A 57,671-nucleotide genomic window follows, 5' to 3' on the forward strand; every position below is an offset into this window, starting at 1 on the left:
GTCTACCGCTTGCTTTAACCACAGATCAAATTGCTCAATCGGGTCCGCAGACAAATCTTTACGGCGCAGACCGCCTTTAGTGTACTCACGACGAATGTCTTCCAGTTCCATCTTTTCTCCTCATTGACCGCGACGATAAATTTTTGCTGATTGTGCGCCCATAAATCGTATAACTCAAGTGAAACACCCGATGAAGGAACTAAACTTAATGGCAAGGACTCAAAAAACATATAAAGCACGACATTCTATAAGCATTTTCTTAACATTTTGCTGGTTGAGTAATAAAATCAATTAAATAACCAAGATTGAAAAGGATAGCGAATGAGTAAGAGCGGTTACAACAAGCTCACTCCGGATGAGTTGGATTACGTCGATGATAAAACCGCGGCGCTCCTACTCAACACCCCGAGCAGCGCCCGCATTATGCTCTGGGTCATGGTGCTGTTTTTTATTTTGGCCGGTGTGTGGGCCTCTTGGGCACAGATCGATCAAGTGACCGTAGGTCAAGGCAAAGTTGTTCCCTCTTCTCAAGTCCAAGTCGTGCAAAACCTTGAAGGCGGCTTGGTGAAAGAAATCCTCGTTCGAGAGGGACAAATCGTCCAAAAAGGCCAACAACTGCTACTCATCGATGACACCCGTTTTCGCTCTGACTTTCGTGAGCGAGAGCAGCAAGTCGCAAACCTGACCGCCAGTGTCCTGCAACTCTCTGCATCCATTACCAGTGTTGAAGTGAATGAAGAGTTCGACGACAGCAACTGGCAAAGTAACGTTCAACTCGACTTCAGTAAGCTCGCCTTCCCGCCGATTCTGGAAGAACGTCAGCCTCAACTCGTCGCTCGCCAACGGGCTGAATACCGTCAGGATCTCAATAATCTGCGTAACCAAATCTCCGTCATCGATCAGCAGGTTAAGCAGAAGCAGCAAGACTTAGTAGAAATTCAAGCGCGTGTAAGAAACCTGCGAGACAGTTATGACTTTGCACGCAAAGAGCTCGAAATCACCGAACCACTTGCGGAAGAAGGCGTCGTCCCTCGCATTGAGCTGCTCAAACTGCAACGCCAGGTAAACGATACGCGCAGAGAGTTGACCTCAAGTGAACTGAAAGTACCTGTTCTACGGTCGTCCATTCGCGAGTCAATGTTGGCACGCATAGACGCGGCGCAGAAATTTCGCTCCGAGCAACAAGAAAAACTCAATGATGCGCAAGACCGACTCTCCTCTTTGACCGAGTCGACCGTTGGCCTCGAAGACCGAGTCAATCGCACCATTGTCACGTCGCCCGTTACTGGTACCGTCAAAACGCTCAATATCAACACCGTCGGTGGCGTCATCCAACCCGGCATGGACATCGTTGAAATCGTACCGAGTGAAGATACCTTGTTGGTCGAGGCCAAGATTGCGCCACAAGATATCGCTTTCCTCAGGCCAGACCTCAACGCGATTGTGAAATTTTCTGCTTATGATTTTACCAAGTACGGCGGATTAGAAGGCTCTCTTGAGCACATCAGCGCGGATACCACCACCGACGAAGAGGGCAATAGCTTTTATTTGGTGCGTGTGCGGACCAGTGAAACGTCATTAAACAAAGATGAGTCACTGCCGATCATCCCTGGGATGACAGCGTCGGTCGATATCATTACCGGTAAGCGCACTGTGCTGGAATATCTGCTCAAACCGATCATGAGCGCAAAAAGTAACGCACTAAAGGAATAGTGAATGCACAACTCTAACGCACACAAAAGCGGCCTGTAATCGATGAAGTATTGTTGGGCCTTAGTGCTTATGCTTATAAGCTCCGCCACGTCGTTTGCTCTGAATACATCAGAGCAACGATGGGTGTCGGCTGTGCATAAAGTCTATGGCCCAAGAGCGGCAAAGCGCGTAGAAACCTGGCGCAACGAAATCTCACAATATCAATCGCTACCGGAGACAGAACAACTTGAAAAAGTGAACAACTTTTTTAATCAGCTTCACTTCGTTAACGATGACAGACTGTGGGGCAAAGCCGACTATTGGGCGACGCCGCTCGAATTTTTAGGCGCGAACGCCGGGGATTGCGAAGATTTCACCATTGCCAAATATTTTTCACTGCTCGAACTTGGCGTCTCAGACAGAAAATTGAGGCTAGTGTATGTTAAAGCCATCGAACTGAATCAATTTCACATGGTTCTCGCCTACTATTCATCACCCAGTGCGGAACCTTTACTTCTCGACAACATTAACCCGCAGATTCGCCGCGCTTCCACCCGCCGCGATCTACTACCGATCTACAGTTTCAATGGTAAAAACCTCTGGTTAATGAAGTCGAAAAACGGACAGTTAGCAGGAAAATCGTCCCGACTTAGCTTATGGAACGATCTCCGTGCGCGAGAAAAATCGCTCAAACTCAATAAACCAATAGTCAATTATGATGAGTAGGCAATATGACGTTATATAAACAACTTGTCGCGGGAATGATTGCGGTCTTTTTGATGTTAATGATCTCGGTCTTTATCATTGAATTCAACACCACGCGAAACAACTTAGAGCAGCAACAGCGCTCAGAAGTGAATAACACCATCAACACGGTCGGCTTGGCTTTGGCTCCTTATTTGGAGAATAAGGACCAAGTCGCGGTGGAATCCGTTATTAATGCGCTGTTTGATGGCAGTAGCTACTCTATCGTTCGTCTGATTTTCCTCGATACTGGCGATGAGATCTTGCGCGCCTACCCAATCAAACCAAACAACGTTCCAACTTGGTTTACCGATCTTAAGCTGTTTGACACCATTCACGATCGACGTGTCGTGACCAGTGGCTGGATGCAGTTGGCGGAAGTCGAAATTGTCAGCCACCCTGGGGATGCCTACACCCAGCTATGGCTTGCCTTCGAACGTTTGGTTTATGCGTTCTGCTTTATCTTCCTCATTGGCTTGTTTGCGATCTCTTTCATCTTGCGCCGCGCATTAAAACCGCTCCAGCTCATCGTCACCAAAATGGAGCAAGTGGCGAAGAATCAATTCGGCGAACCTCTTCCCCGCCCTGCGACCAAAGATCTCATCTACGTGGTCGATGGCATCAACAGCATGTCTGCTCAAGTAGAGAAATCGTTTAAAGCGCAAGCTCAAGAAGCACAACAATTGAGACAACGTGCCTACATCGATCCCGTGTCTCAATTAGGCAATCGCGCTTACTACATGAGCCAATTGAACGCATGGTTGACCGAAGGCGGAATGGGTGGCGTTGCTATTTTAGAGGCGAGCTTTATCCGTGAACTGTATGAGGAAAAAGGCTATGAAGCGGGTGATGGCATGGTCAGAGAGCTGGCCGATCACCTAAAAGTCTCTATCTCCTCGCCGGAAGCGACATTGGCGCGCATCTCGTCTGAAGAGTTCGGTTTTATCCTTCCGAACATTGATGACAGTGAACTCAAACTGATGGCGGACAGCATCATTACCTTTGTGCAAGATGTCAGTGCCGATCCTACCGGCATGGCGACCGCTAATGTCTCACTGGGTGTGGTGTACAGCAAAACGTCTCGCGGGACGTCTGAAATCCTCACCATGCTCGATAACGCGTTGGCAGCGGCCAAAGCAAACCCAGATTCCAATTATGGCTATGTGACCGGTGAAAACACTGAAAATCTCATGGGCAAACAGCAATGGAAAAACTTGGTGGAAGAGGCGATCAGCAACGATTGGTTCTCCTTTAGGTTCCAAGCCGCGAACGACTCCTGGGGACAGACATACCACCGCGAGGTGTTCTCTGCGATTGAGAAACGCGATGAGCGTTATACCGCCAACCAATACCTGTTTGCGCTCGAGCAATTGGGCGCAAGCCACATCTTTGATGAGTACGTCATTCAATCGGTGGTGGATAAGCTAAGCCGCGGCGAATTCAAAGAACCCGTTGCCATCAATATGTCGCAAAGCAGTATTTCCCAACCAAGCTTCATTCGCTGGATATCTCAATATTTAGCCAAGCACAGCAAAGTCGCCCCTCTGCTCCACTTTGAGATTCCAGAAAACTGCTTTATCAATGCACCGCACCACACTGCGCTATTTTGTAATGCCATTCGTACGGCTGGCGCCGACTTTGGTGTCGATAATTACGGCCGGAATTTCCAATCGCTCGATTACATCAACGAGTTCCGTCCTGCGTACGTGAAACTGGATTATCTCTACACTCACCACCTTGATGATGAAAAGCAGAAGTTCACATTGACGTCTATCTCGCGCACTGCGCATAATTTGGGTATCAAGACCATCGCCTCGCGCGTGGAAACACAAACGCAGCTTGATTTCCTATCTGAACATTTTATTGAAGTCTTCCAGGGCTTCATCGTAGATAAATAACGACAAAGGGTTAGCATGCAGGATCCGCTATTAAATTCGCTTATCTACGTCAGTCGCTACTATGGTTTAGCGAACTCTCCAGAGGCACTCATCAATGGGCTGCCTCTTGCTGACGGGAAGCTCACACCTTTCCTATTTCCGCGCTCGGCTGAACGGGCTGGTCTAGTCGCGAAAGAAAACCGCTCAAAACTGAGCGACATTCCTCAATTGGTATTGCCCGTTGTGTTGCTGCTTAAAAGCGGTGACGCGTGCGTTCTCAACAGCATCAATGACGAAGGCAGCGAAGCAGAAATCGTTACGGGTGAATCTGGCCTTGTGCCGATTTCCATCAGCATGGATGAACTCGAAGCGCTCTACATTGGCCGCTACTTCTTGGTCAAAAAGCAATTCCGTTACGATGAACGCTCACCCGAAGTGCTCAATACCAAAAAGGGGCACTGGTTCTGGAGCACCATTTGGCAATCGAAACGCATTTATCGAGATGTGTTAATTGCGTCTATTCTCATTAACCTGTTCGCCGTTGCTGCGCCAATGTTTACTCGCTTGGTGTACGACAAAGTGGTCCCCAACTTGGCGTTTGAAACCTTGTGGGTGTTGGCGAGCGGTATCTTTGTCATCTTCTTGTTTGATTTGGTGCTCAAACTACTAAGAAGTTACTTCATTGATGTAGCAGGTAAAAAGTCGGACATTCTCATCTCCTCCAAACTCTTTAGCAAAGTGATGGGGATCCGAATGGAGTCTCGCCCCCCTTCCGTGGGTGCATTTGCTCGCCACTTACAAGAGTTTGAATCGATTCGTGAGTTCTTCACCTCGGCAACCATAGGCTCGTTGATTGACTTACCTTTTGCGCTGCTGTTTTTGCTTCTGATTTGGCTAATGGCTGGCAATTTGGTGCTGGTACCGATTGTCGGGGTGGTGATCCTGGTCATCTACTCACTGCTGATTCAAGGGCCTTTGCGTCATACCATCGAAGAGGGTTCAAGACTCGCATCGCAAAAATACGCGAACTTGATTGAGAGTTTGGCTGGGCTGGAAACCGTGAAATTGTTTGGCGCCCAAAGCCAATTTCAGTTCCGCTGGGAAGAAGCCGTTGCCCACATGGCCAACTGGAACATCAAAAGTCGCCGAATTACCGATGGCATTCAAAACACAGCGGGATTTGTTCAGCAAGCGTCGAACGTTGGAATGATCATCCTTGGCGTTTATTTGATCTCTGAAGGTGAATTGACCATGGGTGGTCTGATTGCTGCCACCATGTTGAGCGGTCGAGCGATTGGCCCTATGGTGCAGCTGTCACTGCTCTCGACTCGATACAACCAAGCCAAATCCTCAATGACCATCATTGAGCAAGTCATGTCGATGCCTGACGAACAAGAAGAGGGTAAACGCTACATTCACCGCCCAATCGTACACGGTAAGATTGAGCTTGATAAAGTCACCTTTCACTACCCTGACTCCCCCATCGCGTCGATTCGAGATCTCAGTTTAGTTATTAACCCAGGTGAAAAAGTGGCGATCATAGGTCGAATTGGCTCAGGCAAGACCACACTTGAGCGCTTGATCATGGGCTTGTACAAACCCACTGAAGGACACGTACGTATCGACGATACGGACATAGACCAAATGCACCACATCGACGTAAGACGCAACATTGGCTGTGTACCGCAAGACAGTCAGCTCTTCTACGGCTCGATTCGCGATAATATTACGCTTGGCAAACCACTAGCCGACGATCGCGATGTGATGGATGCGGCTAACCGCGCTGGCGTGACCGTGTTTACCCAACAAGACCCTGCTGGGCTAGAAAGGCAAGTGGGTGAAGGAGGAATGCTGCTGTCCGGTGGCCAAAGACAATCCGTCGCCATCGCGCGAGCCTTACTTGGCCGCCCACCCGTTTTGTTGATGGATGAGCCCACCAGCGCAATGGATAATCGCTCTGAGATGCATATCAAGCAGCAGCTCTCTCAATTGAAATCGAGCGAGACGCTGATCCTTATCACGCATAAAACCTCAATGCTTGATGTCGTCGATAGAGTCATCGTGATGGAAAAAGGCAGTATTATCGCTGACGGGCCTAAAGCTGAGGTACTCAACAGCTTGAAACAAGGTAAAGTGCGCGCGGTCAATCACTAACCCACGCTCTGATAAAGCAACGCGCCACTCGGTGTTAAACCGTTTGGCGCGTTGTTGTTTATGTGAATAGTGACCTAGGTGAACAGTTACCTAGGCAAATATACTCCATTACTTAGAGCGAAAACGCGCCGTAAAGTGACGCAGCACTGGCGGCTCGTAATCGAACGTCAATCCTTTGAGTTCATGTGCGCGCTCTTTCAAGGCAATGATCGCATCGGCAATATAATCCATGTGATCATTGGTGTAGACGCGGCGCGGAATGGTCAAACGCATCAACTCCAAATCAGAGGCTTTTTGCTCCCCCGTTTGAGGATCTCGGCCAAGCAACAAAGAGCCAATCTCAACCGCGCGAATACCCGCTTCCAAATAGAGCGCATTACAGAGCACTTGGGCAGGAAATTGATCCGCTGGAATGTGAGGCAAGATTTTCGCCGCATCGACAAACACCGCATGGCCGCCCGTTGGCGTTTGGATCGGGATACCGCCTTCTTGCAAACGTTCACCTAGATACTCAACCTGAGAGATGCGGTAGTGAAGGAAATCTTCGTCTGCCCCTTCATAGAGACCACGTGCGAGCGCTTCCATGTCACGGCCCGCCATACCACCATAGGTGACAAACCCTTCCATCGGCACACATCGGGTGCGCACTGCTTGGAATAACTCTTCATGATTTCGAATGCAGCATAAACCACCAATGTTCACCATTGGGTCTTTTTTCGCCGACATGGTCAACATGTCCCCGTACTGGTACATCTCACGGATGATCTCAAGTATCGACTTATCTTGATAGCCGGGCTCACGTTGCTTAATAAAGTAGGCGTTTTCACAGTAACGCGCGGAATCGATTACCACTGGAATGTCATTTTTCGAAGCGATCTCGTACACTGCGCGCATGTTGGCCATGGAAACAGGTTGCCCACCCGAGCTGTTACACGTTACCGTCGTGATGATCGCACAGATATTGTTGGCACCATGAGCCTCTATGGTGGTTTGCAGTTTATCGAGGTCAAAGTTGCCCTTCCAGTCATACGGCGTGGTAGTATCAAACGCGCGATCATCGACAACGTTAATCGCTTTGCCACCGTTTAGCTCGATATGACCTGCGGTCGTATCAAAATGGTAGTTGGAGATAAAGACAGGCTCAGTACCACCGCGAACCACTTTCATTCTTTCAATCAAGGCGGGGAAGAGGATCTGCTCTGCACCTCTACCTTGGTGTGCGGGAACCGTAAGTTTATAGCCAAAAAAGTGCTCAACTGCCGCGCAAAGGTTGTAGTAGTTGCGGCTGCCCGCATAAGACTCATCCCCCAGCATCAAGCCTGCCCATTGGTTGTCACTCATCGCCCCAGTGCCGGAGTCGGTAAGCAAGTCGATGTACACATCGTCACTTCTAAGCAAAAACGGGTTAAGTCCGGCCTCATTGAGCGCTTCAACTCGGTCTTGGTAGGTGGTCATTTTAATCGGTTCCACCATCTTAATGCGGAACGGTTCTGGAATGCGTTTCATCTTTTGATCCTTTGATTGATCGCCAGGCACTCGTGATACGCAAGCGTGCCAGAGCAGCATACACATGCGGCATCACGCAGTGACGATCTTAAAATGTATTTAACGGTTGTGTTTCTCGCAGCGCATGGCGCTGACAAAGGGGATCAAAGTGATGAGGATTCTTTGCTGAGCAGGGAAAGGCAATAGTCCAAGTTGTACCACGACGACAACACGAGTTTGCTGTCTAATGCTGATTGTCGCACTGAAAAGTCGACCAGCACGCTGCTTGTCATAGCGTTATCCTCCTGTTGAATTGAACATTCCTACACTATAGCGAAAACCTTTTTGAGATTACCGTGAAGTGCGCCGCACAATAAACCATACAGAATCCGGTCTCATCGGTGGGCGGCCTTTACGCCAATGAAGATTGTGTTAAATTTTCAAACTTCTCACATAAGGTTGTTGAAATCGACGCCCGATACGCGCGATGATGCATGAGTTAAGTGCCTGTTTCATAGGCTACTCTGTAATTAGGGAATACCATGAAAAATCAATTTTGCCTTTTCGCTGCGACCGCATTGATCAGCAGCGCCGCCTTTGCCGATGTCACCCTTTCCATTCCTGATACCATTAATGTATTAGTGGTCAATGACGCTAGCCCTAAACTAGAAGGCGGTTTTTTCTCTGCGTCGAAAACCCTGACCCTACCAGATGGTGAGAACCAAATTTTGTTCCAGTACCAACCCTATTTTGACCAAGGTAATGATCGCGTCATTTTAGAAAGTGATCCGCTCGTTGGCACCTTCAACGCTTCAAACACTAAGCTAGAATTTGCTCTGCCCAAATACCGCAATGAAAACCAGGCGCGCAAGCAAATCAGTCATGTCGAGTGGTCACTTGTAGATGAGAGTGGCAACACGCTGGAGACCAAACAAGATAAATTGGTCAAAGATGGCTTTCAACTTGGGCGTAACTACCAAATCGAACTGGCCGAATACAACCGCCAAGGTGGTGTGGCAGCACTCTCTACCGTCGCTGCTACGGCTGCAGTTGCCACGCCATCGAGCAAAACCACGCCCGCCAATACCGCACAAGTTGACAGCAACACGGCCGAAGAAATGCTCCATTTTTGGTACAACAAAGCCGACGCAGAAACTCAAGCTCGTTTCAAAGCGCACATCAACAACCAATAATCACCCACGCGCTCAAACGAGCGCGTTATTTCTTTGCAAAGGAGTGCAAGCATGTTTCGTTATGAGGTTGATGACGAAGTCTCATTGGCACTGGTTCATGAGTCGTTCGCGGCCCACTATGCTCAGTTGGTCACAGAGCAACTGCCCTACCTAACACAGTGGCTAGCTTGGCCTGCCCATTGCCAAACAGAGCAAGATTTTCTCCTGTTCGTTCAACGCTCCTTACATGATTACGCCGATGGCAAATCCATGACCTGCGCCATCCTCTACAATGGCGATATTATTGGTAACTGCAGTTTCAATAGCATCAACCATGACACCAAATGCGTTGAAGTCGGCTACTGGATAAGCCAACACCATCAAGGTAAGGGGATAGCCACGCGAGTGGTTCAAGCGCTGACGCACATCGCCTTTGACCAATACCAGATGGAAAAAGTCCAACTGAGCGCTGCGGTCGACAATCACGCGAGCCGCACCGTCGCCACGCGTTGCGGTATGACCCTTGAGGGAATCTTAAGTCATCAGGAAAACATTGATGGCCGCCTATTGAGCCACGCTATCTACGGCCTGCTTAAAAAGCATTGATTTTGCGCACAAATCCTTACCGGCCATACAGAGTTCACGTTGAGCTGTGGTAACATCCCGCCACTCTTTTTGGTCGATGTGACATTTTTTATGTGAGAGGCGCTTCGATGACATCAAGCTTTTCGATACACGGGAAAGGCCGTTGGCAGTGGCTACTGATCCTCATGGCGCTAAGTGGCGGTTACTTTGCCAGTGACATTTATCATTGGTTGAGCACATCCCGCCACCAACACACTTCCATTGACTTAAGTGAGTACTGCGCCCTCACCACCTCTTCGTGTCAATTAGGCACGGTGTCGATTCACGCGGATAAAGACACCAGTCAGCCTCTGCTGCCGACTACCGTCTCTGTCGCCTGGCCAGACAACGATGCTCAATCGCTGGTTCTGTCACTCCAGGGCGTTGAAATGGAGATGGGTTCGCCAAAGTTTTTGCTTACGCGGACAGGGGATGGCCAATATCAAGGCGAACTGCTACTCCCCGTCTGTACGACAGACGCCATGACTTGGTATGGCACCGTCTCTGACGGTCATACCCACCATAAACTCTCAGTAAGGATGGAAAGATGAGTCGAAATTGGTCCCTGATTTTAGTCGTCGCCTTTGCGCTGGGATTTGGCCTTAAAAGCTATCTCGATCACCAATCGCAGGTCACCCCAACCAATGATAGCCGTGACGCGTCCATATTGTATGGTGAGCAAGGCCAACCCGTTGATATTTTTGACTCGTCCGACCCACGCATCCGTGTGGTTTACTTTGGGTTCACTCGCTGCCCTGATGTCTGCCCCACTTCATTGGCTATGCTGGCTGGCGCTCTAAACCAAGTGGGTGAAGAGGTTCAACACCAATTTAGACCCATGTTTATCTCTTTAGATCCCGAGCGAGATGCCGCTGCCGATGCACATCGCTACGCGCAGTATTTTCATCCGTCAATAGAAGGGCTCTCGGCGCCTCTTGAGATCACCACCCCGCTCGCCCATCGCTATGGCGTAATATTTAGAAAAACCGAACTGGAAAACTCTGAGCTAGGTTACACACTCGATCACAGCTCCTACTTCTACTTTTTAGCGCCGAATGGGACACTGTTGACCAAAGTCCCACACACTCTAACGCCCGCGCCTATTGTTGAGGCGCTGAACACCATGACCAAACAGCCCCAGCAGGCTGATTAAAAATAATTGATTGAGAAAGGATTGCCTGATGAAACTGCCTACACTTCTACTGTCTTCGTTGCTGATGAGCGCTTCAGCCGTTGCGAATACCGATGTCGTGACGCACCATGCCTACGCTCGTGCCACGCCGCCCGCAGCAGTAACCAGTGCCGTGTTTGTCACCCTAATGAACAAAGGTGATGAGGAGCGAATCATCACCTCGGCCTCCACTAGTGCGGCAGGCAAAGTGGAGCTCCATGATGTGGTCAAAGAGGGCGATGTGATGAAAATGCGCCAGATTGAGCGCATCACCGTACCCGCCCACGAGCAAGTGGAACTGAAACCGGGTAGCCTACATATTATGCTGTTTGATTTAACAGCACCTTTGGTCGAGGATGAAGAGATTGAAGTAACCATTGAATACCTAAATGGCGAGTCACAAACCTTTACCGCTCCTGTGAAAAAGGTGATGAGCGGGATGAAACACCACCACTAACGTCTAGGCCGAATGCGGCCAATTAAGACAACACTAAGGGAGCGTATGCTCCCTTTTTCTTATCATTCTTTTATTGTAAACAAAACCATTTGGGTAACATATAATTTACAACTTTGATAAAAATCCAATTGTTTCATCTATGTTTCAATTAATTCTAGACACATTATTTCAACACGCTAGTATATCGGCTTCAGCTAGGAATAGCTGGAATAACTATAACCTCAGATAATTATTCATTGCAGGGATACATATGCAACACAACTCTATTTTTGCCCGCTTTGCGCGCGGAAATCTGGTGCTACAGATCCTAGCCGGTATCATCCTTGGTGTTGGACTGGCTACCGTGTCTCCGGAGTCTGCTCAAAGTGTCGGGTTACTTGGAAGCCTATTTGTCGGCGCACTAAAAGCCGTCGCGCCTATCTTGGTTTTCATTTTGGTGGCTGCGTCTATCGCCAACCAAAAGAAAAACCAACACACTTACATGCGTCCTATCGTGGTTTTGTACCTATTTGGTACATTAACCGCCGCCCTAACGGCCGTCGTACTGAGCTTTTTGTTCCCTACCACCTTGACACTGGTATCGGGTGCAGAAGGCGCTACACCACCGCAAGGCATTGGTGAAGTATTAAATACGCTGCTGTTTAAGTTGGTCGACAACCCAGTCAATGCGCTAATGAGTGCAAACTACATCGGTATCCTAGCTTGGGCTGTCGGTCTTGGTTTGGCTCTGCATCATGCTTCAGGTACGACGAAAGCCGTGTTTGAAGATCTTAGCCACGGCGTATCGCAAATCGTTCGTTTCATTATCCGTCTTGCTCCTTTTGGTATTTTCGGTCTCGTTTCTTCAACACTGGCAACCACAGGTTTTGAAGCGCTGGCTGGTTATGCACACCTTCTGGCGGTATTACTTGGTTCGATGGCAATCATCGCATTGGTGGTCAACCCACTGATTGTTTTAGTAAAGACTGGTCAAAACCCATACCCGCTGGTATTCCAATGTCTGCGTGAAAGTGGCGTTACCGCCTTCTTTACCCGTTCAAGTGCAGCCAATATCCCGGTCAACATGGCGTTGTGTGAAAAGCTGGATTTAGATGAAGACACCTACTCCGTATCCATCCCACTCGGGGCCACCATCAACATGGCAGGTGCAGCTATTACCATCACAACCCTGACGTTGGCGGCGGTTCATACCCTGGGCATTGAAGTTGACCTAATGACAGCCTTGCTTCTAAGCATTGTGGCATCCATTTCTGCCTGCGGCGCGTCGGGCGTGGCCGGTGGTTCATTGCTGCTGATTCCTTTGGCGTGCGGCCTCTTTGGTATTCCAAACGAAGTGGCGATGCAAGTCGTCGCGGTCGGCTTTATCATTGGTGTTGTGCAAGATTCCGCGGAAACCGCGCTGAACAGTTCAACCGACGTTGTGTTTACTGCAGCCGTTTGCAAATCGAAACACAATCAAGAGAACGCATAAACACACATGCATGAACGACAAAGGCTCCCAGTCCAACTGGGAGCCTTTTTTATTGTTGCACATTCAATCATTCGTCGGTTCGGTTCAATCACCGGATGATTTAGATGTCGGTGCAAAATGTGACTGACTAAAGTCTAGTGGGTCGCTCGTTGTACGCTCCTCACCTTGATCTTGCGTCTCACCTTGCCAAGAAGGATCTGGCTGGCGCGTCTCTGTTTGCGACTCTGGTAACGCAGAATCGCCTCCGCTTGGCAGCGCTTCTTTGCTCAGTAGCTCTTCTTTATTCAAGACCGATAGATCCTGCTCTAATAACGGGATTTTGCGTTTATAGAGCTTGTTCAACGCACGAATAATCGAATGCTTGCTGACTTTCTTTTCTCGGATCTTCTTTAACATTGGCTTAGATAAGGCTTGCAAGCCCACGACAGTATCCACACCAATATTCAGTGCCACTTGATCGCGTAGCAATCTGGCTTGCTCGTAGCCGAGTTGCGCCGCTAGAAACAGCCAAATATAAGCGATAGAGTTGCCATTGGGGCGGTAATCCATCCAAGCTTCACCGGCACGGTACATCGCTTCAAGGTAACCCTTTTCCGCCGCTCTTTCGAGCCAGTAACACCCTTTTTCGTGGCTGACAGGAACACCACGTCCGTAGATATAATTCAGACCTAACTTCATTCGACCTTCATTGCTTTTCAGCGCCGCAGCGCGACGAAAATAGTCCGTCGATTTTGTTGGATTAGTCTGTGGGTTATTCGGTGCAATATACCAGTCGCCAAGGAAGTTGATCGCATCAACAAAGTTTTGCTTGGCGGCGCTTTCTATCGTCTCTAGCGCTTTCACAATGTCTTTCTCGACACCACGTCCGTGGAACAGCGCCACTCCCATCTCAAAGCGATGAGGAAGACTCCCCTCATGGGCGGCAATGCACGTTTGCCAGTACTTGGCTTGCTCCTTCAAGATCACATCTTGTTTCATGCGATTGCTGATACGCACCACGCCATACATCCCGGTCACATTGTCCTGTTTGGCCGCTTTGGTATACCAATACAAGGCTTCTTGAATGTTATGGCGCTCCGCTTCTTTCGCTAAATACAGAATCGTCGGGACATGGCCAGACTCTGCTTTATACAAGCGTTCCTCTTTTTCCTGCTTACGATTCTTCTCGATGGCTTTTCGTAGCGCCATATCGCGCGCTTTACGCTCATTCTCTAAACGCTTTTTACGCAGCGAGAGTGCCAGCATCCAAAGAAACAGGCACAGTAACAATAATCCGGTCGCGCCAATCGCGATACCCACTATATTCATGATGGTCTTAGTTTCAGTTCTGTTGCGGCTTATATCGGCGATAAGCCCACTTTCTTAAGGCTTCCATCATACCATTCATTCCCAACACATCGATGATTATTGGCGACGATAGCGAGACCCTTTGGGTAAAAACATAAAATTCTCTCACAATACACAGCAAATTTGGTATTGAAAAAGGCGGCGCTGAAGAATCTTCTGTGGGGGTAGGAGCATTAATCAGCAGCGCCGCGTATCGAGGCTCGGGTTAATTCTCGACGAAAAAAAGAAGCGCCATGATCGCGGTGCGCTCGAGCGAAGAGTGGGTGATCATTAAACGCTGATAATAATATTCGATGATGGGGTGAGTCTTTGGGTTCATTCATGCCTCCTTACTACAGCGTCAGTGTGCGACTTAATAAGGAAAGAAAAAAGAGTCTAAATTTTTCTTGGCCTTTCCCATATAATCGACATATCGGCTTCATACCGGCCAAGAAGCGTGAATTTCGCCAAAACACGGAAATCACATTTACTTTCTGTTCTCATTATTGGAGGCCTAGTGTCTGACCTCAATTTACTGCGCTATTATTCTCGCCTTGCGCCGCTAGGAACAAGCACAACGATTAAGATTGCGCTACCAACGGTGGCAGAACATTTGTGTACGACACCCCGGCACGCTCGCAATTTGCTTGGTCAGATGCAAGCACTGAACTGGTTGAGTTGGGCACCAAAAGCGGGGCGTAATCAACGCTCCTCGTTGACACTTCACTACGCCTTATTTGATTTGAAATCGCAACTTGCCGCTGCCCGCATCAGTCAGGGCCAATACGAGAAAGCGCTCCAGATCCTCGATGACGACCAAATAGAGTTTGGCCGCCTCCTACAACACACCTCCGGTGCGACGCTACGTGAAGGAAGGCTGCATATACAGTTAACTTACAAACGTGCTTTTGAGCGGTTAGTACCCCATCAACTGCAACGCTCAAGTGAGCGCTATCTGATTCGCCAGATCTACTGTTGCCTGGTTGGTTGTACCAATGACGGTATGCTCACTCCTCAACTGGCTCATCATTGGCACTATGATGAAGACTCGTTGACATGGACGTTTTATTTGCGCCCTGGGCTAACGTTTCACAACGGTGCGCCAATCGACGCAAACAGTGTTGTGGCACTGTTTAAGCAATTGCGTGAGCTTGGCCATTACCGCAGTGAATTATCCCATTTAAAATCCGTGCACTCGCCCGGGCACAATAAAGTGATGTTCGAACTCTCCCTTCCCGACCAAGGATTTGGTGGCTTGCTCTCTGGCGTGAAGTATTCCATTCAACCGCCGAGCCAAGTCCACGACACCAAACAATCACAAGTTGTCGGGTCCGGCCCCTTTGAAGTAAGCGAACATTCCAGTGCCAAACTGAACCTTCAAGCGTTCGAGCGCTTCTATGCCTGCCGCGCGCTTACCGACCAAGTGACCATTTGGCAAATTGAAGAGCCCACTGCCCACAAAAAACAAATCGAGACAAACCAACCGGGTGCGCAAGATCCCTGTCATCACTATCTCTCACATGCGGTGAGTCATGAACCGCACACCGACATCAAGCGCTCTCGGGTTGAAGATGGCTGTATGTTTGTCCTATTTAATCAAACGGCGTGCAATACGCTCAACGATGCTCAACGCCGTTTTCTTTCTACCTTTATCACCCCTCTGCGAGTGCTCAAGCAGTTACAAGAGAGCGGACGTGCGTTCGGTTGTGAGGTCGCGCAAAACTTACTGCCGATGTGGCATAAAGTGATTCGACCCACGATGCCTCGTGTACCGCTGCCCAATCACATCAGCATTGCCGTTTACGACTACACCGCGCTGCAAAGCTGCGCACTCGCTATTCAGTCGTTACTCGAAACCCTTGGCGTTGAAGTCACTGTTCACTCCTATTCTTATCGTGAGCTGACTGCGCTCGCTGAAAGTGGTCAGTTACAAGCGTCTCTGATCGTCACCAATATCAACCTCGATGACAATCGCCACGCCTCAGCGTTCAACAGCCTCTACCACAACCCGATTGTCCAAGCTTGCATTGGCGAAGACTCCAAACGCTGGCTGCTGAGCACGCTAGATGATCTACGCAGCACGACACCACTGGCGAACTACTTAGAGGCGCTAGAGCCCATCGCCTCTGCTCTCATCAATCAGTTTTGGCTGTCGCCACTGTTCCATCATCGGCAAACACTCAGATTTGAGGGGGTGCTCAAAGACGTCGAGCTCACCAACTGGGGCTGGCCAGACATTAAAAATGTCTGGTCTATTGATTAACTCATTCGACCTCGAACGGGTATCATTCTGTAACTATGCATTGTGCGCAGATAATCGGTGCTAACTTCGTCATTAAATCCCTAAAAGGTCGCTTTTTATCTTGAAAATCGAGCTCTTCGTCCGTTTGTTAATTTGAACTCTAATGATTAATTCACTATTCTATTAACGGATTCATTTAAAAGGGAAATAATAATGAAACTCAAATCCGCCGCGCTAATTGCGCTCTCTTCTGTTGCCTTTCACTCACAGGCAAGTGAGTGTGGCTCTGTCACCATCGCTGATATGAACTGGAACTCCGCCAGTTTGATGGCCAACATTGATCGATTTATTCTCGAGCACGGCTATGGCTGTGATGCTGAACTGATCCCCGGCGACACTATGCCCACCGGTACATCAATGATTGAAAAAGGCCAACCTGATGTGGCCCCAGAATTATGGAGTAACGCGCTAAAGGATGCCCTAGACAAAGGGGTTGAGGAAAAGCGTCTGCGCTACGCGGGCAAATCCCTCGTTGATGGTGGTGAAGAAGGGTTTTGGGTACCTGCCTATTTAGTCGAACAATACCCTGAAATCGCCACCATTGAAGGGGTGAAAAAGCATGCCAAACTCTTTGAGCATCCTGAAGATGACGAGTTAGGCGGTTTTTACAGCTGTCCTGCGGGCTGGAACTGTCAAATCAGCGCTGGGAACCTATTCCGCGCACTGAAATTAGAAGAAGCGGGATTTGCCATCATTGATCCAGGCTCAAGTGCAGGTCTATCTGGCTCTATCGCCAAAGCCTATGAGCGTGAACAAGGTTGGTTCGGTTACTACTGGGCACCGACCGCCGTGTTAGGTAAATACAACATGGTCAAAGTCGATTTTGGTAGTGGTGTTGACTTAGATGAGTTCGTCAACTGTACTTCGCAACCGGAATGTGCGGAGCCTAAAGCGACGATGTACCCACCTTCCCCCGTCCACACCATCACGACAGAAGAGTTCGCTACTCGCTCACCAGAAGCGTATGACTACTTCACAAAGCGTGGCTTTACTAACGCTGACATGAACCAGTTGCTGGCTTGGATGGAAGACAACCAAGCAGACAGTGAGGAAGCCATGTTCCACTTCTTAGAGTCCTACCCACAGATCTGGCAAGCTTGGGTACCTGCAGACGTCGCGGACAAAGTGACCAAAGCACTCTAATCCCCTCCTCCCTTAACTCTGCTATAAGTTGTACTCCTTCACGCGCGACGCGTGAAGGAGAATAAAAGGAATAAACACGATGTCTAGTGATAGTTGGTTTAGCAGCTTTCCAGAAATGGAACGCTCAGATTTGCGAGCGATTCGCAAAACACTCGATGGTGCCTACCGCGAGTTTTCTCGCGAATACGGTGAAATGATCGAGTCTTTCTTTGACCCACTGCTCTCATTTTTAATTTGGTTTGAAAAACTGCTCCTCTCCACGCCTTGGGTTATTGTTCTTGCGGTCTGTACCGCGCTTGTTTATTTGGCCAGCCGCTCTTGGAAATTGGGTGTCGGGTGTTTTATCTCACTGATTTTCATTGGCTATTTTGGTATGTGGGAAGATACTATGCGAACGCTGAGTATCATCACTGTCTGCACCATGCTATCTATTGTGCTTGGTATCCCTATTGGTATTGCGATGGCGCGCTCAAATCGTGTCCAATCTATCGTCACGCCGATGTTGGACATCATGCAAACCATGCCCGCGTTTGTGTATCTCATTCCGGTTGTAATGCTACTCGGCATCGGTAAAATTCCGGGGCTCATTGCCGTGGTGATTTATGCGATCCCTCCGGTTATCCGCCTAACCAACCTCGGTATCCGCTTGGTCGACAAAGAGGTGCTCGAAGCCGCCACGGCCTTCGGCGCCAGCGCCAAACAACGGCTGTTTGGCGTGCAACTCCCACTGGCGATGCCCACCATCATGGCAGGCATCAACCAAACCATCATGATGGCGCTATCGATGGTGGTGATTGCCTCTATGATCGGCGTAAAAGGCCTTGGGCAACCCGTGCTTAAATCCATCACCAACCAATACTTTACCTTAGGCCTACTCAATGGTTTTGCCATCGTCGTACTGGCTATTTTGTTTGACCGAGCCTCGCAAGCGTACGCTAAGCGCACCCAAGCTCATCTAGGAGATCTGAAACATGACTAAACCACTTATTGAAATCAGTGGCTTGTACAAGGTCTTCGGCGCCAAGCCACACTCTGTCATGGAGCAAGTCAAGCAGGGTCAAAGCAAAGACGATGTACTCGCTGAAACCGGCCACACTGTCGGACTTAAAGAGATCAATCTCCAAATCAATAGAGGGGAGATTTTTGTCATAATGGGCCTGTCAGGCTCTGGAAAATCCACCTTGATTCGACACTTTAATCGACTCATCGACCCCACCGAAGGCCAGATTTTGGTCGAAGGGACCGATGTGATGAAGCTCAGTCAAAGTGAGCTTGAAGAGTTCCGCCGTCACAAAATGTCGATGGTATTTCAGCGCTTTGGCCTGCTCCCTCACCGTACGGTTGTCGACAATGTCGCGTACGGGTTAGAAATTCAGGGCATCGCAAAACCAGAGCGCTTAAAAAAAGCCAATGAGTGGCTCGATACCGTTGGGCTGTCAGGCTATCAAAACCAGTACCCTTCTCAGCTTTCTGGGGGACAGCAGCAACGTGTCGGTTTAGCACGTGCCCTATGTACCGATGCCGAAATCCTGCTTATGGATGAAGCCTTCTCGGCGCTCGACCCACTGATCCGCAGTGAAATGCAAGATCAGCTTATCGAGCTGCAAGAAAAGCTGCACAAAACCATCGTGTTTATTACTCACGATCTGGATGAAGCTCTGAGATTGGGCGACAGAATTGCCATCCTCAAAGATGGTGAGTTGGTTCAGCAAGGCACACCGGACGATATCCTCTTGAACCCTGCTGATGATTACGTTGAGGCGTTTGTCAAAGACGTCAATCGTGCTCGCGCGCTCACGGTGGAAACCGTGATGAACCCACCCGCGTATCGCATTACCGCCACCACAATTCAAGACGCCATCAAACAGATGAAAGGCTTCAAACAGGATTACGCCTATCATGTCACTGAAGAGGGGTATCAGGGCGTGTTGACCAAAGAGGGTCTGATGGATGCCGCCAAAGAACATGGCGAAGACGCAATCAATCAGGAAATCTATGAGGAAGTGCCGACGGTCTCTGCCGATTCTGCCATCGAAGAGGTGCTGGTCGATACCATGTCGTACGACTACTCTCTACCCGTCGTTGATGACGAAGGAAATCTGCAAGGCGAGTTAGAGCGCAGCGCAGTAGCGGAGATATTTGCCGACACGGGCGAGGACGCCCCTCAGGATGACAAGGATAAACCCGCCAACACTCCCTCCTAGGTGATAGTAAACACCACTCTCCCTCAATCACGATTGAGCACTTAAGTGATACAAGCAGACAGAAAAACGCCTATACGATCTGTATAGGCGTGACTTTTCTGAATAGACAGGCTTTTGGCCTTAGGTTTGCTTTTATAAAATCTGATGAGTCTGTTTGGCGTATTTTTGTAGCAACGCGTTGTTTCTGTCTTCTGGGTTAGCCGGCTGCCAAAGTCCTTGACTGATACCTCGAACAATGACGTGAATGACCGCCGCATCTATCGCAGACATCACAGCGACGTTAACTGGCTCGTTGTTCGTGTACCCCGCTTCGACTTCAAGTAAATCTTGGTAGTCAATAAAACGAAACGCCCCTGCCGTCAGTTCATGGGAAAATATCGTCTTGCTCGTGGTGACACTAAGCAGAATCTGCCCCGTACGAACATTCACCGCACGCAAGTTCACTGTGACTTGGTCTGTTCGGTATGTCCCCGATGAGCCAATACCAAGATAGCGTGCTCCCGCACCGCCGGTTTTAATGTTTGAGTCATAGGCGACGATACCGCCCTCAATCACGACATTAGCAGAGCTCAGTGCACTCAAATCATCACCGTGGTTTTCTGCACCTGAGCCCTTATTTTGTGCCGCTCGAATAATCTTGCGCTCGGTCAACAAGTTTTGTAGCCCTTCTCGCTCAAGCGGTACAAACCATTTGGAGTCAAGCAAAGACGCAGTCAACAGCGCCGTACCACCTTGGGGGACCGCCGTCGAGAAGTTACTGTTAGGTTGAGGCTTATATTGACCGGTTTGATCGCGAAAGTCGTAGACAGAGACCAAAATCTTACCTCGAGGTTCAGGTAGGTTGACCAAGTCTTGGTAAGTTGCTCCGCGTGGCATCAAAGTCGGTGCTTCGTCAGTATCAGGCATATCCATAGAAATGGCACAACCGGATAATAAGCCACAGAGTAAAGTGAGAGTAATCAGGCGCATGGGCAGTCTCCGTTCTAATTATTATCCGGGTTTAAGCCCGCAACTTTTATCTCGGTTGATTCACCGGAGATTTTATCCACAATTTGCACCGTCAATGTGCCACCGTTGTCGACAATATTGAGATAAAAGTCGTCTGTCTCTAACTGACCCGTATTCCCATTCCCTACGTCTGATAACAGTTGGCTAATCAAGCGTGATTCTAAGCTATTCGCTAGTCGATCGAGCGCCGATTCCTCTTCAAAATCTAGCCCGTTGTCTGGACCTTCATAACCATTGATCGCATTCGCTACACCAAACAAATGTGAACTGTTGAGAGGGTTACCACCAAAGCTAGGATTCACTGGCGTATACACCAGCTCCGTTGCGTAAAGACTGCCAGTAAAGAGGCAGGCTAACGTTACACACTGCCGAATCATCATCTTTATTTTCATCATTATTCCCTTCAGAACTCATCACGTTCGAGATCAAAAGTATCTTGATACTCACGCTGAGCTTTCCATCTCAATAAATAGTTAGTGACTGCACTGAGTGCATCTTTGGCTTTGTCCTGCGCTGTTTTTCTTCCTGGGGACAACGCCGTACGATAAATAACTTTGTCGCGATGAAGAACGCTGATAATACTGCCAGACAACGCAGTAGGACGCTCCTTGACTACTAAGTTTTCTTGTAATGAACCATGGCGATCATTCATGTACTGAGTGAAGAAAAAATAAAAATCATCACCTAGCCGCGTCATTGTTCTATCTACGATCAGCCCTTCAACCTCAGCATAAAACTCGTTGCTTTCTATATGTTGACTTCCACTCGAATTCTTCACATCTTCTATCTCTTCTGCAAAGCCCAAGTGGTTAACTAAGCAAAGAAAAAAACCAATACACATAGACGTAAAGGTGTTTATTCGATTCATTCTAATTGTCCACTTTTGCATGAGAAGTATGATCATGTTTAAAACTTATATGATCTTTAAAAAAGATAAAAGGATACTATTCAAACAATCTTACCCATCTCAATATTGAGACTAAACCAGCCATCTATGTAGAAGACAATCGCTAGTCCTCTAACTCATAGCCCATTGGACATCAATTAAATTTATTAAATATCAATGGTTTAAATTGAAAATAAACGAAATAACTAGTTATGAAACAAGTTTAATTAAACTTTAGATTGCCCATTACAAGAAACCGTCTCATTAAAAAGAAAATTGATCTGATTAATTTTCAATTTTAAGTTCATTGTATTTAGTGGTAGTGCGAGCATAATTAATCGTGAGTTATGGAGACAGCAACTCGCTGAACACCTAAATAACGGAGGTTAAGGTGCAAAATCTCAACTATATCAAGAAAGGTTTTGTCGTCTTATCTTTATTATCCATGGCTCATGCATATGGTGGTACACGACATGATTTCGACGAAATGTCGAAGGTCTTTGGAGAGTTTAATAATTCAGATAGCTTTATTGAATTTGATGAATTAAACACCTCTCCAGGTAATTATGCAGAGGTCATTCTGAATAACAGTGTTGATTCAAATGTTTTTATTAACCAACATCACATTGGGAACGGAAAAAATAAGGCCAAGGTAATACAAGATAAAACTGATTCGAGTACAGCAATTGTATCTCAGACAGGCTCAGATAACACCGGGATGGTGGAGCAATCTGGACGAAAAAATGTCGCCGTACTTGTACAAACTGGTCAAGACCATACTGGTTATATCAAACAAGATGGGGATTTCAACCTGGCTTATCTAGAACAATGCAGCGGTCGAAAATGCTTGTCTAGTTATGGCAGTGATATCAGCATTTCACAAGTCAATGATAATAACATTGCCGTTGTGATTGATAAAAGTAATGCCAGTTATGGAATTAATCAGGATGGAGATGACTTTATCTTCATAAAGAACTCAATGCATCGCAGTATTTACGTTGAGCAATGACGCACAACGTAAAGGATAACATCACTATAAATGGACAAAAGTAAGGATCTATTCATGAAAAAGTTAGCAATCACAATCACAGCTATTTTGGCATCATCGGCAGTTTATGCAGGTAACGATGCTGTTGTTAACATGCAAACCAGTTATGTAGAAAACGTGAACATTACTCAAAACACCGCCCATGCGAATACCTACCTCGGTAATGGTGCGGAAGTCGATCTTCAAAACACCAGGTACACAACTGTCGATATTACACAAACTGGAAATAGCAATGCCGCCGACGTTGATGTAACGGGCGTATACTGGGGTGGTCGAGCCTACGAGAATGATATTGATATTCAACAAACTGGCGATGATAACAGTTCAACCGTAAATATCACGGGCGTAGCAGGAGACAATACTGTTGATGTAGAGATCAATGGTGACGGAAATACAACCGTAGCTCAGGTGTTACGCGGTGCTGATCGAAATACTATCGAAAATTACATTTCAGACAGCGATGGCAATACCGTCAAAAATTTAGTTCGTCGCGGCGACGACAACGATGTTTTGGTTGAGATAACGAATGCAAGCCATGATAACGAAGTGTTCACAGAGCAACGCGGTGATGACAACGAAGCTTATGTTTACCTAGATACAGGTAGTGAACACAACTTGGTTGACATCGATCAAATGGGTAGTGATTCTACTGCCACTGTAGACATGTTCCATGCTTCGTGGAACGATGTGCTCATTGATCAAACTAGCAACGATATGGCAACGGTTACCGCTGGCTTTACCTACGCATCGAACGTTACTATCATTCAAAACTAATGTTTCAAATGAATATATATAGCAATAAAGCGATACCTCCGGGTATCGCTTTCCTATTCTCCTTCCAAACACTGGCCTTTCCCACCCTTCAGACGCTCCCTCCATATGCGACACTCCACTGTGAGCACAATAGTCCTACCTCTATCCATCTCACCATCACTGCGCTGCCCACAACCCCCTCTGGCAGCAAGATTAAACTGCAAGGTACAAACACGATTCAAAGCTCGTTGAGCCCAGGTTCGCGCGTCACGGTTTCCCTCGATACGCTTCCAGTCACACTGTTACTGAGCGCCCCTCAAGTGGTACCGCTTCACTTGTCCTTACATCAAGACTGCACATTGTCAGAAAACCAATCACGTTAGTTTAAAAATCTCAATCTTCACTAATGCCATGAGTAAAAGACGGGCACAAAAAAGCCCCTCTAAAAGAGGGGCAAAGTACCATCGCATATTATTATAGTGATATTGCCAGTAAATTCTGTTTATAAGTTGCTAAGCATTAACCAAAGTCGCCGTTTACATAGCCTTTGGTGCGATCGTCTTTAGGGTCGCTGAAGATAACTTGTGTATCGTCATGCTCAACTAACTCACCCATTAAGAAAAACGCCGTGCGATCCGAGATGCGACGTGCTTGCTGCATGGAGTGCGTCACAATCACGATCGTGTAGTTCTTTTTCAGCTCTTCCATCAACTCTTCGATCTTGTGAGTCGCGATTGGGTCAAGCGCGGACGTCGGTTCATCCATCAAGATCACATCCGGTTCCATCGCAATTGTACGCGCGATACATAGACGCTGCTGCTGACCACCCGACAAGCCGAAAGCGTGCGATTTAAGACGATCTTTGACTTCATCCCACAAAGCGGCGCCACGCAGTGAACGCTCTACCACTTCATCGATGTGTTTTTTATCTTTGATACCCTGAGCGCGCAGACCATACGCCACGTTTTCATAAATGCTCATAGGGAAAGGGTTAGGTTTTTGGAACACCATCCCAACACGAATGCGCAAATCCGCCACGTCAATGTTGCCGTAGATGTCGGTGCCGTCCATCTCAAGCGAGCCTTTGATGGTCACGCCTTCAATCAAGTCATTCATGCGGTTTAAGCAGCGCAACAGCGTCGATTTACCACAGCCTGAAGGCCCAATCAACGCCGTCACCTGACGGGTTGGGATCGGAAGGTTGATCGATTTAAGGGCTTGGTTCTCACCGTAAAACAGGTCTAGATTTTCAATGTTGAATTTGTTCATGGTCTTAATCTCTTAAATTTGGTCAGTCAGCGATCAGTAAGTCGCGGTATTGAAGCGGCGAGCAATCAGTTTAGTGATCATGTTGATCAATAGAACAACCACAATCAGCACTGTCGCAGTTCCATAGGCCTGATTCCACTCATCTATCGTGAAGAGCTCGGTAGTGAGCTTGTACAGGTGTACCGTCAACGTTCTGCCTGAATCGAATAACGAATCAGGAATACGCGCGACCATACCTGCGGTGAGAAATACAGGGGCAGACTCACCAATCACACGACCAATACTTAGAATGACCGAGGTTAAGATACCTGGCATTGCGCTTGGCAAAATTAGGCGCCAGATAGTGTAAATTTTCGATGCGCCAAGGCCATATGAGCCTTCGCGGTATGTTTGTGGTACGGACATCAACGCCTCTTCCGTGGTACGGATGATCACGGGAAGAATTAAGATACTCAGCGTCAATGCACCCGACAGGATAGAGAAGCCCAGTCCCAAAATCGCCACAAAGAATGTCATACCAAACAGACCAAAGATGATCGACGGGATACCCGCCAGTGACTCAGTACAGAAACGGATCACTTTGACCAGTTTACTGCCCACTTTGGCGTATTCTGTTAGGTAGATGGCGGTCATGATGCCCATTGGGGCCGCAACCGCAATTGATGCGATAACCATGTAAATGGTCGATACAATCATCGGAAAGATACCTTGCTCATCACCGGTTCGAGTGTAATCGCCAGAGATAAATTTCCAATCAACATGCTGTAGGCCATTCGAAAGAATGTACCAGATAATCCAAAATAGGAAGCCGACTGTCAGCGCAGCAGACAACCAAACAAACGCATTGAGGATATGATCCTTACGCTCTCGAGACTGTTTTAATTTCACGCGGTCCATAATCTTCACCTATCGCTTATTTCGCTTTTTCGCGGTTTAAGTACAACAATGCACCGTTTAACATCATGATAAAGGCCAACAGTACCACGCCCGTTGCGTAGAGAGCGTTCGCATGTACACCGCTTGCGTAGGACATTTCAATCGCAATGTTAGCGGTCAGCGTACGTGCGGAATCTAAAATACCTTGTGGCATCGCCGGTGCGTTACCCATGACCATAATGATCGCCATCGTTTCGCCCAATGCGCGACCAATGCCTAAGATAACCCCAGTCATGATACCGCTTCGTGCCGCTGGAACGAGAAGCTTAAAGATGGTGTAGATTTTTGACGCCCCCAGCGCTAACGACCCTTCTTTGTAGGCGCGAGGCACAGCGCGAATCGAGGTTTCAGACACGGTAATGACCGTAGGAAGAATCATCACCCCGAGTACAATGATACCGGCCAAAATGGTGTTACCCGCAGGCACATTGAAAATGTTTTGAATCAGCGGAACGATGATGACTAGGCCAAAGAAGCCGTAGACGACCGAAGGGATACCCGCTAACAGCTCAACCGCTGGGCGAATCACATCCGCTAAACGTTTAGGCGCGATTTCCGCAATAAAGATGGCAGTCAATACACCAATCGGCACACCCACAATCACTGCGCCAAAGGTGGACACAATCGAAGCGACAATCATGGTAGCCACACCATACAGTGCTGGTGGCAACCAGTCTTGGCCTAGAACAATGCCGGTAATCCCCGCTTCTTGAAAGGCAGGAATGGACTCTTTAAAAATGAAGTAAGCAATGATGGCGAGAGAAACAATGCCGATAATAGCACTGGTTAAGAATAAGCCATGGAAGATGCGCTCTTTCCAATCTACACGCTTTTTAGCGCGAAGACTTGGCTTAGATACTTGAGTCGCTTGAGTATTCATAAGCTTTTCACTACTTGTTGCGATGGTCATAAAAATCTTACCGAGATAACGAGTGAAACACTCGTTTCAGAGTGAGAAAAGGCTCAGCCCAAAGGGGGCTGAGCAATTAAAATCTTATTGGAGTTACTTAACTGAGATGTAACCTTTTTGGTCCACAAGCGCTTGTGCGTCGTCAGACACCATCCAGTCTAGGAATTTCTTTGTTGCCGCAGTAGGTTGACCTTCACGGTAAAGAACTAGGAAAGGACGCGCCACTTTGTAAGAACCGCCTTTCACGTTGTCAACTGTTGCATCGACACCGTCAATCGCTAGTGCGTGAACCGACTCGTCTACGGTACCTAGAGAGATGTAACCAATCGCGTATGGGTTAGAGGCAACCATAGTTTTAAGAGCACCGTTACCGTTGGCCACTTGAGCACGCTGAGAAATCGCTGACACAGTTTTGCCCGAGATCTTCTTCTTAAGGCTCATGATGTCTTCGAACGCGCCACGCGTACCTGATGCAGTATCGCGAGTGATCGCTACGATAGGCTTGTCTGCGCCGCCTACGTCTTTCCAGTTCGTCACTTCACCCGTGTAGATAGCCGTTACTTGCTCAGCAGTTAGACCTTTAAGATCGTTCTTAGGGTTCACCACAACAGCGATACCGTCGAGTGCAACTGTTAGCTCTTTCAATGTTGGCTCTTTCTCAGACTCTTTCAGGTTACGAGAAGACATGCCAAGGTCAGCGCTGCCGTTCTTCGCCGCTTTCACGCCCGCAGAAGAACCTGGTCCTTGAACTTCGATAAACACATCAGAGTTTGACTTCATGTATGTTTCAGAGAAAACTTCCATCAGTGGAGTTACGCTGCTAGAACCTACAGCAGAGATTGTTTCTTTAGCAGAAACAGGAGTCACTGCCATGGCGCCTAGAAGTGCGATTGCACCGATTACTGTCTTTTTCATCACAATTTCCTTAAGTTGGCTTTATTGCCGTTGTGTTTCACTTGAACGCTGCTCACTTTAGGACTCAAATGTGACAGTTGTGTTTCACTTCGTTGAAGCCTATATGACACATTGGTCTTATTTCTCAACGTCAGCACATTACTGACGCCCTTACCACTTTAGCCGCTCTCGGTGTGCCCTTCTCTTTATCATCAATCTAGTGGGCAAGAATTAACCAGCTGATATTAATGCAAATATAAGTTGCATAACGTGGGGTCAAACTTATCTATGTAAGATAAATTTGATTATTGAAATAAATCAGAGACAAATTAGAATCATTCTCCTTAACTATAAAAACAACATATCTTATTCAGTTTCGTATGTAGAGGACCACTAATGCGCCAGTTACTCAGTAACCTTTCTATCAAGGTACAAGTTGTTGTACCTGTGATATTCACTCTGATCTTGCTCATCGCAGGCATCACTTACAGCTCAAATAGCCTGACTCACGCGTTTGGCACCGTCAAAAGCTCCACTGAACATCTCGTCAATCACAAAGAAGAACTCACTGACATTATCGACAACACCTACGGTATGCGTATCAAAGCTATCTACAGCTTGTTTCGAGCAGAAGATGTTGATGGACTCGCCAGCACCTTGTTAGAAAAACAGAGCGAAAATCAACGTCTGCTGGACTCACTCAATACAGTAGAGGGCTTGCAAAAAGAAGTCTCGGCGATGAAAGAGGCCATCGAGCACTACGTTCGCTACTCCATCAATACTATGGTGCCGCTCCTCAATCAGAAACATCAACAGACCCAATCCAGTGCGGCGTTTGACCAACGTTTTGAGCAAGCTTCGGCAGTCTACCGCCAGGCCGGGCAAGAGATGGTATCAGCCATTGACCACCTCTCCACTAAGCTCAATGAACTGGCATTGGATGACCTGCATCGCAGTGAGGCAACCCACTCTTCGGTGATGAACAGCAGTATCATCGGTCTTGTCGCTGTGCTCGCCATCGCGTTGATATTAAGTTGGTTGCTAGCCGGAATCATCGTCACGCCGATTCAGCGCCTACAACAAGCCATGACACAATTGGCGCACGGCAATCTACTCGTTAGCGTGCAAGAAGAAGGCAACAACGAGATCACTGCACTCTCTAAAGACTTCAACAGTACCGTGAGCAAACTCCAGCAAACCGTCGACTCATTGGTTCGAATCAGTGTGGATGTCGCGTCCGCCTCTACGGAGTTAGCGGCAGTGATGACACAATCGAGCGTCAACTCCGACCAAGAGAAGAACGAAGTGGAGCAAGTGGCGTCGGCGATCAACCAGATGGAGGGCACGGCAACCGAAGTGACGCAAAACGCCAATCTGGCCGACTCTGCAGCGCTTAAAGCAGATAAACTGGCAAAAGAGAGTTTGGCAGTCTTTGATGAGAATACTCGTGAGAGCGAGAAAATGGCGCGTCAATTATCGGATGCTGCGCAAGTGGTTCACTCACTCAAAGATCAATCTGAGCAAATCGGCAAAGTGATTGAAGTGATTGAGAGCATTTCTGAGCAAACCAACTTGCTTGCCCTAAACGCAGCGATTGAAGCGGCGCGTGCAGGTGAAAGTGGTCGTGGTTTTGCTGTAGTCGCCGATGAAGTTCGCATGCTTGCTGCACGCACACAGGAGTCGACAAAAGAGATCCAGACCATTATCGAAGAGTTGCAAAAACAGTCGGGCAGTGCCAATGACAGCGTGAATTCAAGCCTTGAGATGATCACTCGCAGTCAAGAGCAAGCAAAGTTGGTCAGTGTCTCGCTGCGTGATATTTCCACGTCGATTTCCGACCTGTCGAGCATTAACGCTCAAGTCGCTATCGCGTCCGAAGAGCAAGGGCAAGTTACCTCCGACGTCAACAACAACCTCAGCAACATCTATGAGTTAGTGAGCCAAAACGTCACTGGTATCACTCAAGCCGCCGCCGCCAGCCAAGAGCTCTCGGCACTGGCTGAAAATCAAAAGCAGCAACTTGGATTCTTTAAAGTCTAAAGCGTGAGATAGACAAAGGGACTGCCGCGGCAGTCCCTTATTATGTTGTGCGTTTACGCTGAGGTTATTCGTCGTCGCTACTCGGCGCGACTTTCTTCTTCGGAATAAACACCGAATCGCCCACCGCCACGTTTTGGTAGAATCCTTTATCACGCTTAACAGGCTTAGTTGACGCCTTTTTCTTAGTCGTGGTGGCTTTCTTGTTCGGTTTGGCTTTGTTACGAAAATCGGGCTTACGCGGCTTCAAACCTTTGAACTTGCCTTTCAAACCTTCCAGCTCAGAAAAGGCAATGTCTTGCTGCAAATAAGCTTCCACACGCTTAAAGCTGTCCCAATCTTTTGGCCCTACTAGCGAAATGGCATCACCTTTGTTACCCGCTCGACCCGTGCGGCCCACACGGTGCACATACTCTTCAGTATGCTTAGGCATATCAAAGTTGACGACGTGGGTCACGTTGGCAATATCAAGACCACGTGAAGCCACATCGGTGGTCACTAGAATCTTAAACACGGCACGTTCAAACTGACTCATGATGGTGTTGCGTTGAGTTTGATTCAGATTCCCGCTCAGCGCTACCGCTTTGAGCTTGCGCTCGTTCAGCTTGTCAGTCAAACGCTCAGTGTCGACACGTGTTGCAGTGAAGATGATCAGCTGCTTGTACTGCGCCTCTTCAAGAATGCGATCTAAAATCGCCTCTTTATGATCGAGATGGTCACACAGGTAGAACTTCTGCGTGATGTCCTTGTGCTCTTCATTGGCCACGCCTACAGCGATCCGCTTAGGCGCATTAAGCATTTCAAAAGCGATGTTGTTGACTTCTGCGTGATCTAACGTGGCCGAGAACATCAAGGTTTGACGACGACGATGCTTGGCTGCATTGTGGATACGACGTAGCTCAGGCGCGAAACCCAAGTCCAACATACGATCCGCTTCATCCAGTACCAAGGTTTCCAAGCCATCAAGGAACAAGGATTTATGTTGCAAGTGGTCGGCTAAACGCCCTGGTGTCGCCACAATGAATTTAGGGTAGCGCTTAAGCGCTTTGACTTGGTCGTTAAAGTTTTCACCGCCTAAAATCAGGGTGGCGTCGTACGTTAAACCGCCCAACATAGACCGCAATTCACCGTACACCTGCTTCGCCAATTCACGGGTCGGCGCTAGAATCAATGCGCGTGGATCTTTGGCGGAAAACGATTTATTTTTTAGAGACTTGTGCAAAATCGGCAGAACAAACGCCAGTGTCTTTCCTGAACCAGTCTTCGAGGAGGCGAGTAAATCCTTACCAGCAATCGCCACGGGGATCGCTTGTTTTTGAATGTCAGTCGCCTTGGTAAAATTAAAATGGTTCAAGTTTTTTAATAAGCGATTATCTAAACCTAAATCTTTGAACTGCAATGTTGTCTCCAATAAATCCACATTGAACGGTAAACAGTGACGCCCGCTACATCGAGCGACGAAATCAAAACGGTACATGATACCTAGAATAGACGGTGATGGGTAGAGTGTGGCCAAAATATCGATCCCATCCTCTTTACCCTCAATCGCAAGCGTACTTTCTCACTGGATGAGTTTCAGCGGCCCCACTATTGATAGATGCTCATTATTGACTTCACTTGCATTATTTACTCTCACGAATGAGACATTCGTCAACAAATTCGATAATTACCTAAATTCTTGGGTTTTTTTGACTTTTCTCTACTTTTGGAAGTTAATATTTAGCACTACACTGTGGAATGTCACTATATGATGAAGAATGTATAGGGCAATCTAAATGATACTCATATAAGCAAGGAGTTCTAATATGAACAAAATGTTGATCGCAGCTGCAGCCTCTTCTGTTCTTCTACTAGCAGGTTGTGCTTCTGGTCCAGACGAAGCAACAACAGCGAAACTGGACGAGCTAAGCAATCAAGTTAGCCAGCTAAGCCAAGACGTTTCAGCACTGCAAGCAGACGTTCGTAAGTCAGGCGACGCAGCAATGGCAGCGCAAGAAGAAGCCGCTCGTGCAAACGAACGCATCGACAACATTGCTCAGTCTTACACTAAGTAATTCAGTCAAGTTTTAAAGAAAGGGTCTGCATATGCAGACCCTTTCTCTTTTCTCATCGTTGAGCGTATCAGCACGTTGAAAATCCTGCACTCACGCTGACCATTCTAGCTACCGTTCATTCTCGATAAGCAAGTCATTACCTACAAATAATCTGGCGCGACGATTTCTACCGGCACACCATTTTGCGCAAGGATCGCTGCTTTCGCTTTGGAATCAGAATGCTGAAACTCATCGAGCCACCAAGTGAGCTCTTGCGGAATAGTCAGCAACGTCTTGCTGCCATCACTTCGTGTCAGGGGCTCATGCGCTTCAATAAAGACGCTTCTGTCTGGCTCCAACGCCACTTTCACTGGGTCATTGATGACTTGCACCTTAGTGCCCACATTGACTTGAGAGAAAAGCCACTCAATATCTTTGGGCTCCATTCGAATACAGCCAGCACTAACACGTAGACCGATGCCAAAGTCTTTGTTGGTTCCGTGGATCAGATAGTCTCCGACACCATAGGCCAAGCGGAGCGCGTACTCACCAAGCGGGTTTTCAGGGCCTGCGGACACCACAGGCGGCAACTCAATCCCCTTCGCCAAATACTCTTTACGAATGGAAGCCGGCGGCGTCCAAGTTGGGTTGGCGCGCTTTTGGCTAATGCTGGTCGTCATAGTGGGAGTATCTCGGCCGATACGGCCAATCCCTACCGGGAAGATGTGCACCACGCCTTTTTCAGGTTCGAAATAGTACAACCTCAGCTCCGCTAGATTGATCACTACGCCCTGTCTCTCGACATTGGGCAAGATCACTTGCGTTGGAATTGTCAACACATGGTCGGCGGCGGGCAAAAAGGGGTCGACCCCTTTATTCGCGGCCATCAAGGAGAGAAAACCAACATCATAACGTTTAGCAATTTCCGCCAGTGTTTCACCTTCAACCACTTGGTGATACTGAGTACGCCCAACAAGACGACTCTCTTCACCGGGTAATTCGTAGGTCGCAGAAAACGCAAACCAGGGTGTGACTAGGGCACACAAAGACACCCATTTACGCAGCATTTAGTTTCCCTTTGCTTCTTTGTAGATCTCTAAGGTTATCGCTCTTGCACTCTTATGATCAACTATTGGTTGAGGATATTGACGACAATTTAACCCCGGGTCAGACCAGGGTGTGTGGATGTATTTGTCTGGCACTGAACTCAACTCTGGCACCCAGCGGCGAATAAACGCGCCACGATCATCAAAGCGCTCACCTTGAGAGGTCGGGTTAAAAATACGAAAGTAAGGCTGACCATCACACCCCGTTGACGCGCACCACTGCCATCCACCATTATTTGCAGCGTAATCACCATCAATCAGTTGACGCATAAAGTAGCGCTCGCCAATACGCCAATCGACGTGCAGATCTTTAACCAAAAAGCTCGCCACAACCATGCGCAGTCGATTGTGCATCCAGCCCGTTTCATTCAGTTGCCTCATCGCCGCATCGACAATAGGGTAGCCTGTCTCACCGCGCTTCCAAGCCTCAATGTGTTTGGGGTTATTTTGCCACCTCAGCTCCTCTCCCCAAGCATTAAAACTCTCCCCTCTCGACAGTTTGGGTTCAAAGTGGAGCAAGTGCTGATAGAACTCTCGCCATACGAGCTCGCTGTGCCACACTTCTCGCCCACCACTGAGTGGCAGCGTTTGCTGATACATTAAGCGCGCCATGCATTGACGCACAGACAGCGCCCCAATCGCCAGATACGGCGACAGCTGGCTGGTATTATCCAACGCCGGGAAATCCCGCTTGTCACCATACTCATCCGCTTTGCTCTGCACAAACTCTCTCAAGGTAGCGATGATGTCTCGAGTCTTGACACTGTATCGCTCGCTCGGTTCACGCGGGTAACTGAACGGACTCGCCTCATCCAACAAGGCGACATCTTGGTGTTGCAACACCCCTGCACACGGCGTCGCTTTGAAGGTCTGGATGTGGAATCCTTCACTATAGAGTTTACTTAAATAAGCGCGCTTGTAAGGGGTGAAGACTTTGAAATAGTCGCCTTGCTTGTTGCGCACTGAGCCAGGCGGAAAAATACATTTATCATCAAAGCGATGCACGTCCACAGAAGTTGAACTCAATGCCTCCTCCAGCGCTTCATCGCGGCGACGTTCATTCAGTTCATACTCATTATTTAGATACAGACCCGTTGCTTTAGCTTGCAGTGCCAACTCAGCCACCAGCGCTGCGCTGTCTGCGAAGGTCTCGACTTGCGCATAATAAAGCGGGATGTCGAGTTCGGCTAATTCCGTCTTTAACTCGTGCAAGCGACGGTAGATGAGATCCGCTTGCCTTGGACTATGATCGTGGGTTTGCCAGGTACCGGGCGTTGCGATGTATAACGCCACGACCGGTTGACCTCGATTCACGGCGCTCACTAATGCGTGATTGTCTTCAACACGTAAATCACGGCGCAACCAAACAATATTCAAAACCTTCTCCTTACCAATTCGATCATTTCTGACAGCGAGAGTTGCCCATGCTGCGCTTCTAACTCTTTGATCACACTAAGCTGAGATTCACTCGGTTTCGTGGCACTGTAAAACGCCAGTTGTTCAAAGCGGTGAACGGCGGTGTGCTCTAAGAGGCCCGACAGATCCTCGACGCCATCAATCATCAAGACTCGATAGCCTTGACTGACCAGACTCAGGGCCCACAGTTGAGTGTGAATATCGCGCGCCGCATCGAGATTGATTGCCAAACATTTACCGCGATGGGCCACCTTGTTTTCCGCCTCAATGATCTGGTTGAGCTTAGTGACCATTAAGGTATTAAACAGACCAAGATGCAAAGATCGCAGGCTTTGTTTCACTAGCGCGAGCGCATTGAGCGTTGGCGTGATGAACTGACGCTCAACCAACTCAAGAGGATACTCTTTTAGCACACCATTAATCACACTCTCTGCACGCTTGGTATTGAGGTTGGTCAGCGCTTCAAGCACCTCCTCTACTGCCTCTAAACTGCCGACGTCTAGCGCTTCATCTGGCAAATCAGACCCGAGCAGGGCTTTCACTTTACCAATCGAAATCCCTTTCGCGAGCCAGCCTTGAATCTCATTGATGAGTGCAATGTGCTCATCCGTGTAGAGTCTGTGGCCTTTTTCAGTGCGCTCCGGTTGGATCAAGTTGTATCTACGCTGCCACGCTCGCAGCGTCACAGGCTTAACGCCGGTTAAATCCGAGACCTCTCGAATCGCATACCAATTTTTTTCACAGACCATAACGCAGTCTTAACTCCTGTGGGTGGGGCTGCAGGAACTTTTGCTTTGCCAAGTATTCATCGGGATGAGTGGATAGATAATGTTTAATGAGCGTTAGCGGAGCCAACAAAGGCAGCAAACCCACACGGTATTCGTCGATCACTCGGCGCAGCTCAGACTTTTGTTCTTTGTCGAGATGACGCTTAAAGTAACCTTGGATGTGCATCAGCACGTTGGTGTTGTTTTTACGACTGGCGCGATTGGCCACCGCTTGCATCAACGCGGTACGGTACAAGTGGTAAAACTCTTCGATGTCGTACTCTTTGATGTTGGCAACCATGCGCCCAAGCTCTTTGTACGCTTCAGGGTGATGAGCCATTAAGGTCAACTTGTAACGCGAGTGGAAAGCGATGATTTTGCCACGGGTCGGCGTCTCACCCATTGAGTCATAAAAATCACGTAGGGTATAAACGCGGGTAATGAAGTTCTCTTTCAACACAGGATCATTGAGCCGTCCATCTTCCTCAACGGGTAGCCATGGCATCTGCTCCATCAACTGCTGTGTATACAGTCCGACCCCGATATTTTCCGCACCAGCTTTACGGTACACTTTAACGCGCTCCATTCCACAGGTGGGCGATTTAGCACAAACGATGTAACCGCATAGCTCTTCATCAACTAAACTGGCAACCTTCTGTTGGGAATAGCGAATCATGGCGTCCGTGTGATCTTTACTCGAATCTTTGGTCTCCACCAGCGCAATACGCTCATCGTTTGACATCAATCGAATCGTCGGCCTAGGAACCGGCATCCCCATTCCCACTTCAGGGCATATCGGCATAAATTCAAAAAACGGTGCCAACTCTTTCGTGACAAACTTGCTAATCTTATGACCCGAGTCGAAACGGACTTTTTCTCCCAGCACACAAGAACTGATACCGATCGTAATTTGCTTTTCCATGTTGAGCTCCCATCACCATCAAATGTGTACAACTTAATTTCTTGTATAACTTAATTTCTCATATAAGTAGTAGCACAGCACTTGAAACATGTACAAAAAAATTATTTGTACAATGTTACGCAAACACAACCATTTTGGTTCACTCCCCAAGCAAACGTTTTTGCAAATCGATTGCCAAATCACTTTCAACACATTTGGTTATCAATACCTCGAAATTGTCATAGCACACCCTATTTTGTGAGCAACCTCTCAAGGAACAATGGCTGACAAGGCTAGTATTGCCTCAACACAGAATTGAAGTTCAACATAATTGGTAATCAGCTCAGCGATTACTGACCCATTTGGAGTAATGACTATGGCAACCCCACACATTAATGCTCAGCCAGGCGACTTTGCAGAAACCGTATTGATGCCAGGCGATCCGCTACGCGCTAAATACATCGCAGAGACATTCCTTGATGACGTCAAACAAGTTTGTGACGTTCGCAACATGTTTGGCTACACAGGCACCTACAAAGGCAAAAAAGTGTCGGTGATGGGTCACGGCATGGGCATCCCATCTTGCTGTATCTACGTTCATGAGTTGATTGCCGAGTTCGGTGTGAAGAACGTGATTCGTGTCGGTAGCTGTGGCGCAGTACGTGACGACGTAAAATTAATGGACGTTGTGATTGGTATGGGCGCCTCCACAGACTCAAAAGTCAACCGAATCCGTTTTAACGATCACGATTTCGCGGCCATTGCCGACTTCGGTCTTCTTGAAACCGCCGTTGCTCAAGCTCGCGCGCAAAACGTGCCAGTCAAAGTCGGTAACGTATTCTCAGCGGATCTCTTCTACACACCAGAAGCAGACATCTTCGAGAAGATGGAAAAACTCGGCATCCTTGGTGTGGATATGGAAGCTGCAGGCATCTACGGCGTTGCCGCTGACCTTGGTGCAAAAGCGCTCACCATTCTGACTGTCTCTGATCACATCATCCGTGGTGAAAAGCTGAGCTCAGAAGAACGTCAAAAATCGTTCAATGACATGATGAAAGTGGCGCTAGAAACCGCCATCAACCTGTAACGATATTGCAGCCAAGTGACCGCTTGGCTGCCCAGATAGTCCCGAGGGGGAGAGAGTGACAACTGGCAAACTGCCAAAGGAAGCAGATGGGTTACAGCTCAATTTTTGTAAAACATTGGCGTGTGACAACTTTGGATTGAGTGATGCGCATCGTTACGTTGTGCAGCACGCTAACCCTAAACGACCTGCGATGGTATGTCGGGAGTGCGGTGCTTTCCCCCCCTTACTTAACAATCAAGATGTGCTGACTGAACTGCAACGTTTACGCCAGCTACACAGCGATGGGCTGCCCGCTTGTCGCCAACCTGATTGTCCCAACATGGGCCTTTCGGTCCACACACATAAGCACCTCTACCACGCGTTTGGCTACAGTGGTGATAGGCAACGCTATCGTTGCAAAGCGTGCCAATCGACCTTTGTCGATAAGTGGTCAGGGGCGAACAAAAAATGTCAATTTCAAGAAAACCTGCTTGGGTTACTGTTTACGGGTTATTCCGTGCGTGAAATCTGCCGCAAGCTTTCCATCAACCCCAAAACCTTTTATGACCATGTTGAACATATCGCCAGCCGCTGCCGACGCAAGCTTGCCATGATTGACGCTCGTTGGGTCAACCACGCTAAACACTACGAACTCGCATCTCACTACGTCACCCTGCAACCTAAAAGCAATAACGGCGTATTGTGGTTTGCCACGGGTGAAGCCCACAGCGGCTACATTTTGTGCCAACACGTCAACTACTCGGCCAATGAAGAACCCGTTGGTGGTATCGATCATGATCCGTACCAAACGCCTGCGCGTTTTGTCTCACGCGATCACTGCTCTGAGGCCAACCTGCCCGTGCCAACGCCACCGAGCGATCTTCGCGAGCGCATCGACCAGCAGTACCAAACCATTTTGGCGCGAGGCAATGTGGAAGACCCCATGGGCAACCTCACCGTCTTCCATTACCCCTCTAAAGGGGCATTAATCAGAGCACCGTACACCTCGTACGCCCATTTCTTACATGTGCTGGATTTGTGTCAGGGCGACCGCCAAGTTTCCATCTATCTACCGCAAGACCCAGTGCTTCGATCTGCAGCACTTAGCATATGCCTACCTAGAATTCAGCGTCAAAATATCGACCTTATGTATGTGGAAGAAGATCCACAGTGGTCTCTGAACCACAGTTTGGACAAAATCGACATCGTGCACATGGGTTGGTGGCGCGATCGCTGGGCGATTAGTTCCGATGGTCAATACGCCAAAGGCATTTGCTATCTCGCAGGACAAGATAATCGACCTAACTACTGGCTGCGCAGGGCTTCCATTCGTCAAACGGCGTTTTTCCAGTCTCGTTTTCAAACGCTCTTTAGCGGTTTTATCAATGAGCCGCGTCGCAAACTCAGACCGGGTGGTCTGCTGCCTATGTTGGATATTTTTAGAGCGTGGCATAATTTGTGCTACCAAGACAAACAAGGCATGACCGCAGCGCAACGGCTTGAATTGACTCAATCCCCTTTGACACTGCGTGAGCTGCTTTCATAATAAATAGAAGTGTGACGCATCCCTGTAAAAGGTGGAATGTTTGATGCTTTTGATAGTCGTAAACCCGTCAATGTTCATATTATACTGGGGTTTAGTACTAAAGTTTGATAGGTTTACTTAGCGGTAAGGGATTGACTCATTGGAAAAAAGCCAACGCCTACTCGACACTGAGCTTGAACAGCTAAAAAGTAAGATTGAATCCGATCCGGACAAAGTCTTCGCTTCCGCTGAGCAGTGCTTAGCGCGCGCCGCCCAAATCCTCTACCCACCCGCCGAGGTGAAAAGCCTCATCGTAATGGCGCGATGCGCGTGGGCATCGATGGACTACCGCAAAGGACTTCGCTACATCAAAGAGGCGCACACTAAACACAACGCCCTCGATACCGATGACCTGCTTCCTGAAATTCTGCACGTCTATGCGCTCCAATATTGGGGCCAAGCCAAATACTACTCTGCTCAACAATACTGGATTAACTGCCTTGAGCAGTCCGCACTGGTGGATGAAATTGAGTATCAAATCGAATCTTTGATTGGGTTGGGCAACATTTGGCGCATTACCCAAGAGTACGGCCTTGCCCAAAGTACTCACGAATTAGCGGTCATGGTGGCCAACCATAATCGCATCGCTTGGCTTGAGGGCAAATCGCGTATTTTGCTCGCTTGGGATCTCTACCTACTCAACAACTACGTTGAAATGCTTTCTGTTTTGGATGGCGCATCAGACTTACTCTATGATCACGAAGACAAAACCTGGCTGGCAGAGATTTGGGATTTCCGCGGACTTGCGCTGCTGGGGCTTGAGCGTATTGAAGACGCAGAAGAAGCCACGCGAAAAGCGCACGATCTTGCGGTGAAACACGATTTGGTGTGGATGAAGTCTCACTCCTACATTAGCCGAGCGAGACTCGAACTACTACGAAAAAATCCACAAAAAGCGACAGAGTTACTGATTCAAGCTGAGCAGTCCGCCAAGTCGTTTGATAATGGCGAGCTGTTATCACAAATCTGTTTCCAGCAGTCGCGCGTCGCAGAAGAGAGCGGTCAATATCAAGCGGCACTCGCATCATTCAAAAAATACCGTGACCACTCCATTAACATGCTGCGCGAGCAAACCGCACGCGTATCAAACGATAAAGCACGCGCATCAAAGCGTCAGCTAGAGCAACGAGCGCGCAAACTGATCAACCGCATCAGACGTCAACACGAGTACGACCCAGAAAAACACCTCACACAAATGGTGTCTGAGACGTTTTGGTGGGAACAATTGGTGCTGTTTAAGACAGAGTTGAAGCACGCCAATCACGCGGTGATTATGATCCAGCACGACGATCCGCTCTATTTGGATGTGTGCGCCGAAATCGCCCATTCACTGTGTAATAACCGCGATTTGTTGTCTCGCTTGAGCAGTCAACGCCTTGGCTTATTGATTGCCGAAAAAGGCAGTGACGCCATCAGCGTTTTTCAGGTTCTCACCAAAATGATAGAAATGTACCCTTGGCATCGACGCGGATTGAGCCAATCGCTGCCAAAAGTTGTGTTCAGCGACATTCTCTCCTTCCCGTTCACACTAGAACAGCTCGAAGAAAACGTGTAGGAGGAAAACAGCATGGAAAGACTCCTCAATAAAATTTCAGATTCTGGCCTTGATCCCTCCTCCGTCTCTGGCGAAGAAGCGCTAATTTTTTGGGACCACGTTCGCCGACATATCGCCACCACACCCCAAGAAAAAGCCCAGGCCTTATTCATTAGCGCCGAATACCGCAGCGAGCTCAAGCAATTGCAGGCGAGTATTGATGAGCTGCAAACCTCGCTGAAGTTTCTCGCTCTGCCCAAAGATGCCGAGATGGTGCTCGAAGTGCGCAATAATTTGGCTGAGCGTTTGGTCGAAAACGGCGATTACTATGGCGCGTTAAACCAATACGCCAGTGCCACAACGATCGCAGTAGAGAGCAGTAACATTGATGCGTATGTACTCGCGGTATTGGGGATGGGCAATCTGTGTGATGCCTATGGCGATCACAATCGCGCGCTGCGCTACTACCAAAAAATCGACAGTATTGACCATGCAATCCAAAGTCGCTCGCTACGATTGCGCTATAAGCTCTATATGCTGGCTTGCTATATCGAGCTTAACCGTCTCACCGCGGCCACCGATTTGATCAAAGAGTGTGAAGAGCTCAGTATCTTGGTCAGCGACAAAGTGTTAGCGGGGCAGATTTTGCTCTATCAAGCTAAGCTATATAGACAAAGCGACGAAGCAGAATTGGCGCTTAAATCACTGGGCAACGTACAATACTCAGCGGGCAACATTCACTCCGCCTGGCTCTCTACCATGATCAAAATCGAGCTTGCTTGTTGCCTCAATGACTTTGGCAAAGGCCACTTGGCCAGTTGGGTACTGCACCAAGCGCATCGCCGTATCGAGCGTCAACCCTCACCGTTATTAAACCTTAAGCTATCCAACTCGATGGCTCATGTTTCCGAGCAGCAAGGCGACTTTAAACGCGCCCTCGAATTTCAAAAACGCGCGTATCGCATCGAAAGCGATTTGATGAAAAAAATCCCTATTGGTGAGTTGGGCGCGAGTCAGCTGCGCAAATTGTCACGCTTTGAATTGCAGCTCAAACTGATCCTCTCTGAGCTTGAGAATCGAGAGCTCAAAGAGACCACTGAGAGCCAAAAACACACTGTGGCTCAGCTTCAGCAAGACGTGTTTACCGATCCGCTCACCTCCTTGCATAACCGTCGCTGGCTCGACGTTAAGCTGAAAGATCTGCTATTACACGAAACCCCCTTTGCCCTGTTAGTCGTCGATATCGATCACTTTAAGTCCATCAATGATGAGCTCAGTCACCTAGTCGGTGACAAAGCGATCGTCAATGTGTCTCACGAACTGGCGGCCTACTTTAAGTTTCGTGGCGCCTCCTGTGTGCGATTTGGTGGCGAGGAGTTTTTGGTGATTCTGGAAAACGCTTCCCTTGAACAAGCTGCCCTGCATGCCGAAAATTACCGCGAAAAAATCTACCAGTTTGGCTGGCATGAAATCCTCGGAGAGCGTGGCCTCACCGTCAGTATCGGCATTACTTTGCACCGAGAAGGGGAAAACACGCAGCGTACCTTCTACCGAGCTGATAAAGCGCTCTACCGCGCTAAAGCCAACGGCCGAAACCAAGTCTGCACCGAATAACTCTCTTCAGCGCGAATAGCGGCACTACCACGGCCTTGTTCGCGCAGTCCATCCTCTTGCTCTGCTCTTTTTGTCTGAATATTCTGATGTTAATAATCGTGAGCGAGTTTGCATCTAATTTGTTGTTTTTATTTCTATACTTTGTAGATAACTGACAGTACCCTGTATGGATTGTTTTCATTAATAAAGAGATAAGGACGTTGCCATGTTTTTAGACTACTTCGCACTTGGTCTACTCGTCTTTGTTGCCTTAGTGATTTTCTACGGCATCATCGTCATTCATGACATTCCCTACGAAATTGCCAAAGAGCGCGAACATCCCCATCAAGATGCGATTCACTACGCGGGTTGGGTGAGCCTATTCACACTCCATGCGTTGTGGCCATTTCTATGGATTTGGGCCACGCTGTGGCGCAAAGAACGTGGTTGGGGTTTTCAGAAATTGGAAGCCGAACAGCATGATATGCACCACCGCGTCGATGCGCTGATCGACCAAGTCAGTCAACTGCAAAAAGAAGTGGCTGAGCTGAAAAAACAACAATCTGACCCAGTCGCATCAACGGATGAGGAGCGTAGCTAATGGATCTCTTACTGATATTAACCTACGCGGCCATTTGTATTACCATCTTCAAAGTCTTCAAAATTCCGTTGAACAAGTGGACTGTACCGACAGCGGTATTAGGCGGCGTGGTACTGATTGGCACCTTGATCTTGTTGATGAACTACAACCACCCGTTTACCCAAATTGGTAACCAAGTTTTCTCTAGCACGCCGATTGTTTCCGGTGTACGCGGTCGAGTCATTGACGTTCCAGTAGAGCCAAACGAGCCATTGAAACAAGGGGATGTCCTGTTCCGCATTGATCCCATCCCTTACCAAGCAGAAGTCGACAAGATAAAAGCGCAGATCAAAGAAGCGAGCCAAGACGCATTGGGTCTTGAATCCAATCTTCAAGAAGCCGTGGCAGACAGAGAACGAGCCATTGCTGATCGAGACAAAGCGGAGCGCGAGTTTAGCCGTTATCAACGTGGGTTTGACAGAGGCGCGTTCACCGAGCAACAACTCGATACCCGTCGCCAAGCGTTTAAAGCCGCACAAGCTGCTGTCGCTGCCGCCGAAGCAAACGTTCAGCAAGCTCAAATCTCGCTCGATTCAGAGATCGGTGGTGAGAACACCACAGTTGCGCGCTTGTTAGCCGAACTTCGCCAAGCCGAATTTAACTTAGAGCAAACAGTCGTGCGTGCGCCAACTGATGGTTTTGCCACTCAATTGGCTCTGCGCCCTGGGGTCATGGCTGTGCCGCTTCCGCTGGCGCCCGTGATGACGTTTGTCCATACCGAAGAGATCATCTACACCGCGGCATTTCGCCAGAACTCGTTGCAACGTTTAGAGCCTGGATACGAAGCCGAGTTTCTCTTCCGCGCCTTACCGGGCAAAGTGTTTAAAGGGGAAGTGGTGGATGTGCTACCAGCGATTGGTGAAAGCCAGTTCCAAGCGCGTGGCGCCCTACTAGGGACAGATGCACTGCGCACCAGCGGCCGTGTGTTTGTCACCCTGCGTATTACCGATGATTTATCGGATTACCATCTGCCACTGGGTACCGCTGTCGAAGTTGCGGTCTACTCGGATCGATTTGAGCACGTGTCTATTATGCGGAAGGTTTTGATTCGCATGAAGAGTTGGCAAAACTACCTCTATCTCGATCACTAACCGTCAATAACGATTCAGGGGCCAATTGGCCCCTGAATTTTTTGCTCTGTCCGTCATTAAAAGCGACGTGTAGACATCGCTAGGCAATATTGAGAAATAGCTCATCGTCTGTCATGTATTTATGTCGACTACCGCTGTTTCTAAGATGCATGAACATAAACTCTGGAAAGCCTGGTGCCAACAGATCATTGGGTTCCCATACTATGCCGCCGACAAACACGTAGCGGCCTTGTTTTTCTTCTTCATGCAGTGGATTGTTTAACGGCGTCGAAAGTTCCGGTCTTACGCCCTCAATCACACACACCACCTGCCCCTTCGCAATACCAATCACTCGCTTAACCAAGTTTGCTTTCACGCCACATTTCCATGCTTGGCGAGTGGCCATCTCAAAGCCTTGCTTTTTCACGCCTTTTTGAATGTTTACGATGAGGTTCATAGTGGGGAGTCTCTTTGTCATACTGCGATCACGCTCTGAGCATATAGCAACCGCAGCGCGTCACCTAATAGTATTTCTTCCCGTGTCGATAGAATTGGCCAGAATCGGAACCTGCATTCACTATTTCATTGCCTTATTCAGTCACTTGCGTCACATTGAGTTGACCAATGGAAGGAATCGACAATGAGTTATGCCAGTTTTATCCGTCTAATGATGCTTGCTGCTATTTGGGGTGGCTCATTTCTTTTTATGCGCATTGCGGCCAATACGTTTGGCCCCGCCTATTTGATTGAATGCCGCGTCGGCTTTGCGGCGCTGAGCTTATTGTTGGTCTCTTATTCTCTCAAGCGTTCTCTGCCCTTTCGCCAATACTTTCATCACTTTATGATCATTGGCCTGTTTAATACCGCGTTACCGTTTCTACTGTTTGCCTATTCAGCACAAACGCTCAATGCATCGACGCTTTCTGTTCTCAACTCAACCGCTGTCATTTGGGGCGCGCTTATTGGTGTGGTCTGGCATAAAGCACCGCTGACCAAACGTGTAGTTCTAGGCATGGCACTTGGCATCTTAGGCGTAACCGTGTTGGTCGGCGTTGACGCAATTCAGATTGGTACACAAGCGCGTTTACCCATTATGGCCGCACTGATGGCGGCGTTCAGCTATGGGATCGCCACCAACTACACCAAATCGGCGCCAAACGTCGCCTCCTTCGACAATGCACATGGCAACATGTGGGCTGCGGTGATCTGGATACTACCTTTGCTGCCTTTCATCCCGATGCGCGGTGCACCGACGGAAGTTGAGATGGTGTCGGTGGTGGCGTTAGGCGTCGTCTGTACTGGGGCGGCGTACCTACTCTACTTTCGCCTGGTTGCCGACGAGGGTGCGACCTCTGCCCTCTCGGTTACTTTTCTTATTCCGGTATTCGGGATTTTGTGGGGCGCGTTGATTCTCGATGAGCCTGTCGGCTGGTCTACCGTATTCGGCACTGGTTTAGTGCTAAGCGGCACCATGTTGGTGACTCATTTTTCACCCCTCTCCTTGCTGAAAAAAGGACCTTAGATCAAGATCTCGCCGCCAAATGACGGCGGGACATAAGTTGCCATGACACCTATCCCATAGACATAACATCATAGGGTTAAAGTCATAAAGCGGCTATTCGGATCGGGGGTATACTCAGCAAACGGTTCGCAATAGTGAAAACCAAACTTCTCATATAAGCGGCGAGCGGGCTCAAAAAACGCCATGGATCCAGTCTCTAAACTGACGCGATGCAACCCAATGTCACGCGAGTAATCCAGTACGTGCACCAATAAACGAGACGCGACGCCCTGTTTGCGAGCTTGATCGCTCGTGCGCATCGATTTCAGCTCACCGTGTGTGTCATCAAGCTGTTTCAATGCTGCACAGCCGAGCAAAACGTCTCCGTGCCAAGCCGTCCAAAAGGTCACTTCTGGCGACCGCAAGCGGCTCACATCCAATGCGTGAACGCTGTCTGGCGGCGATGTCGCGTTCATATCCTCAAGATGTTGGGCAAGCAAGGTGATAACCGATTCGTGCTCCAACTGACCTATCATTATTTTCATTGACGTTCCTACTCACTTCAATCGTGTGTTTTTATCCTGATGCCGAAGACCTATCGACATAAGCACAGATAAAGCAAGTTTAGAGCCAGAGACACGACGTCTATCGTTCGCAATCGACCAACACTCGCAGTGATGAATTGCTTGCTGTGATAAATAGGGATCCAAGTCTCAATAAACGAAAAGTTCACTAAACATTTTTCAAAAATACGCGATGATACTCACATAAATATAAGTTCATTGCTTATTATTTACATGGATTTGCCGATGCAGTGGTAACCCACTCACCACCGGGTGGCTAGGTAGTAGCAGAGCAAACCGTGCGACGAACAAGAATAGGAAGTCACGAATGAAAGAAGTTGATTTTAGAACCATTGATAGACTTTTCATCAAAATGTCTATCAACGACAAGATGTGGACGATTTTCGCCATTTTTCTTGTTGCCTTAACTGCGATTGCAGGTGGACGTTACTACGCGACGGTTGACGCGCTAGAGCACAACGCCATCTACGCCGCGGAGCAAAGATTGGCCGGGATACTCGCTGCGGGCACCCCTGAGAGCATTAGTGCACAGAAAAATGTGTCTAAATCGACTTCGATAGCGCCTGCTAGCCTAAATAATGGTGTCGTGAAGGTCACCGCGCGATCCGCGGATGGCAGCCACTATCAACTGACGGTCAATGCCACTCAAAGCCTTGAGCAAGGCAAATCTGCCGCACTGACCAGTTTCGCACTGAGCTACCTTTGGGTCATCCCGTTTGCGCTGTTCAGCTATTGGGTCGCTACGTTTATTGGTGGCGCGCTTTGGGTGCTCTATACCACTACCGAGCGTATCGGTGAAGGCGATTTAACGTCGCGCTTAGGCTTCCACCCTGGTCGTGATGAATTCGGTACCATTGGCTGCGCGCTGGATAAAGCCATGGATACCCTGACTGAACTCGTGGTAACGGTGAAAGAAAATGCGACCACTCTCAGTGAAACCTCTGCCTCCTTCGAGCAAGAAATGAAATTGAGCGAGTCACAAATTTCAAGCCAGTATGCCTCACTTGATTCGGTGGCGACCGCGATGGAAGAGATGACGGCATCAGCGAAAGAGGTGTCGAACATTTCTCAGCAGGCGACGTCGCAAACTGAGAACGATACCCAACACATTGATGGCAGCCACAAGCGTGTCTTGTCTGCGATTCAAGAGATCGACAAGCTTTCTAGCTACATTGAGCAAGCGTCTTCTTCTGTATCTAGCCTGAATGAGAACACCACACAGATTAATGAGGTGATCACCACCATCAATGCCATTTCTGAGCAGACCAACCTCCTCGCGCTCAACGCGGCGATCGAAGCGGCGCGTGCCGGTGAACAAGGTCGCGGCTTTGCGGTAGTGGCCGATGAAGTTCGGACACTCGCCAGTCGTACTCAAGCGGCGACCGTTGAAATTCAATCAATGATTGAGAAGCTGCAATCAGAAAGCCACAACATCGCCAATATTACTGAGCAAACCGTTGCCCAAGCTAAAACTAGCAGCGATTTGATTGCCGAACTAGGCAGCGATGTCCAATCCATCGCCGACTCAGCCCGCTCTCTCATGGATATGAGTATTCAGATCTCGACCTCAGCAGAAGAGCAAAGCGCCGTGGCGAACGACATCGCCTCAGAGCTCAGTGATATTCGCACCCAATCGAATACCATTCGTAGTGTCGCAGAGCAAAGCTCAATGGGCGTCGCAAACCTGACCAAAGCGTCGTCATCACTGGCAAGCATTCTCAAGCAGTATCGTACGCAGTAAACCTTCGCGTATTACACTGCCTAAACATCGAAAGCCGAGCGCAGTTTTCTGCCGCTCGGCTTTCTTTATCCTTATTCTGCTGTTTATACTTACCTGCGTTGCTACCAATACCGCTCGAAGATGATGTTGCCACCCGTGGCGCGTCGATACTTATTCAGCCCCATCTCCACCAGCGTTTGTTGAGTATCTTTAATCATTTCAGGATTACCACACAGCATCACAAAACTCTGTTCGGGCGCCAAACAAACATCCGCACTGCGGAGCAGCGCACCACTTTGCAGCAATTGAGGAATTCGGCCGCTAAGATGTGTGGTGTCAGGGTCTCTTGATACGACCGGCAAGTAGCGCAGACGCCCTTCGTATTGCTGTACCAATTGATCAATCAAGTAGCGATAGACCAACTCTTTCTCATGACGCACCGCATGAACCAGCACAATCTCATCACAATTGGGGCGAAAATTCATGTCATCCAACAGAGAGAGAAACGGTCCAATGCCGGTACCTGTCGAGAGCAGCCAAAGGTTTTGAGCCTGTTTGGGTATGATGTCAAACGTCAGGTCGCCATAGGCCTCTTTGCCCACGTAGACACCATCACCGGTTTGCAGCTGTTGCAGTTTCGGCGTCAGTTTACCTTCTGGATGCGCGACGATTAAGAACTCCAGCATATCACTGGTATTGAGCGGTGCATTCACCAATGAGTAGGCGCGCGAAATCATGTTGCCTTCGTCATCAAGCAGTCCCAATTTAGTAAACTGCCCAGCCTTGAAGGTCAGGGGGGCGCCGGTTAATCGTAAGCTAAATACGTTCGGCGTCCAGTCAGTCCGACGTTCTAATCGCGCTAAGTTGAAACCATCAAGTACCGCCATGCTACGCACCTCTTCTGGTTAACATTCCATTAACTTACTCTTTCGCACCTATGAAGTAAAACTGGAACATTATTTAACCATCTAAGATCACAAATAAATAACAAAATAAAAACAACCCGACGCTGAAGTTCTAGAATATTTACTCCATCCACAATAAAAATTAAGAGAACCCTATGAGTGATCTGTTGAACGATTTTCCTGTCATCACTGAAATTCCCGTCGCATGGGGAGAGATGGATGCCTTGCAACACGTCAACAATGCGGTCTATTTTCGCTACTTTGAAACAGCGCGATTGGAGTATTTTGCCAAGATTGACTTGCTCGTGAACATCCAAAAAACCCAGGTTGGGCCCGTACTGAGTGAGACACAGTGTCGCTATAAACTGCCCGTCACTTACCCGGACACACTGTTGGTAGGCTCGCGCGTCATCGACCTCCAACAAGACCGCTTTACGATGGAATACCAAATCGTGAGCAAAAAACTGGGTAAAATTACCACCACCGGACGCGCCACCTGCGTAATGTTCGACTTCAAACACAACACCAAGGCCACCTTGCCAAGTCATGTTGCGCAGTTGATTCTCGCCACACAAGAATCGCATCCCGCCCCATAAACGGCAAAAAGCCCGCCACAAAGGCGGGCAAGATCAATAACAGGAATGGCGGTGAATTCAACGAATTACCGTTTATCGACGTTACTGCAGTTTGTAGAACACCGTCGAAAGCGGCGGCAAACTTAGAAGAAGTGAGTGATCCAACCCTTCGCTGCTGACCTTCTCTGTCTTCACTTTGCTTTTCACCTCAAAACCACTTCCATGGTACTTATCATCGTCGGTGTTGAGCAACAACGCATACTCACCCTTGATTGGCACGCCCAAACGGAATCGCTCATGCGGCACTGGTGTAAAGTTCGTCACCACCAAGATTCGCTCGCCGTTTTCGCTTAAGCGTTCGTGCGCCAAAATGGAGGCGTCCGCCGCATCTTGCAAGCGCCATTCAAAGCCTTTTGGCTCACAATCCCACTCATGCATCGCCGCTTCATGCTTGTAAAGCAAGTTGAGGTCACGCGTCAGAGCTTGTACCCCTTGATGGCGCTCAAAATCGAGCAAGAACCATTGCAGTTGATCATCATGATTCCACTCACCGGTCTGACCAAACTCTGCGCCCATAAAATTGAGTTTCTTACCAGGCTGACCGTACATGTAACCTAGGTAGGCACGCAGGTTTGCGGTTTGCTGCCACTCATCACCGGGCATTTTGTTATGGATTGAACCTTTGCCGTACACGACCTCGTCGTGAGACAGCGACAGCACGTAGTTTTCACTGTGCGCGTAAATCAACGGGAACGTAATGGTGTTGTGATGGTATTTGCGGTGCACAGGGTCTTGTTGAATGTAAGAGAGCGAATCGTGCATCCAACCCATATTCCACTTAAAACCAAAGCCGAGTCCACCCATAAAGGTCGGCGCTGAAACGCCCGGAAACGCCGTCGACTCTTCCGCGATGGTCATTGCGTTCGGGAAGTGTTTGTAGACTTCTTCGTTCATCCATTTCAGCGTCGCGATAGCATCGTAGTTTTCGTTGCCACCATCGACGTTCGGAATCCACTGATCGTGACTGCGCGAATAATCGAGGTAAAGCATCGAGGCTACTGCATCAACGCGGATACCATCAATATGGAATTGCTCAAACCAGTACAAGGCGTTGGAGACCAAGAAACGACGGACATGCTCGCGACCCAAATCGTAAATGAACGAGTTCCAATCTTGGTGCCAACCGCGACGCGGATCTGGATCGTGGTAAAGAGGCGTACCATCAAAATTCGCCAGACCATGATCGTCAGAAGGGAAATGGGCGGGCACCCAGTCAAGCACCACACCTAGACCAGCAAGGTGACACTGCTCAACAAAATATTTGAAATCATCGGGCGAGCCAAAACGGCTGGTTGGCGCAAACAGACCGACCGGTTGATAACCCCAAGAGCCATAGAATGGGTGCTCAGAGACGGGCATCAATTCAACGTGGGTGTAACCCATATCAACAAGGTAAGGGACTAGCTGATCGGCTAGTTCTCGGTAATTAAGGAAATCACCGTTGTCATCTCGGCGCCAAGAACCGGCATGCAACTCATAAAATGACAGCGCTTCATTGCGTTTTTGCGTAACAGGGCGCTGCTGCCACTCACTGTCTTGCCACTGATAGCGAGAGTGATCGTAGGTGACGGAGGCAAAAGAGGGGTATTGCTCTGCGTACGCGCCCCACGGATCGGCTTTGTGCGGCAAGCCTTCGCCATTGGGCCCTTTGAGTTCAAACTTGTAGCTAGTGCCTTCAGGTAGATTAGGCACAAACAAGCCCCAAATACCGTAATCTAAGCGCTGCATAGGATGACGGCGGCCATCCCACTGGTTGAACTCACCGACCAAACTGCACGCAGATGCGTGCGGTGCATAAACAAGAAAACGCGTCCCAGAGATGGACTTGCCGTCACGCTCTAAGGTGACAAACTGCGCGCCCATGTGGTGATACATCTGCTTGGGGGTATGCAGTTCTTCGTATTCTGCATAAATGGTGTGATATTGGTATGGATCATCCACCCATTGCTCTGTCCCCTGCCAATCGACCACAAGTTGGTAGTGGGTAAAGCGCAAATCTTTGGCCTCGGTTAATACAAAGCCTGAATCTTCTTCTCGCTGCAACTCAATGCGCGGTTCACCATCAATCACTAACTCGACTTTATCGGCTCCCGGCATCCAAACGCGCAAACTTGACGTTTTATCCTCAATAAACGGCCCTAGAAATGAAAATGGGTCTGCAAATTGAGCGTGAGAAAGTTGGTTATATTTTTGTGTTTTTTTGTCAATCTTGGTCACTTTTTTCAAGTTATTCTCTCCCTAACCTAACCTTCCGACTGCAAGTATCATTGGTATCAATCATCCCATTATTAGCTGGGGGTACCACTAATATAAACAAAGCCCGCGGGAATAATGCGGGCTTAAGATAGCTTAATGAAAGTTTACCGAATTGCTACCTTACATAGAGTGACGCATTCGATACTTTTTTACGTAACTTAAGCAAGTCCTTACTTACTCACCTTAGCACGTACTTCCGTGAGTTTACGAGCGATACGGTTTACCCCATCATTGGCGAATACTTCATCGAGATTCATTGATAATTTACGACGCCAGTTCGGGTATTCGTTCACGGTTCCTGGAATGTTAACCGGTTTATCCATCTCTAACCAATCTTCCAGCTGCACGCTGAGCAAAGTCGAAGAACCCGCAGCGACATGCAGTTGCAACGCTTCGGCTAGGTAAGAATCCATCGGTACGTACTGCGCATCTCGACCAACGCCTTCAGGCAGATAACCGTGCCATGCGACCGAGTCTAAAATCCCTTGTTTGCACTCCAAACGATCCGCAAATAGACCTTGTAGCTGCGCTTCGTTCGGATACAAACCCAACTCTTTACCTAGTTTCAAATCATCACAGTGCCAGAAACCGCGAAGCGTCGGCATGTCATGAGTACACAACGCAGACATTGACTGCTCAGCGTAGTGCTTAGGTGAGATAAAGCCGCCATCCTCTTCTGAAGTTTCGAAGAAGAACACTTTGTATGAGTGCACGCCCGCATCGCGCAACAACTCAACGATTTCGTCTGGCACCGTACCTAAGTCTTCACCAATCACACTGCATTGATGACGATGTGATTCCAGCGCAAGGATCGCCAACATATCTTGGACAGGGTAGTAGATGTACGCCCCTTTCGTTGCGTTCTCACCCTTGGGGATCCACCACAGGCGCAGCAGCCCAAGTACGTGGTCAATACGCAAAGCGCCACAATTCTTCATATTGGCACGCAGAAGCTTAACGTAAGCGTCATACCCCGTTGCTTGCAACACTTGTGGATTGAGCGGCGGTAAGCCCCAGTTTTGACCAAGCGGGCCTAGTACATCCGGCGGCGCACCAATGCTGGCATCTAAGATCAGGTTGCCATTATCGGCCCAGGTTTCTGCACCTGAATCGGCCACACCGACCGCCAAGTCGCGGTATAGACCCACCGACATGCCTTTTTCTTCTGCTAGAGCCTGAGCTTCGTTAATCTGTGTGTCCGCGACCCATTGCAGATACATGTACAAATGGACTTTGTCTTGATTTTGCTTGATGAAGGTTTGCACCGCGCTGTTATCAAAGTGGCGATACTGCTCAGGGAACACTGGCCAGCCCCAGACGTTGCTGTCTTTGGCGTGTAGTTCACTGTGCAAGGCATCAAACGCGGCTTGGTGAAGTAGGCTGTCTCCACCCTCTTCGACAAACGATAAGAACTGCTGAGCGCGCTCGGTGTTCTTATCGAGATGGCGCTTTTTAAATTCAGCAAACAGCAGCGGTAACACGCTCAGTTTGAGATCCGCGACTTCGCTGTAGTTTACCCAGTGAGACTCGCGCGCTTTTTGTAGGCGTTGCTGGAACTGAGCACTGCCCACTTGCTGCTGCGCCTCAACACTGAGCGCAAACTCAGGCACCGAGCTCACATCGATGTATAGGATGTTCAACCAGCGGCGAGAGGACGGGCTGTAAGGACTTGCCCCCTCAGGGTTGGCTGGGAACAAGGAGTGAATAGGGTTAAGTCCCACAAAATCACCACCGCGCGAGGCAATATCGGCCACCAGCTGTTTTAGATCGCCAAAGTCACCCATTCCCCAGTTGTGTTGGGTACGCAGTGTGTAGAGCTGAACACTCGGGCCCCACATCTTCTTGCCCGACAAAATCGAATCTTGCTTGTAACACGCGCTTGGCGTCACAATTAAGGTCGCCTCATACGGGGCTTTACGACGCTTACGTACGATCGTGAGTTTATGGTAACCCCACGCTAAATCGTTAGGTAAGGCAAACACTAAAGGGCCACCCTCACTGCGCTCATCTCGCACGATTTGCGATTGAAGATAGCCTTCAAGTACCTCTCCTTGCTCAGTATCCAAACGCCAACTGAACTCACTTTCACGTGCGCTCGCGCCTAGATTCAAAGCCACTTCAAATGGGTCGCCATCGCGCACCACGGTCACAGGGTCCAACACATCTTTCTTGTGTTTACGCTCTGCGGACTTAAGAAGAGTCTCGTCGTTGGTTGTGTCATAGCCTAAAGAGTTTAGTAAGTGGAGAATGGTAGCCTCTTCCACTTTTGCCTCATCTCCCCACGCGCTCACGTAGCTGTCGGCAATTCTAGCCATTTCAGCGACTTGTTTTAATGTATTGTGATGTTTCATCGCTCTCTCCGAAGGACTGCTTATACCTTCAAATGTAGGGTTATTAAATCGTTATAAAGAATTGAGCCAAGGCGCGAACACCTTGGCTTTTTGAGTCGTTTTAGCGTTTAACCGCTTCCAACTTCCAAATATTGTTAACGTAATCTCGAATCGAGCGGTCGGAGGTAAACTTACCGACCAGCGCCGTGTTCAAGATGGCTTTCTTCGCCCAGCCCGCTTGGTCTAGGTACTGTTTGCCCATCGCCTCGTGCGCTTCCACGTAAGACGCGAAGTCCGCTAGACAGAGGTACGGGTCACCGCCGTCGAGTAGGCTGTCATAGGTCGCGCGCAGTAGTCCCGGTTGACCCGGCGTGAACTCTTCACCCGCCAGTAGATCCAGTGACGCTTTGAGCAGTGGGTCTGCGTGGTAGTAATCGTATGGGTTGTAGCCAGCTTTCTTCAGTGCAACCACTTCGTCGACTTCAAGACCGAAAATGTAGATGTTGTCGTCGCCGACTTCTTCACGGATTTCGACGTTTGCCCCATCCATAGTACCGATAGTCAGCGCACCGTTAAGTGCCATCTTCATGTTACCCGTACCGGACGCTTCTTTACCGGCCAACGAGATTTGCTGAGACACGTCCGCCGCTGGGATGATGATCTCTGCCATGCTCACGCGGTAGTCAGGGATGAAGACGACTTTCAGCTTGTTGCCGATGCGTGGGTCGTTGTTGATCTTCTCAGCAATCTTGTTCACTGCGAAGATGATCTCTTTCGCCAAGTGGTAACCCGGCGCCGCTTTTGCCGCGAAGAAGCAGACGCGTGGCGTACACTCAAAACCCGGCTCATTAATAATGCGGTGGTAGAGAGACAAGATGTGCAGCAAATCAAGGTGCTGACGCTTGTACTCGTGCAGACGCTTGATTTGCACATCGAAAATCGCGTTGGTATCGAGCTCGATGCCCATGTTGTCTAATACCCACTTAGCCAAGCGCTCTTTGTTCTCTTTCTTCACCGCCATAAACGCTTGTTGGAACTCGGCGTCATCGGCGTATTTCGCGATACCTTCAAGTTGCTCAAGCTTCGCTGGCCATTCACTGCCGATTTTGTCGGTGATCAGCGCGGATAAACCTGGGTTACAGAACTTCAGCCAACGACGAGGCGTAATACCGTTGGTCACATTGTGCAGACGCGTTGGGAACATCGCGTGGAACTCTGGGAAGAGATCTTTTTTCACCAACTCTGAGTGCAGCGCCGCTACACCGTTCACCGCGTAAGAACCGATCACACATAGGTTTGCCATGCGAACCATACGGTTGAAGCCTTCTTCGATGATCGACAGCTTCGCTTGCTTCTCACCATCACCCGGCCACATTGCGCGTACTTCTTGTAGGAAGCGATGGTTGATCTCAAAAATGATCTCCATATGACGCGGTAGCAGACGTTGAATCAAAGACTCTGGCCACGTTTCCAATGCCTCTGGTAGAAGTGTGTGGTTAGTGTACGCGAAGGTTTGCGAACTGATTTCCCACGCTTTATCCCAAGATAGCCCTTTTTCATCGAGCAAAATGCGCATCAATTCAGGGATAGCAATCGTTGGGTGAGTATCGTTGAGCTGAATCGTTTCTTGCTTTGGAAGATCCGCAAGTGCAAAACCCGCTGCTTCGTGACGACGTAAAATGTCACGTACCGATGCTGCTGAGTGGAAGTACTGCTGCATCAAACGCAGTGTTTTGCCTTTCTCATGGTTGTCATTCGGGTACAGCACTTTAGTGATGTTGCCGGCGTCAATCAGCGCGTGCTGCGCTTCGAAGTAATCGCCGTTGTTGAAACTTGCCAATGAGAATGGCGCAATCGCCTGACATTCCCACAAACGCAGCGGGTATACCGTGTCAGATTCATAACCGACAATCGGTAAGTCCCAAGGCATCGCTTTCACGCTCATGCCCGGTACCCATTTACGTACTTCTTTGCCGTTCTCGTAACTCACTTCAACGCGGCCGTAGAAACCAATTTCTTGCGCTAATTCTGGGCGCGCGACTTCCCACGGGTAGCCTTCGACACCACGCCAAGCATCCGGCGCTTCTTGCTGACGTCCGTCAACAAAAGATTGCTTGAACAGACCGTATTCGTAGTGCAAACCGTAACCAACGGTTGGGAACTCTTGCGCTGCACAAGAATCCATAAAACACGCCGCCAAACGACCTAGACCACCGTTACCCAGAGACGGGTCGCGCTCTTCTTCCAACAAGTCGGTCAGGTTTTGGCCCAGTTCGGCCATTGCATCTGTAATCTGCTCGTAGAGACCTAAGCTGATTAGGTTGTTACCGGTTAAACGACCGATAAGAAATTCAAGAGATAGGTAGTTGACGCTTTTCGCGTTCTTGATGCGTGGGTCTTGCTCGGTTTTCAAAAGATCCAGCGTTGTGATCTCTGCCAGGGCTTTACCCATAGCAAGGTACCATTCACGCGGAGTTGCGGTGTCTACGGTTTTCGCGTAGGTCGCAGAAAGGTGCATTTTAACGTCAGCTTGAAAGCTGGCTTTATCAAATTTTTTCTGTTGAGTAGGTTTCATTAGAGAAATCTCACTTATCGGTTTCAATCCATCTGAGACATATCGTGCAATGCTCTGTCTTGCAAAACATCCTCCTACTTCGGTAGCGATTTAGGAGGAGGAGTCAGGGCGTAGAGGGCGTAATTCACAACAAGCAGTGATCCAACTCGCAATAAACCGATGAGTGAACTGGACTCTGTTGATTAAGATCACACCATGACCCTAAACGACCTTACCTAAGGTGTATGAAACTTCGTCGAAATCAAAAACTGGCAAATGAAAAATATGCAGCGTGAATCACAGAATGTTTTCATCCTGAGTGCAAATTACACGATTTTTCGTGCAAAGCATGAGTTGAGACAAGTTTTACCGAACAGGTTTGTGTGATTTAAATCACAAAACAAGGGCGTAGAGACACACAAAATGTGAAATATGCGAAAAAGTCGCTCTCCTCACATAACAATCCCACCAACTCTTAAGTAACATCCCACTCAACAACAAAGATCGAACAAAAAACAACCCATCTTGACGTCGTGCTCGCTGACACGTTCACTGACAATAAGATAAGGATGAGAAGATGTGGATTCCTTCGAAACTCACGCGTCCTGGCCGTTTACACAACGCCATCGTACGCCCAAGAGTTCTTGATTTACTTCAGCAAGCACCCTGCTACAAACTGGTGCTTTTTCGCTCACCTGCCGGATACGGTAAAACCACCATGGCCGCCCAGTGGCTCGCCGACAAACCTAATGTCGGCTGGTACAGCATCGATGAAAGCGATAATGACCCGTTCCGCTTCATGAACTACCTGCTGCAAGCCCTAAACAAAGCGACCAATCAGGCTTGTCCGAATTCGCAGAAATTGGCCGAAAAGCGTCAATTTTCCTCACTTCACTCCTTGTTCAGTGAAGTATTTGCGGAGATGTCCGAGTATTTTAACGAGTGTTATGTGGTCCTTGATGACTACCACCTCATTTCTGACGATGAGATCCACGAGGCGATGCGCTTTTTCCTCAAGCACATGCCTGACAACCTGACTTTAGTCGTCACCAGTCGCGCCGCGCCGCCACTGGGCACAGCCAACTTACGTGTGCGCGATCTGATGATTGAGATCGGTGACGAGTTACTGGCGTTCGATACCGAAGAGACCACCCGCTTCTTCAACCAGCGCATCGCCGATGGCATTGATGATGCCACGGCAGACAACCTGCGTAACTACGTCGAGGGTTGGCCATCTGCCCTGCAGTTGATCGCCCTTCAAGCGCAAGGTCAAAATCGCACGTTGGCGCAATCGGCTGAGTCTTTTTCGCAATTTAATCACGCGCATTTGTGGGATTATTTGATTGAAGAAGTGTTCGATCTGCTTGACCAAGAGACTCGTCAGTTCTTACTGCAATGTTCGGTGCTGGATCACTTCAACGACAGCATGGTGGCGGCGCTGACTCAGCGTGATGACGCTCTCAGTATGATTGAGTCGCTCAACCGCTATGGGCTGTTTATCCACCCGCTTGAAGGTGAACAAAACTGGTATCGCTTCCACAATCTGTTTGCCGAGTTTCTTGCACATGAGCGCTCAGCGCGTATGCCGCAAAAAGAGCAAGAGCTGCACCAAGTCGCCGCGCGCGCTTGGCTCAAACAATCCTCGCCCCATGAAGCACTCAAACACGCGCAAGAAGCCAAAGACAGCCAACTGATCGCCGATATTTTGAGCCAGTTTGGCTGGAAAATGTTCAATGGTGGTGAACTTAAAGCCCTAGAGCAGGCCATTGATTCGTTATCGCCGGAGCAGCTCTACAGCGAACCGAAATTGTGTATGTTGCAAGCGTGGCTTGCTCAGAGTCAGCACCGCTACAACGATGTCGGTGACTTGCTTGCCAAAGCCGATGAGCAAATGCGCCAGTTCAACGTGGTA

The 57,671-nt window shown here is 48.7% G+C and carries 49 protein-coding genes and 1 pseudogene (1 of these 50 running past the window's edge); 29 read left to right on the top strand and 21 right to left on the bottom strand.

Annotated features, from left to right (window positions below):
• Positions 1-111, bottom strand: a pseudogene (locus tag AC6R1O_RS19805) (pyridoxamine 5'-phosphate oxidase); the annotation flags it as partial.
• Between the two features lie 210 nt (positions 112-321).
• Here AC6R1O_RS19805 and AC6R1O_RS19810 point away from each other — a divergent pair.
• Genes AC6R1O_RS19810 through AC6R1O_RS19825 form a run of 4 tightly spaced genes read left to right on the top strand, consistent with a single transcriptional unit; the run spans position 322 to position 6,467 of the window.
• Positions 322-1,713: an HlyD family type I secretion periplasmic adaptor subunit gene (locus AC6R1O_RS19810; protein ID WP_500632806.1), complete on the top strand. Its 1,392-nt coding sequence runs from the start codon at positions 322-324 to the stop codon at positions 1,711-1,713.
• Positions 1,714-1,755: 42 nt separating this feature from the next.
• Positions 1,756-2,418, top strand: a complete 663-nt coding sequence (locus AC6R1O_RS19815; RefSeq protein ID WP_334552823.1) for a transglutaminase-like cysteine peptidase — start codon at positions 1,756-1,758, stop codon at positions 2,416-2,418.
• Positions 2,419-2,423: 5 nt separating this feature from the next.
• Complete coding sequence (locus tag AC6R1O_RS19820; protein WP_500657688.1) at positions 2,424-4,334, top strand: bifunctional diguanylate cyclase/phosphodiesterase; 1,911 nt, start codon at positions 2,424-2,426, stop codon at positions 4,332-4,334.
• A gap of 15 nt (positions 4,335-4,349) precedes the next feature.
• Positions 4,350-6,467: a type I secretion system permease/ATPase gene (locus AC6R1O_RS19825; protein ID WP_500628494.1), complete on the top strand. Its 2,118-nt coding sequence runs from the start codon at positions 4,350-4,352 to the stop codon at positions 6,465-6,467.
• A 108-nt stretch (positions 6,468-6,575) separates the two neighbouring features.
• On the opposite strand, the gene AC6R1O_RS19830 is transcribed toward AC6R1O_RS19825, so the two are convergent.
• Positions 6,576-7,973, bottom strand: coding sequence for a tryptophanase (locus tag AC6R1O_RS19830; RefSeq protein ID WP_500657689.1), 1,398 nt, complete (start codon positions 7,971-7,973; stop codon positions 6,576-6,578).
• Between the two features lie 521 nt (positions 7,974-8,494).
• On the opposite strand from AC6R1O_RS19830, the gene AC6R1O_RS19835 reads away from it, so the two are divergent.
• The 6 genes from AC6R1O_RS19835 (at position 8,495) to sstT (ending at position 12,847) form a co-directional block, all read left to right on the top strand.
• Positions 8,495-9,145 carry a DUF2057 family protein gene (locus tag AC6R1O_RS19835; RefSeq protein WP_500657690.1) on the top strand — a complete coding sequence of 217 codons (651 nt, stop codon included), beginning with the start codon at positions 8,495-8,497 and terminating at the stop codon, positions 9,143-9,145.
• Positions 9,146-9,196: 51 nt separating this feature from the next.
• Complete coding sequence (locus AC6R1O_RS19840) at positions 9,197-9,730, top strand: GNAT family N-acetyltransferase (RefSeq protein ID WP_500657691.1); 534 nt, start codon at positions 9,197-9,199, stop codon at positions 9,728-9,730.
• 107 nt (positions 9,731-9,837) lie between these two features.
• Positions 9,838-10,299, top strand: coding sequence for a hypothetical protein (locus tag AC6R1O_RS19845; RefSeq protein ID WP_500657692.1), 462 nt, complete (start codon positions 9,838-9,840; stop codon positions 10,297-10,299).
• Entirely contained in the window at positions 10,296-10,901 is a 606-nt protein-coding gene (locus AC6R1O_RS19850; protein WP_500657693.1) for an SCO family protein, read from the top strand. The genes AC6R1O_RS19845 and AC6R1O_RS19850 overlap by 4 nt, the downstream gene beginning before the upstream one ends.
• A gap of 28 nt (positions 10,902-10,929) precedes the next feature.
• Positions 10,930-11,376, top strand: coding sequence for a copper chaperone PCu(A)C (locus AC6R1O_RS19855; RefSeq protein WP_500657694.1), 447 nt, complete (start codon positions 10,930-10,932; stop codon positions 11,374-11,376).
• A 250-nt stretch (positions 11,377-11,626) separates the two neighbouring features.
• Positions 11,627-12,847 (top strand): serine/threonine transporter SstT, encoded by a 1,221-nt coding sequence (sstT, locus tag AC6R1O_RS19860; RefSeq protein WP_500626198.1) that lies wholly within the window; start codon positions 11,627-11,629, stop codon positions 12,845-12,847.
• A gap of 84 nt (positions 12,848-12,931) precedes the next feature.
• On the opposite strand, the gene AC6R1O_RS19865 is transcribed toward sstT, so the two are convergent.
• A complete protein-coding gene (locus AC6R1O_RS19865) occupies positions 12,932-14,155 on the bottom strand; it encodes a tetratricopeptide repeat protein (RefSeq protein WP_500657695.1) in 1,224 nt (407 codons plus the stop codon).
• Between the two features lie 535 nt (positions 14,156-14,690).
• On the opposite strand from AC6R1O_RS19865, the gene AC6R1O_RS19870 reads away from it, so the two are divergent.
• The 4 genes from AC6R1O_RS19870 to AC6R1O_RS19885 all read left to right on the top strand — a co-directional run bounded on the left by AC6R1O_RS19870 (position 14,691) and on the right by AC6R1O_RS19885 (position 19,822).
• The gene (locus AC6R1O_RS19870) at positions 14,691-16,436 is read left to right on the top strand and encodes an SgrR family transcriptional regulator (protein WP_500657696.1); all 1,746 of its coding nucleotides are present in this window, start codon (positions 14,691-14,693) and stop codon (positions 16,434-16,436) included.
• Positions 16,437-16,628: 192 nt separating this feature from the next.
• Complete coding sequence (locus AC6R1O_RS19875; RefSeq protein ID WP_500657697.1) at positions 16,629-17,618, top strand: ABC transporter substrate-binding protein; 990 nt, start codon at positions 16,629-16,631, stop codon at positions 17,616-17,618.
• 79 nt (positions 17,619-17,697) lie between these two features.
• Positions 17,698-18,597, top strand: a complete 900-nt coding sequence (locus tag AC6R1O_RS19880) for an ABC transporter permease (RefSeq protein WP_500630232.1) — start codon at positions 17,698-17,700, stop codon at positions 18,595-18,597.
• Complete coding sequence (locus AC6R1O_RS19885) at positions 18,590-19,822, top strand: quaternary amine ABC transporter ATP-binding protein (RefSeq protein WP_500657698.1); 1,233 nt, start codon at positions 18,590-18,592, stop codon at positions 19,820-19,822. The genes AC6R1O_RS19880 and AC6R1O_RS19885 overlap by 8 nt, the downstream gene beginning before the upstream one ends.
• Positions 19,823-19,954: 132 nt before the next feature.
• Here the strand turns inward: AC6R1O_RS19885 and AC6R1O_RS19890 are convergent, their stop codons facing one another.
• The 3 genes from AC6R1O_RS19890 to AC6R1O_RS19900 are packed head-to-tail and all read right to left on the bottom strand — an operon-like array spanning position 19,955 to position 21,698.
• The gene (locus AC6R1O_RS19890) at positions 19,955-20,791 is read right to left on the bottom strand and encodes a CsgG/HfaB family protein (RefSeq protein ID WP_334552853.1); all 837 of its coding nucleotides are present in this window, start codon (positions 20,789-20,791) and stop codon (positions 19,955-19,957) included.
• 14 nt (positions 20,792-20,805) lie between these two features.
• A complete protein-coding gene (locus AC6R1O_RS19895) occupies positions 20,806-21,210 on the bottom strand; it encodes a curli assembly protein CsgF (protein WP_500630265.1) in 405 nt (134 codons plus the stop codon).
• Between the two features lie 23 nt (positions 21,211-21,233).
• Complete coding sequence (locus AC6R1O_RS19900; protein ID WP_500630234.1) at positions 21,234-21,698, bottom strand: curli production assembly/transport protein CsgE; 465 nt, start codon at positions 21,696-21,698, stop codon at positions 21,234-21,236.
• 409 nt (positions 21,699-22,107) lie between these two features.
• Here AC6R1O_RS19900 and AC6R1O_RS19905 point away from each other — a divergent pair, with 409 nt between their 5' ends.
• Genes AC6R1O_RS19905 through AC6R1O_RS19915 form a run of 3 tightly spaced genes read left to right on the top strand, consistent with a single transcriptional unit; the run spans position 22,108 to position 23,900 of the window.
• Positions 22,108-22,725, top strand: a complete 618-nt coding sequence (locus AC6R1O_RS19905; protein WP_500657699.1) for a curlin subunit CsgB — start codon at positions 22,108-22,110, stop codon at positions 22,723-22,725.
• A 54-nt stretch (positions 22,726-22,779) separates the two neighbouring features.
• Positions 22,780-23,538, top strand: coding sequence for a hypothetical protein (locus AC6R1O_RS19910; protein ID WP_500657700.1), 759 nt, complete (start codon positions 22,780-22,782; stop codon positions 23,536-23,538).
• An 8-nt stretch (positions 23,539-23,546) separates the two neighbouring features.
• Positions 23,547-23,900 (top strand): hypothetical protein, encoded by a 354-nt coding sequence (locus AC6R1O_RS19915; protein ID WP_500657701.1) that lies wholly within the window; start codon positions 23,547-23,549, stop codon positions 23,898-23,900.
• Positions 23,901-24,036: 136 nt separating this feature from the next.
• Here the strand turns inward: AC6R1O_RS19915 and pstB are convergent, their stop codons facing one another.
• The 4 genes from pstB to AC6R1O_RS19935 form a co-directional block, all read right to left on the bottom strand.
• Positions 24,037-24,786, bottom strand: coding sequence for a phosphate ABC transporter ATP-binding protein PstB (gene pstB / locus AC6R1O_RS19920; protein WP_334552864.1), 750 nt, complete (start codon positions 24,784-24,786; stop codon positions 24,037-24,039).
• A gap of 33 nt (positions 24,787-24,819) precedes the next feature.
• Positions 24,820-25,683, bottom strand: a complete 864-nt coding sequence (gene pstA / locus AC6R1O_RS19925; protein WP_500657702.1) for a phosphate ABC transporter permease PstA — start codon at positions 25,681-25,683, stop codon at positions 24,820-24,822.
• Positions 25,684-25,699: 16 nt separating this feature from the next.
• On the bottom strand, positions 25,700-26,632 hold the full coding sequence (gene pstC, locus AC6R1O_RS19930; protein WP_334552868.1) for a phosphate ABC transporter permease subunit PstC: 933 nt from the start codon (positions 26,630-26,632) through the stop codon (positions 25,700-25,702).
• Between the two features lie 93 nt (positions 26,633-26,725).
• Entirely contained in the window at positions 26,726-27,547 is an 822-nt protein-coding gene (locus AC6R1O_RS19935) for a phosphate ABC transporter substrate-binding protein (RefSeq protein WP_500657703.1), read from the bottom strand.
• A gap of 375 nt (positions 27,548-27,922) precedes the next feature.
• Here AC6R1O_RS19935 and AC6R1O_RS19940 point away from each other — a divergent pair, with 375 nt between their 5' ends.
• Positions 27,923-29,566 carry a methyl-accepting chemotaxis protein gene (locus AC6R1O_RS19940; protein WP_500628884.1) on the top strand — a complete coding sequence of 548 codons (1,644 nt, stop codon included), beginning with the start codon at positions 27,923-27,925 and terminating at the stop codon, positions 29,564-29,566.
• Positions 29,567-29,630: 64 nt separating this feature from the next.
• Here the strand turns inward: AC6R1O_RS19940 and AC6R1O_RS19945 are convergent, their stop codons facing one another.
• A complete protein-coding gene (locus AC6R1O_RS19945) occupies positions 29,631-30,974 on the bottom strand; it encodes a DEAD/DEAH box helicase (protein WP_487903023.1) in 1,344 nt (447 codons plus the stop codon).
• Positions 30,975-31,368: 394 nt separating this feature from the next.
• On the opposite strand from AC6R1O_RS19945, the gene AC6R1O_RS19950 reads away from it, so the two are divergent.
• On the top strand, positions 31,369-31,617 hold the full coding sequence (locus AC6R1O_RS19950; protein ID WP_334552872.1) for an Lpp/OprI family alanine-zipper lipoprotein: 249 nt from the start codon (positions 31,369-31,371) through the stop codon (positions 31,615-31,617).
• A 140-nt stretch (positions 31,618-31,757) separates the two neighbouring features.
• On the opposite strand, the gene AC6R1O_RS19955 is transcribed toward AC6R1O_RS19950, so the two are convergent.
• Genes AC6R1O_RS19955 through AC6R1O_RS19970 form a run of 4 tightly spaced genes read right to left on the bottom strand, consistent with a single transcriptional unit; the run spans position 31,758 to position 35,807 of the window.
• Complete coding sequence (locus AC6R1O_RS19955; protein WP_334552874.1) at positions 31,758-32,663, bottom strand: L,D-transpeptidase family protein; 906 nt, start codon at positions 32,661-32,663, stop codon at positions 31,758-31,760.
• Complete coding sequence (phrB, locus tag AC6R1O_RS19960) at positions 32,664-34,079, bottom strand: deoxyribodipyrimidine photo-lyase (protein ID WP_500657704.1); 1,416 nt, start codon at positions 34,077-34,079, stop codon at positions 32,664-32,666.
• Entirely contained in the window at positions 34,076-34,867 is a 792-nt protein-coding gene (locus AC6R1O_RS19965) for a MerR family transcriptional regulator (protein WP_500657705.1), read from the bottom strand. The genes phrB and AC6R1O_RS19965 overlap by 4 nt, the downstream gene beginning before the upstream one ends.
• Positions 34,857-35,807, bottom strand: a complete 951-nt coding sequence (locus AC6R1O_RS19970; RefSeq protein ID WP_500626213.1) for a YbgA family protein — start codon at positions 35,805-35,807, stop codon at positions 34,857-34,859. Before AC6R1O_RS19970 ends, AC6R1O_RS19965 begins: the two co-directional genes overlap by 11 nt.
• 355 nt (positions 35,808-36,162) lie before the next feature.
• Between AC6R1O_RS19970 and deoD the strand changes: the two genes are divergently transcribed.
• From deoD to AC6R1O_RS20000, 6 genes are all read left to right on the top strand, one after another.
• Positions 36,163-36,873, top strand: coding sequence for a purine-nucleoside phosphorylase (gene deoD, locus AC6R1O_RS19975; RefSeq protein WP_334552881.1), 711 nt, complete (start codon positions 36,163-36,165; stop codon positions 36,871-36,873).
• Between the two features lie 55 nt (positions 36,874-36,928).
• Positions 36,929-38,398 carry a transposase gene (locus AC6R1O_RS19980; RefSeq protein WP_500657706.1) on the top strand — a complete coding sequence of 490 codons (1,470 nt, stop codon included), beginning with the start codon at positions 36,929-36,931 and terminating at the stop codon, positions 38,396-38,398.
• Positions 38,399-38,537: 139 nt separating this feature from the next.
• Complete coding sequence (locus AC6R1O_RS19985; protein WP_500626215.1) at positions 38,538-39,992, top strand: hypothetical protein; 1,455 nt, start codon at positions 38,538-38,540, stop codon at positions 39,990-39,992.
• A 12-nt stretch (positions 39,993-40,004) separates the two neighbouring features.
• Positions 40,005-41,585 carry a diguanylate cyclase gene (locus AC6R1O_RS19990; protein WP_500630243.1) on the top strand — a complete coding sequence of 527 codons (1,581 nt, stop codon included), beginning with the start codon at positions 40,005-40,007 and terminating at the stop codon, positions 41,583-41,585.
• A gap of 205 nt (positions 41,586-41,790) precedes the next feature.
• Entirely contained in the window at positions 41,791-42,165 is a 375-nt protein-coding gene (locus tag AC6R1O_RS19995; protein WP_334552889.1) for a DUF3302 domain-containing protein, read from the top strand.
• Positions 42,165-43,295, top strand: a complete 1,131-nt coding sequence (locus AC6R1O_RS20000; RefSeq protein WP_334552891.1) for an HlyD family secretion protein — start codon at positions 42,165-42,167, stop codon at positions 43,293-43,295. The genes AC6R1O_RS19995 and AC6R1O_RS20000 overlap by 1 nt, the downstream gene beginning before the upstream one ends.
• 79 nt (positions 43,296-43,374) lie before the next feature.
• Here AC6R1O_RS20000 and AC6R1O_RS20005 read toward each other — a convergent pair whose 3' ends face one another.
• Positions 43,375-43,731 carry an acyl-CoA synthetase gene (locus AC6R1O_RS20005; protein WP_334552893.1) on the bottom strand — a complete coding sequence of 119 codons (357 nt, stop codon included), beginning with the start codon at positions 43,729-43,731 and terminating at the stop codon, positions 43,375-43,377.
• Positions 43,732-43,914: 183 nt separating this feature from the next.
• On the opposite strand from AC6R1O_RS20005, the gene AC6R1O_RS20010 reads away from it, so the two are divergent.
• Positions 43,915-44,796, top strand: a complete 882-nt coding sequence (locus tag AC6R1O_RS20010; protein WP_500657707.1) for a DMT family transporter — start codon at positions 43,915-43,917, stop codon at positions 44,794-44,796.
• A gap of 68 nt (positions 44,797-44,864) precedes the next feature.
• Here the strand turns inward: AC6R1O_RS20010 and AC6R1O_RS20015 are convergent, their stop codons facing one another.
• On the bottom strand, positions 44,865-45,320 hold the full coding sequence (locus AC6R1O_RS20015) for a GNAT family N-acetyltransferase (RefSeq protein WP_500626218.1): 456 nt from the start codon (positions 45,318-45,320) through the stop codon (positions 44,865-44,867).
• Between the two features lie 346 nt (positions 45,321-45,666).
• Here AC6R1O_RS20015 and AC6R1O_RS20020 point away from each other — a divergent pair, with 346 nt between their 5' ends.
• Positions 45,667-47,100 carry a methyl-accepting chemotaxis protein gene (locus tag AC6R1O_RS20020; RefSeq protein ID WP_500632404.1) on the top strand — a complete coding sequence of 478 codons (1,434 nt, stop codon included), beginning with the start codon at positions 45,667-45,669 and terminating at the stop codon, positions 47,098-47,100.
• Positions 47,101-47,201: 101 nt separating this feature from the next.
• Here the strand turns inward: AC6R1O_RS20020 and AC6R1O_RS20025 are convergent, their stop codons facing one another.
• On the bottom strand, positions 47,202-47,966 hold the full coding sequence (locus tag AC6R1O_RS20025) for a ferredoxin--NADP reductase (protein WP_500632403.1): 765 nt from the start codon (positions 47,964-47,966) through the stop codon (positions 47,202-47,204).
• A 173-nt stretch (positions 47,967-48,139) separates the two neighbouring features.
• On the opposite strand from AC6R1O_RS20025, the gene AC6R1O_RS20030 reads away from it, so the two are divergent.
• Entirely contained in the window at positions 48,140-48,580 is a 441-nt protein-coding gene (locus AC6R1O_RS20030) for an acyl-CoA thioesterase (protein WP_500626221.1), read from the top strand.
• Between the two features lie 81 nt (positions 48,581-48,661).
• Here AC6R1O_RS20030 and glgB read toward each other — a convergent pair whose 3' ends face one another.
• The 3 genes from glgB to AC6R1O_RS20045 all read right to left on the bottom strand — a co-directional run bounded on the left by glgB (position 48,662) and on the right by AC6R1O_RS20045 (position 55,780).
• Entirely contained in the window at positions 48,662-50,845 is a 2,184-nt protein-coding gene (glgB, locus tag AC6R1O_RS20035) for a 1,4-alpha-glucan branching protein GlgB (protein ID WP_487903036.1), read from the bottom strand.
• Between the two features lie 200 nt (positions 50,846-51,045).
• Complete coding sequence (gene malQ, locus AC6R1O_RS20040) at positions 51,046-53,226, bottom strand: 4-alpha-glucanotransferase (protein WP_500657708.1); 2,181 nt, start codon at positions 53,224-53,226, stop codon at positions 51,046-51,048.
• A 100-nt stretch (positions 53,227-53,326) separates the two neighbouring features.
• Complete coding sequence (locus tag AC6R1O_RS20045) at positions 53,327-55,780, bottom strand: glycogen/starch/alpha-glucan phosphorylase (RefSeq protein ID WP_500657709.1); 2,454 nt, start codon at positions 55,778-55,780, stop codon at positions 53,327-53,329.
• Between the two features lie 556 nt (positions 55,781-56,336).
• Between AC6R1O_RS20045 and malT the strand changes: the two genes are divergently transcribed.
• Positions 56,337-57,671 carry the 5' portion of an HTH-type transcriptional regulator MalT gene (gene malT, locus AC6R1O_RS20050; protein WP_487903039.1) on the top strand. Its footprint extends 1,374 nt past the window's final position, so the window shows 1,335 of its 2,709 coding nt (coding positions 1-1,335); it begins with the start codon at positions 56,337-56,339; its stop codon lies off the right edge, out of view.

It is taken from the genome of Vibrio sp. R11-SG3-ISO3-SZ (assembly GCF_059834345.1).

Coding starts and splice junctions, on each gene's coding strand:
- AC6R1O_RS19810 (WP_500632806.1), top strand. CDS start 322: ATGAGTAAGAGCGGTTACAACAAGCTCACTCCGGATGAGTTGGATTAC.
- AC6R1O_RS19815 (WP_334552823.1), top strand. CDS start 1,756: ATGAAGTATTGTTGGGCCTTAGTGCTTATGCTTATAAGCTCCGCCACG.
- AC6R1O_RS19820 (WP_500657688.1), top strand. CDS start 2,424: ATGACGTTATATAAACAACTTGTCGCGGGAATGATTGCGGTCTTTTTG.
- AC6R1O_RS19825 (WP_500628494.1), top strand. CDS start 4,350: ATGCAGGATCCGCTATTAAATTCGCTTATCTACGTCAGTCGCTACTAT.
- AC6R1O_RS19830 (WP_500657689.1), bottom strand. CDS start 7,973: ATGAAACGCATTCCAGAACCGTTCCGCATTAAGATGGTGGAACCGATT.
- AC6R1O_RS19835 (WP_500657690.1), top strand. CDS start 8,495: ATGAAAAATCAATTTTGCCTTTTCGCTGCGACCGCATTGATCAGCAGC.
- AC6R1O_RS19840 (WP_500657691.1), top strand. CDS start 9,197: ATGTTTCGTTATGAGGTTGATGACGAAGTCTCATTGGCACTGGTTCAT.
- AC6R1O_RS19845 (WP_500657692.1), top strand. CDS start 9,838: ATGACATCAAGCTTTTCGATACACGGGAAAGGCCGTTGGCAGTGGCTA.
- AC6R1O_RS19850 (WP_500657693.1), top strand. CDS start 10,296: ATGAGTCGAAATTGGTCCCTGATTTTAGTCGTCGCCTTTGCGCTGGGA.
- AC6R1O_RS19855 (WP_500657694.1), top strand. CDS start 10,930: ATGAAACTGCCTACACTTCTACTGTCTTCGTTGCTGATGAGCGCTTCA.
- sstT (WP_500626198.1), top strand. CDS start 11,627: ATGCAACACAACTCTATTTTTGCCCGCTTTGCGCGCGGAAATCTGGTG.
- AC6R1O_RS19865 (WP_500657695.1), bottom strand. CDS start 14,155: ATGAATATAGTGGGTATCGCGATTGGCGCGACCGGATTATTGTTACTG.
- AC6R1O_RS19875 (WP_500657697.1), top strand. CDS start 16,629: ATGAAACTCAAATCCGCCGCGCTAATTGCGCTCTCTTCTGTTGCCTTT.
- AC6R1O_RS19880 (WP_500630232.1), top strand. CDS start 17,698: ATGTCTAGTGATAGTTGGTTTAGCAGCTTTCCAGAAATGGAACGCTCA.
- AC6R1O_RS19885 (WP_500657698.1), top strand. CDS start 18,590: ATGACTAAACCACTTATTGAAATCAGTGGCTTGTACAAGGTCTTCGGC.
- AC6R1O_RS19890 (WP_334552853.1), bottom strand. CDS start 20,791: ATGCGCCTGATTACTCTCACTTTACTCTGTGGCTTATTATCCGGTTGT.
- AC6R1O_RS19895 (WP_500630265.1), bottom strand. CDS start 21,210: ATGATGATTCGGCAGTGTGTAACGTTAGCCTGCCTCTTTACTGGCAGT.
- AC6R1O_RS19900 (WP_500630234.1), bottom strand. CDS start 21,698: ATGAATCGAATAAACACCTTTACGTCTATGTGTATTGGTTTTTTTCTT.
- AC6R1O_RS19910 (WP_500657700.1), top strand. CDS start 22,780: ATGAAAAAGTTAGCAATCACAATCACAGCTATTTTGGCATCATCGGCA.
- AC6R1O_RS19915 (WP_500657701.1), top strand. CDS start 23,547: ATGAATATATATAGCAATAAAGCGATACCTCCGGGTATCGCTTTCCTA.
- pstB (WP_334552864.1), bottom strand. CDS start 24,786: ATGAACAAATTCAACATTGAAAATCTAGACCTGTTTTACGGTGAGAAC.
- pstA (WP_500657702.1), bottom strand. CDS start 25,683: ATGGACCGCGTGAAATTAAAACAGTCTCGAGAGCGTAAGGATCATATC.
- pstC (WP_334552868.1), bottom strand. CDS start 26,632: ATGACCATCGCAACAAGTAGTGAAAAGCTTATGAATACTCAAGCGACT.
- AC6R1O_RS19935 (WP_500657703.1), bottom strand. CDS start 27,547: ATGAAAAAGACAGTAATCGGTGCAATCGCACTTCTAGGCGCCATGGCA.
- AC6R1O_RS19940 (WP_500628884.1), top strand. CDS start 27,923: ATGCGCCAGTTACTCAGTAACCTTTCTATCAAGGTACAAGTTGTTGTA.
- AC6R1O_RS19950 (WP_334552872.1), top strand. CDS start 31,369: ATGAACAAAATGTTGATCGCAGCTGCAGCCTCTTCTGTTCTTCTACTA.
- AC6R1O_RS19955 (WP_334552874.1), bottom strand. CDS start 32,663: ATGCTGCGTAAATGGGTGTCTTTGTGTGCCCTAGTCACACCCTGGTTT.
- AC6R1O_RS19965 (WP_500657705.1), bottom strand. CDS start 34,867: ATGGTCTGTGAAAAAAATTGGTATGCGATTCGAGAGGTCTCGGATTTA.
- AC6R1O_RS19970 (WP_500626213.1), bottom strand. CDS start 35,807: ATGGAAAAGCAAATTACGATCGGTATCAGTTCTTGTGTGCTGGGAGAA.
- deoD (WP_334552881.1), top strand. CDS start 36,163: ATGGCAACCCCACACATTAATGCTCAGCCAGGCGACTTTGCAGAAACC.
- AC6R1O_RS19990 (WP_500630243.1), top strand. CDS start 40,005: ATGGAAAGACTCCTCAATAAAATTTCAGATTCTGGCCTTGATCCCTCC.
- AC6R1O_RS19995 (WP_334552889.1), top strand. CDS start 41,791: ATGTTTTTAGACTACTTCGCACTTGGTCTACTCGTCTTTGTTGCCTTA.
- AC6R1O_RS20000 (WP_334552891.1), top strand. CDS start 42,165: ATGGATCTCTTACTGATATTAACCTACGCGGCCATTTGTATTACCATC.
- AC6R1O_RS20005 (WP_334552893.1), bottom strand. CDS start 43,731: ATGAACCTCATCGTAAACATTCAAAAAGGCGTGAAAAAGCAAGGCTTT.
- AC6R1O_RS20010 (WP_500657707.1), top strand. CDS start 43,915: ATGAGTTATGCCAGTTTTATCCGTCTAATGATGCTTGCTGCTATTTGG.
- AC6R1O_RS20015 (WP_500626218.1), bottom strand. CDS start 45,320: ATGAAAATAATGATAGGTCAGTTGGAGCACGAATCGGTTATCACCTTG.
- AC6R1O_RS20020 (WP_500632404.1), top strand. CDS start 45,667: ATGAAAGAAGTTGATTTTAGAACCATTGATAGACTTTTCATCAAAATG.
- AC6R1O_RS20025 (WP_500632403.1), bottom strand. CDS start 47,966: ATGGCGGTACTTGATGGTTTCAACTTAGCGCGATTAGAACGTCGGACT.
- AC6R1O_RS20030 (WP_500626221.1), top strand. CDS start 48,140: ATGAGTGATCTGTTGAACGATTTTCCTGTCATCACTGAAATTCCCGTC.
- malQ (WP_500657708.1), bottom strand. CDS start 53,226: ATGAAACATCACAATACATTAAAACAAGTCGCTGAAATGGCTAGAATT.
- AC6R1O_RS20045 (WP_500657709.1), bottom strand. CDS start 55,780: ATGAAACCTACTCAACAGAAAAAATTTGATAAAGCCAGCTTTCAAGCT.